The organism is Mesorhizobium sp. WSM3860 (genome assembly GCF_002294995.1).
Lineage (GTDB): Bacteria > Pseudomonadota > Alphaproteobacteria > Rhizobiales > Rhizobiaceae > Mesorhizobium.
In genome coordinates this window covers 1-57,269 of sequence record NZ_NSGF01000022.1, presented here as the reverse complement: position 1 = coordinate 57,269, position 57,269 = coordinate 1, and the positions used below count along the sequence as shown (strand labels likewise).

Here is a 57,269-nt window from a genome sequence, read left to right as displayed (position 1 = left end):
GAGAGCTCGATTCCGGAGGGATACGTGTCGGAGCCGAGGTCACCGTCGTCGGACCCTATGGAACCTGCTTCCGACGGGAAGAGCGGCAAGGCCCCCTGATCCTGGTCGGCGCCGGCTCCGGCATGTCACCGGTATGGTCGATCCTCAACGATCACCTGAAGAGCGGCGAGAAGCGTGACGTCTACTTCTTCTATGGTGCGCGGACGCCTGGCGACCTGTTCTATCTCGACAGGATCGCCGAGCTCGCCGATCGCCACGCAGAACTGAACTTCATCCCGGTCCTTTCGCACGTCAATGGCGAGGCCTGGGATGGCGAGCGCGGCTTCGTGCACCAAAGCGTCGACGCCAAGCTCAAGCAACTCGCGGTAGACGGACAGGGCGACGTCTATGCCTGCGGTCCGCCGCCAATGATCGATGCGCTGCAGCCGGTGCTGTTCATGAATGGCTTCGAGACCGAACGCATCTTCTTCGACAGGTTCACCACCACGTCGTCCAACACCACCCCGGCCCATTGAGGCGGGCCGGAGCCGAAGACACCAGAGCAACTGCAACAAGGGAGTGAAGACAATGGTAGCAACGTCGAGTTCAGTAGGATCGGGAGCCGCGGGAGCCGCGATCTTCGCCGATTCGGACAGCCGCAAGTATCGGTACTTCGATCCGAAAGGTCAGCGCGCCACACATTACGAGGATGTCACGGTCGACGTGCAGCCTGACCCCGAGCGTTACCTGATCCAGGACTGGATCATCAACTTCTCGAACGGCAAGGGCGCCTACTTCAAGGACAACACGGCTGCCAAGAGCTCGAACTGGCATGCTTTCCGCGCTCCCGACCAGGAGTGGGAGCGCACGCACTATCAGCGCCAGTCGAAGATCGAGACGATGGTGCAGAGCGTCATCACCAATGCCCGCCGCGCCGGCGCGCCGAAGACCTTCGACAAGGTCTGGGCCAAGCTTCTGCAGGCGCACCTCGGGGCATGGAAGCATGCCGAGTTCGGCCTCGGCACGTCGCTCATGCAGGCGCAGCGCTACGGCTACACCCAGATGATCAACAATGCGACGCTGACCAACTCCTCCTACAAGCTCCGCCTCGCCCAGGACATCACGCTCTATCTCGCCGAGATCGGCATGGACATCGCAGGTTGGGACGACGAGCTCGGCAAGAAGCACTGGCTCGAGGACGGGGTGTGGCAGGGCACCCGCGAGGCGATCGAGACCATCATGGGTACGAGCGACTATCTCGAGCAGTACTTCGCCATCAACATCGTTTTCGAGCCGCTGGTCGGCGAATTGTTCCGCTCCGGCTTCCTGATGCTGGCGGCGGCGGCCAACCACGACTTCATCACGCCGCCGGTCATTTCGGCGGCCGAAGCCGACTACGAGCGCAACCTCGCCAACACCATCGACCTGATCTACGTGCTCGCCCACGACGAGAAACACGGGGCGGCCAACAAGAAGCTGTTCCAGGGCTGGGTGAACAAGCACGGCGCGCTCGCCGACAAGGCGGCCACCGGCCTGCAGCCGATCTGGTCGATGCCGCATTCCAAGCCGGTTTCCTTCACCGACGTTCATGCCCAATCCGAGGAACGGATAGGCAAGATCCTCGGCGAACTCGGCCTCAAGCGCTGAACAAGGAGAGACAACAATGTCAGTAGCAGCACGCGACGCCTCGCAGTCCAACATCTTCAAGTCGATGAAGGACATCACCTTCGAGCAGACGATCTCGCACCAGTGCGGCGTCACCATGAACGACTCGGTCGAGGCCCGCGCCATCGCCGAGTTCATGGGCAAGAGGCCGGGGGTCATCGTCACCTACCAGCCGGCCATGATCCGCATCGACGGCAATGGCAAGCTGATCTTCAAGATGGACGAGATCAGCGAATATCTCGGCCGCGAGATGACCGCCGAGATCTTCGAGGTCAACACTTCCACCCACTATGGCCGCATGGTGCGCATCGACGACAACACCGTGATCCTGTTCGGGAACATGGACGAGGTCTTCGAATACATCTGAGCAACCCCGGCGCGCTGCCTGGACGCGGCGCGCCGGCTCCCATCAACACGACGCCCCATCAACATGACGACTGCGGAGGCAAAAATGTACAAGACACCTGAAGGCAAGGATATCTTCGTGGTCGACGGCCACACCCATTTTTGGGACGGCAGCCAGGAAAACCAGAAGAACATCCATGGCAAGCAGTTCATCGACTGCTTCTACGCCTATCACACGGGCTTGAGCCCGAAGGAGCAGCTCTGGGAGAAGGGCAAGTTCGAGAAGTACAGCGCCGACGATCTCTATCGCGATCTGTTCATCGACGGCCCGGACGACGTGGCGATTGTCCAGTCGACCTACCTGAAGGATTTCTACAAGAACGGCTTCAACACGATCGAGCGCAATGCCGAGGTCGCCAAGCGCTATCCCGAGCGCTTCATCGTCAACGGCTCCTTCGATCCGCGCGATGGCGAGAAGGCGCTGGAATACATCCACTTCATGAAGGAGACCTACGACGTCAAGGGCGTGAAGATGTACACGGCCGAGTGGAACGGCGCCTCCAAGGGCTGGAGGCTCACCGATCCCGACGCCTACAAGTGCTTCGAGCTGTGCGAGAAGCTCGGCATCAAAAACATCCACGTCCACAAGGGTCCGACGATCATCCCTCTCAGCAAGGATGCCTTCGACGTGCATGACGTCGACCATGCGGCGACGGATTTCCAGGGCCTCAACTGGATCGTCGAGCATTGCGGCCTGCCGCGCCTCGACGATTTCTGCTGGATCGCGACACAGGAAACCAATGTCTATGGCGGCCTGGCGGTGGCGCTTCCCTTCATCCACTCGCGCCCCCGCTATTTCGGCGAGGTCATCGCCGAGCTGCTGTTCTGGATCGGGCCGGAAAAGATCCTGTTCGGCTCCGACTATGCGATCTGGACGCCGCGCTGGCTCGTCGAGAAATTCTGGGCCTATCGGATCCCGGACGACATCGCCGCGGAGCGCGGTGTGCAGCTGACTGACGAGATCAAGGAGAAGATCCTCGGCCTCAATGCCGCGCGCCTCTACAACATCGACATCGATGCCAAGAAGAAGGCGTTCGCAGGCGCGCCCTTCAGCATCGCGGCGGAGTAGAGACCATGGCAACCGCCAGCGTTTCCAGCAGCCGCGAGAAGGAACTCTGGCGGCGCCTCAGCGAGGTCAACGACCCCGAGCTCGACGAACCGATCACCGAGATGGGCTTCGTCGAGCGGGCCGAGATGACGGGCGACGGCAGCGTGGAGGTTGATTTCCGCCTGCCGACCTACTGGTGCTCGCCCAACTTCGCTTTCCTCATGCTCGACGGCGTGCGCAGGGCGCTCGACGAGCTTTCCTGGTCGCCCGCCTATCGTGTCAAGCTGCACGACCACATGTTCGCGGAAGAGGTCAATCGCGGCATCGAGGCCGGCAAGACTTTTGGCGAAATATTCGCCGGGCTTGCCGGAGACCAGGACATCGGCGCGTTGCGCGAGACCTTCAGCAAGAAGGCGTTCAAGCGGCGCCAGGAGGCGGTGCTGCTTGGACTGAGAAAGCAAGGGCTGACGGATCGCGAGATTCTCGGCATGGACCTGGGAGCGTATGACGCCGCCGGTCTCGGGTCCGGCGACGTCAGCCAGAAAGCAAGATACCGGGCAGCGCTTGTCGAGCGCTTTCCGGCAAGCGGGCAGGGTGATTCGGCCTTCGTCACCTGGGAGGGGCGGCAAATTGCGCCCGCCGACCTCGATGCCTATCTCGGGGAGTTGCGTGCGGTGCGCATCAACATGGAGTTCAACGGCGCCCTTTGCCGTGGGCTCAAGCACGCAAGATACAAGGAACTGGACGTGATCGACGGGGAGCCGACGCTGGTCGACTTCATCATGGATCGCGTGCCGGAGCGAAGAGCGCCGGCCCCTTAAGCAGAACCGAAAGCAACGGCCTCCTTCGCACGAGGCCCCCAACCAACAAACCGCCCGTAAGGCGGAAGGAGGAATCATGCCAAAAATTATGCTTCACAACTCCGAAGCCCGCCGTGCCCTTGCCCGTGGCGTCTTTCGCTTGGCCGCAGCCGTCGAGCCGACGCTCGGTCCCAAAGGCATGAATGCCATGATCGACCGGCCGATCGGGACGCCGATGGTGACCCGCGACGGCGTCAGCATCGCCTTCGAGATCGAGCTCCATGATCGCTTCGAGAACATGGGCGCGCAGGTTGTTCGAGAAGTATCGATGCAGACCAACGAGGTCGCCGGCGACGGCACCACGACCGCGATAGTGCTTGCCAATGCGCTGATCCAAGGCGGCATCGAGGCAAATGAACGCGGGGCCAAATCCGTCGATCTGTGCAAAGGCATCGAGCTTGCCGTAGCGGCGGTGGTCTCAGCGCTCAAGGCATCCGCAAAGCCTGCCAAGGGTAACGGCATCCTCGCCTCCGTCGCCAACATCGCCGCGACCGATGCCAGGCTGGGCGCGCTGGTGGCGCAAGCGCATCAGCGCGTCGGGGCGGAAGGCGTCATCACCACCGACTTCAGCGTCACCACCGAGACCACGCTCGACGTGGTCGAGGGCATGTCCTTCGACCGCGGCTACCTCTCGCATCACATGGTCACCGACCAGGAGAAGATGGAGGCCGTGCTCGAACGGCCGTTCATCCTGATGACCGACCTCAAGATCAAGGAGCCTCAAGCACTTGAGGCCGCGCGGCGTATCGCCGAGGAAGCCGGGCGGCCGCTGCTGATCGTTTCCGAGGAAGTGTCGCCGGAGGTCGTGGTGACGCTGCTCGGCAAGCAGGGACCCGGCAAATACCTCATCGTCCATCCGCCGGAATATGGCCATTGGCGCAAGTCGATGATGGAGGATCTGGCAATCATCACCGGTGGCAAGGTGATAGCGCGCGATCTCGGCGGCCGGATGGAGGACGTCACGGTCGACGATCTCGGGACCGCCGACCGGGTAAAGACCAGCTCGTCCTACACTACGATCATTCGCGGCGGCGGCGACCATGATGCGATCGCGTCGCGGCGCGCGCAGGTGCAGCGCCAGTATGAGGCTGCGCCGCCGAACATCGAGCAGGACAAGCTGCGCGAGCGTCTGGCCAAGCTCTCCGGCGGCACTGCGATCCTCTACGCCGGCGGCGTCACGCCGGTCGAGCAGAAGCGAACCATCCAGCTGATCGAGGATTCGCTGAATGCGGTGCGCGCGGCTTCCGAGGAGGGCGTGGTCGCCGGCGGAGGTTCGGCGCTTGCCCAGATCGCGCCGCTGCTCGACAAGGTGTCGACCGGTGTCGATGGCGACATCGCCGAAGGCGTACGCCTGGTCCGCTCGGTGTTGACACGGCCGCTATGGCGCATCGCCGCCAACGCCGGCGCCGATCCCGAGGCCGTGGTGGCCGAGGTTACACGCATAAACGGCGGCTACGGCTACAACGCCTCGGTCGGCAGCTACCAGAACATGTTCGAGGCGGGGATCATCGATCCCGTGCGCGTCACCTACACGGCGCTCGCCAACGCGGCGTCCGTGGCGACGCTGATCCTGACCACCGAAACCTTGATCGGCGATCTTGCCGAGGACGAGGACCCGACCGCCGGGCCGGCGCTTGGCGGCGGCGCGGAAAAGCTTGGCCGCGCCTGACGCGGCATTCACCGAACGATTTGGACGTTGAAAGGATACGACGATGAAAGCTGCCAGACTTTACGAATACGATCCGAAAATGAACGTCAAGCTCAAGATCGAGGACGTCGCTGCGCCCACGATCACCGCACCGGACGAGGTGATCGTGCGGGTGGGCGCCGCCGGCCTGTGTCGCACCGACCTGCACATCATCGAAGGTGTGTGGAAGCCGACCATGGACCCCGACGGCAGTCTTCTGCCTTACATCATGGGGCACGAAAATGCCGGCTGGGTCGAGGAGGTCGGCAGCGGCGTCAGATCGGTCAAGCGAGGCGACGCCGTCATTTGCCACCCGTTCCGCTCCTGCGGCATCTGCCTCAACTGCCGCCACGGCGAGGACATGTACTGCGACAACGGCCAGTTCCCGGGCCTCGGCATGAACGGCGGCTTCGCCGAATACTTCATCACCAGCGAACGCTCGCTGATCAAGCTCAACGCCAATGTGACGCCGATCGAAGTGGCGCCGCTGGCCGATGCCGGGATCACCGCCTACCGTGCCGCCAAGCGGGCCGCGAAGCTCTTACGACCGGGCAGCTACTGCGTCCTGCTCGGCATCGGCGGGCTCGGTCATATCGCGCTGCAGTCGCTGCATGCGATTTCCGGCTGCCGGATCATCGCCGTCGATCGCGAGCCGGCGGCACGCGTGCTGGCCAAGGATCTGGGCGCCGACTTCGTGCTCGATGGCGGGCCGAACGTCGTCGAAGAGGTGAAGGCGATCACCGGCGGCGGCGCCCATGTGGTCATCGACTTCGTCGGCGAGCTCGGCGTCGAGAACATCTGCTGGAAAATGGTGCGCAAGGGCGGCCAGTTGTTCGTCGTCGGCTACGGCGGCGCGGTCAACGTTCCAACCGCGCATCTGGTCATCGAGGAGATCAACATCGGCGGCAGCCTGGTCGGCAACTTCACCGAGCTTGTCGAGCTGATGGAGCTCAACGCCGACGGCAAGGTGAAGATGCACTACACCGAGTACAATCTCGCCAGCATCAACACCGCGCTCGACGACTTCAAGAACCGGCGGTTCACCGGCCGCGGCGTCATCGTTCCCTGAAAATCCGGGCCGGATCAGCCCGGAGCGGCTCCGGCCCAATCATAATCTGCAAGGAGAGGAAAAGTGAACAAATACATTTGTGAATTCATCGGCACCTTCGCGTTGGTCTTCTTTGGCTGCGCGACGGTTCTGTTCATGCGCTCCGAGGTCGGCCTGCTCGGCGTCGCAATGGCCTTCGGCCTGTCGGTGGTGGCGATGGCCTATTCGATCGGGCCGGTTTCGGGCGCGCATCTCAATCCGGCGGTGAGCCTTGGCGTGTTCGTTTCCGGCCGGATGAAATCCGGCGACCTCATCGGCTATGTCGTTGCGCAATGCGCAGGGGCGATCGCCGCATCTGCGGTGCTCTACGTGATCGCGCTGGGCAAAGGCGGCGGCTATGACGTGGCCGCCAATGGCTTCGCCCAGAACGGCTGGTCGACCTATTCGCTCACCTCTGCGTTCCTGTTCGAACTCGTCGCCACTTTCCTGTTTCTACTGGTCATCCTTCGCGCCACCGCGGAAGGCGGCGCAGGTGCCCTGGCCGGGCTGGCGATCGGCCTGACCCTGGTCCTGATCCATCTCGCCGGTATTGCGGTGTCCGGATCTTCGGTCAATCCCGCCCGCTCGCTTGGCCCCGCGCTGTTTGCCGGTGGGTCTGCGCTGTCGCAACTGTGGCTTTACATCGTCGCGCCGTGCCTCGGCGCCGCCGCCGCGGGGTTTGCGCTGCGCACCGGAGGGATCGGTGCCGGCGAACAGGCGCCGCAGCCGGCCTGACTGGTGTTGCCCGCCGCTCCGGCTCAGGGAGGTTATGTCGGAGCGGCTCTTTCGGCCGGGTTCAAGAATTCTGCGGCCGTGAATGTGTCGGATACGCTTCTATTTCCCTGCCGCCGCCACCAATCTGCTGCGGCTGCCGAAGCTCATGGCGGTGGCGGTATGAGTGCGCCTGCGGGCGGTAGTTGGTCGGCCGCTGGCGGATCGTTGAGGCCGATCTGTAGGATCGCGATTATCTCGACCTCGACGGACCGGCCGTGATTATCATCGGGGCCGACAACAACCGCGAGATTGCCGTCGGCGCTCTGGAAGCCGACCCCGATGTCAACTACTGCCTGTCGATGGTCGTCTTCAACTGGGGCGGTTGCGACGAGAGGGACGAAGTCAGCGAGACGGCCATGTCGAATTGCTCGACGACGGCTCGATCGAGATCACATTCGCCTATTGCAACCGGGCGATGGGCCATCCTGCAAAGCGATGCGCGATACGTCTTCAACAGCCTGCTAAGCCGATGATTTCAGGGCGAATCGACCTGAAATCATCCGGCTCCAAATCAAAGAGAGAGAGCATGATGTCGTCCGAAAACCGCGTCACACCTTCCGGCATCATGCTCTGAAGCGCGTCGCACAGGAACGGAGTCGGGCGCCGCGCTTTCAGTCGCTGTTTTAATGCTTGTCGTTCTCCCAAACCGCGGCGAGCTTTTGAGCGACCTGCACTTAGTTTAGATCGTCTTGGCCGACATCTGCGCGGCGATGTAGTCGGCCTGGCGGATGGCCAGCGACACGATGGTCAGCGTCGGATTCTCTGCGCCGCCGGTGGTGAACTGGCTGCCGTCGGACACGAACAGGTTCTTGATGTCGTGCGTCTGGCCGTGCTTGTTGACGACGCCGTCGGCCGCTTTTTCGCTCATCCGGTTGGTGCCGAGATTGTGGGTCGACGGATAGGGCGGCGTCGGAAAGCTTCGCGTTGCCCCGACCGCCGCGTAGAGCGCCTGGCCCTGCTTGTAGGCATGGTCGCGCATCGCGGTGTCGTTGGCATGATCGTCGAAATGGACGTCGGCGATCGGCATGCCGTGCTCGTCCTTTTCATCCTTGTGCAGCGTGATGCGGTTTTCCGCGCGCGGCATGTCCTCGCCGACGATCCACAGCCCCGCCATATGATCGTAGTGGTCGAGCGCCGTGGTGAAGGAGCGGCCCCAGCCGCCGGGGTTGAGGAAGGCGGCCATGAACGGCAGGCCAATCGACAGCGTCTCCATCTCGTAGCCGCCGACGAAGCCGCGTGAGGGATCGTGACGCGCCTCGTCGCGGATGATGCCGGCCATGGTCGTGCCGCGATACATGTGCACCGGTTTGTCGAAGATGGCATAGACCGAGCCGGTGGTGTGGCGCATGTAGTTCCTGCCCACCTGCCCGGACGAATTGGCAAGGCCGTGCGGGAACTTGGACGATTCCGAGTTGAGCAGCAGGCGCGGGCTCTCGATCGAATTGCCGGCAACCGCGACGATGCGGGCCTTCTGCTCCTGCAGCTTGCCGTCCTTGTCGGCATAGACCACGCCCGTCACCTTGCCATTGGCATCATGGTTGATCTTGATCGCCATGGCATTCGGGCGGACTTCAAGATGACCGGTCGCCTCGCCCTTCGGGATCTCGGTATAGAGCGTCGACCATTTGGCGCCCCATTTGCAGCCCTGGAAACAGAAACCTGTCTGCTGGCAGGGGTTGCGGTCGTCGCGCTCGACCGAATTGATGGCCATGTTGCCGGTGTGGCATTCCTTGTAGCCGAGCTTGTCGGCGCCGGCTTTCAGCACCTTGAAATTGTTGTTGCCGGGCAGTCGCGGCCAGTTGTTGGTGCCGGTGACGCCCATCTTGGCTTCGGCCTTGGTATAGTAGGGTTCCATCTCGGCCAGCGCGATCGGCCAGTCGAGCAGCGTTGCGCCCTCCACCTTGCCGTAGGTCGCGAGCGCCTTGAATTCATGCTCTTGGAAGCGAAGCGAGGCACCCGCCCAGTGCGTAGTCGAGCCGCCGACCGCTTTGACGATCCAGGTCGGCAGGTTTGGAAAGTCTTTGGCCACCCGCCAATCGCCCGAGGTCGTGCGCTTGTCCTTCCAGGCCAGTTGGGCGAAGGAGTCCCATTCGTCGTTGATGAAGTCCTCATATTCGTGGCGGGCGCCCGCCTCGAGGATGACGACGTCTATCCCCTTCTGTGCGAGTTCGTTGCCGAGCGTGCCGCCTCCTGCGCCCGAGCCAATAATGACGACCACGCCGTCGTTCTTGAGATCAAATGGTGCTGCCATGGTTTCCTCCCATGAAATCGGTCAAAAGCGGATGACGGACAGAGCGGCTCACAGCCACTCGATGTCGTTGAAGCCGCGCGAGATGTAGCCGCCCTTGGAATAGGATTGGCCCTCGTAGCCGAAGATCGGCCACACCTCGTTCTGATTGTAGAGGCCGACGACGAGGCCGCCGCGCACAGCCTGGAAGAAGGGAGTCTTCTCGATCTCCTTGAGCAGCGCGACCCGCTCCTCTTCCCAGCCAACGCCGCGGTAACCGCCCTTGCCGGCCTTCTGGTCGAGCCCGGCGATGCCCTTCTCGATCAGGTCCTTGTGGGCGGGATCCTTGGCTGCGGTCTCATCGTGACCCTTGACGGCGATGGCGTAATATTTGTCCGGGACCTGGTCGTGCGGATAGACGTCGCGCGCAAGCTGGATCAGCGTCGCCATCGTCTCCGGCTTCAGCGCCGAGGTCTCCAGGCCCCAGGCATGTTCGGGGCTGATGACGGCGCTGCCTGAAATGACCAGCAATGCGCCAACGCCGCCGCGTTTGAGAAGCTCGCGCCGCGAAAGACCGGGCTTCCTTTCGTAGATCGTGACCATAGTTTCCTCCCTGCTTGCTGTTTGCACTCTGAAGAGTGCCATTTGCTGGCGCCGCGCGGTTCAGCGCGACGGATTGTTCCCTATTGGAAGCGTCCTCCCCGCTGCAGAACCTCGATCTTGTAGCCGTCGGGATCTTCGATGAAGAAGAAGCGAGCGAGGAGCGATCCATCCCGATTGAACTCGACGATATTCTTCGGATTGAGGCCGAGCGCGCCGAGCCGGTCGTGCTCGCTGTCGAGATCGGTGACGGAAACGGCGAGATGGCCGTAGCCGTCGCCCAGCGCGTATGGCTCGGCGCGGCCTTTGTTCACGGTCAGCTCGACCTCGAACGGCGCGTCGGCATTGCTGAGATAGATGAGCGTGAAGGTCTCGAAGTCGAGCCGCTGGGCGACATCGAGACCGAAGGCCTTGCTGTAGAAATCGACGGACCGGGCCTCTTCGAAAACCCTGATCATGGTGTGGATCGCCTTCGCCAAATCGGACTCCGCATATCTTCGTGCTCTTGAAGACGATTATGCGCAGCGCCCAGAAAAGGTGGTGGCAGCCGATTACCACGCGGGAGAGCGCAAAACGGGTAGTCTCGCCCTGATTCTGCAGGTAGTCTCATCCGGGAGGACGAAAGTCCGATTGCCACGACCGGGCGTCGGGCGGAAAAAAGCGCAGGCAGTGTTCAAAAGGCGCCAGCCTAATCGGCGCCCAAGATCAACAAGAACGGGAGGTAACGATGTGCAGGGTCTTTGCCGAACAGGATCCGGAAGGCTACCGACAGATCAACCGGTCGATCCGAATCGGCGGGCATTCGACAAGCATTCAGCTCGAGGCAACGTTCTGGACGCTGCTTGACGAGATCGCCGAGAGCCAGGGACTGACAACGCCGAAATTCATCTCGAAACTCTATGACGAGGCGATCGAGATCAAAGGCGAGATCCCGAACTTCGCCTCGATGCTGCGGACAACTTGCGCGCTCTATCTACGCGGTCATCGGCCGACCGCAGATGAACAGGCGGCGCTGAAGCGGGCAGCTGCTTAAAGCGTGTCGCGATCTTTCAGGTTCGCTTCTGCGCTTCAGGTGAAGCTGCGTCGAATTCCGTATTGGCTCAGCTTGCGATAAAGCGTCGGCCGCGAAATGCCAAGCATCTGGGCGACCTTGCTGAGATTGCCGCTCTCGGCAGCGAGCGCGTTTCTGATCGCTTGGCGTTCGGCATCCTCGAAATTGTACACCGGCGCCTCGATCATGGTCGCAGGCTGATCGCTATGCACGCTCATGTCGCTGCGATTGCCTGCAGTGATCTCCCACGGAAGGTCCTGGAGGTCGATCGTGCTGTTTCGCGCCAGGATATGCAGACGCTCCATCAGGTTCCTCAGCTCGCGTACGTTGCCCGGCCAGCGATAGGCAAGCAGGGCTTCGAGCGCGCGGCTTGAAAATTGCAGCGGATCGCTGCCGGCCTTGTCTGCAATCTGACGGTTGAAATGCTCGACCAGCAACAGCACGTCCTCGCCACGTTCGCGCAGGGCAGGGACACGGATCGAGACGGCCCCTATGCGGTAGTAGAGGTCGCTGCGGAAGCGCCCGGCGGCGACTTCCTGCTTGAGGTCGCGGTTGGTCGAGGCGACCAGGCGGACGTCCACCGGCCGCCCCCTGGCGTCGCCGATGCGGTGGACGACCCGCTCTTCCAGCACACGCAACAGGAACGGCTGGATCTCGAGCGGCAACTCGCCGATCTCGTCCAGGCTGAGCACGCCGCCATTGGCCTGCTCGAAAACGCCTGCCTTGCCTTCACGCGAGGCGCCGGTAAAGGCGCCGGCCACGTGGCCGAACAATTCGCTGCCGAACAGCTCCCTGGTGATGGCACCGCAATTCATTGCGATGAACGGGTCATTATCCGTACGCCGGCTGCCGGCATGGACAAGCCGCGCGAACAGCTCCTTGCCGACGCCGGTTTCGCCTTCTATCAGCAGTGACGTGACGCCGCTTGACCGAGCCACGCGAGAGGCGACATCGACCGCGGCCAGCAGCTTTTCGCTTTCGCCGACGATCATCGACGTCGCAGCCTGCAGCTGTTTATCCCCCTCACGCTTGATCACCGCCACGCCGGAAACCACCGGCGCGGCTGGGAACACCAGAGCAGCGCCGCTGAGATTGCCGTCCAGCTTCAGTGGCGTGATGTGGCAGGATCGCAGATGAGTCGGCAGCGCCTTGGCGAGATCGCTGTCGGAGCCGGACGCTGGCAGCTTCATCAGCCAACGACCGCGACCCGGCTCCAGCGGGCCGTCCGTCATCTCCGTTGTGTCGCCATTGGGCACGTTGTTGCAGAAGACCGCCCGGCCACGGTGATCGACGATTACCAGGCCGTCTTTCCCGCGGTAGCCGGGTGCAGAGGAAATGAAAGCTTCAAGCAGGCGGGTCCGCTGCTCCTGTTGCTGCTCGGCCAGCGCCTTTTCGATCTGCCTGGCCGTGGCGGCGACAAGTGCGGTGTTGTGGGGGCGGAAGATGGGCGAATAGCCTGACAGATCGACCACACCGATGATCTTTCCATCCAATGGATCGCGGATAGGCGCGCCGGCGCAGGTCCAGGCTTTGATGCCGGCGCAGAAATGCTCAGCCGCGTGGACGAAGATCGGTTCGCCGGTCCATAGCGCGGTACCGATGCCGTTGGTCCCGACAGCGCCCTCGTTCCATTTGCCGCCGATGGCGAGATGAATATCCATGCCATCATGCAGGGTCTTCTTGTCGCCGATGGCTTCGATCAGCACACCGTCGCTGTCGGCGAGCACCAGCATCGCTCCGGTCCCTTCCAGCAAGGGGCCAAGAGAGGCGAACGGCCGCCGCGCCGCCGAAAGCAGCTCGGCGTTGGCGCGGGTTAGGTACTCGATTTCGTCTCGGTTGCTGTTGAGGGGTGCCTCGACGCCCTGCGCGTTGATCCCGCCAGTGGCGCTGCGGTACCAGGAATCGTGAATCAGCGAGCGCACCTGGACCGGATCGCGAGCGCATTTCGGCGCGTCGGACAGAAAGTTTTCCCAGGCGCGCATTGTGGCGCGCTCGTCATAGTCGACGGTGTCCAATGCCAGCTGTCCGGTGGCCATCGTCGCGCGAGCCGGGAGAGCTCCGGCCTTTAACTGGTTGGTATCGATCCCGCGTTTCATTCAGTCATCACAGAACCTTCTGGGGCACGGTATTTCTGTATGCTGTCGAGCTGCAGTTTCGCGAGTTAAGCGCCCGGTACGGTCGTTCGCAAGACAGGCTAAGCGATTCCGAGTTTCACTCCGATATCGGTGGCAAGCTGTTCTTCGGTGTAGCTTGCAAGGAGCTTTGATCCATCCAGGTCGGCAAGCGCCTGCGCGACGGTTTCATCGACTGGCGAGAAGAAGCCATTCTGTTTCGTCGCCAGGACAAAGACCTGTGCACCGCCCCGGTTCCGGATATCGCCGATATGATGGATTTGGCGGCCCGTATTCTGATCCACCGAGATCACCCGGCCATTGATCGTGACACGGATGGACGGGTCCGCCTCGGCGGCGACTGGCGTGCCACCGCCGACATGGATGATCAATCCTTCGGCTTTCGGCTTCTGGCGTGATTTCCTGGATGCCGAATAGTTGCCGCCGCTGATCTGGTCGGCAAGACGCGCAATAGTGGAGCGGTTCTGTTGGATCAGTCGCTTGACCTGAACATCCTCGCGCCGCGGGCCATCCCGCTTGGAGATGATTTCGACCATGAATCCTCCCAGATTCACCCAGCTGCATCGTGCCAGGGTCGCATCTTCTTTCTCTGACCCTACACGACTTCGGCGAGGCTCGCCATTCGTTCGTTGGCTAGCACGGAAAATTGCATGACTGGTAGCAGGGGGCTGCTACAGGGGCGCTGCTAGCGAATTGATCGAGCTCAGAACCTAGGTGCGCATGGCCGCTTCAAGTTAGGTCACGATAATGACGCAGCCAGCCCGAATCTGCCGGTCCGTTTTCGTGAAGAGTTTCGGCGCCGACAGGCTCCCGAAAGCGGACATCATCGACGACAACGCGGGGGAGGACGCTTACGACACTATATCGCGGCCCCCTGCTCCATCGTTCACAAGCCCTGGTTCGTGGCGATGATGTTCGGCGCCGTGCTGCTGGTCTTCATGGCGTTCAACATGTCGGGCACCGGCTTCGCCGAGCTCATGCGCCCGGTGATCGGCGAGCCGTCGACGAGCGGCCTATACCGGCGCTTCGCCATCGGTTTCGCTATCGCGGTGATCTTCACGTTGAACGTGGTGCTGATCGGCTTTGCGCCGCTCAAGTTGCAGATCGGCATCGTCTGGCTGGAGCTGCTGCTGCTCTTCATCGCCTGCTTCGAGACGTTCCATCTCAGCCTGCCTTTCATCCGCGAGAAACTGCCCTTCCTGATTAGCCAGGGCGTCGTCACCACGCTCTACGACAGATCGTCGAAGAGGGCACGCCCGACGCGTTTTTCGGCCACCCGCGCCATGATCGGACGAAATTGTTCCTCAGCCAGATTTTGAAGCATTAGCCGATCTGGAGGAGGTTGTTTGCCGCGTTCGCTTTCGGACAACCACAGTTCGCCTGATGCCCGGAGCTGATATTTTTGCGTCAGATATTCTCCGGAGTGACAATTTCAAAAGGGATAGACCGCTGGAGGGTAGCCAACGGCGCCTGCGGCCCAATGACATCGATCATCGTCTGCACAAGAAGGGCCGAGGTCGCTTCAAGCGGGTGGCAGAGCGCTGCAGTGATCAGGCCTTCAGACAGGCCCTTTCGCGTTTCGGGGCCAATGTCACGGCATACCACCTTGATGCCTGACCGCCTCTCAGGCGACACCTCCCGCAAGGCGCGAAGCACACCCGTTATTCCGCCGCCGACGATGAGGATGCCAACAAGGTCGTCCGTCGCCTTCAGCAACTCGGCGACCATACGATAAGCTTCGCTCGCTTCCTCGTGGGTGGGGCGGCTCTCCTCCACCGTGAGCCGCGGGGCGTGCTCACGCAAATAGGAGCGGAAGCTGGCGTCCGAGACGTCCTGGCACTGATACCGGTGGTTGCCTATGAACACCGCAATGCGACCAGGACCATGAGTCGTTTGGGTGATCAGGAAGGCAGCAGTGCGCCCGAGTTTCCAGTTGTCGGTGCCGACATAGGCGGCCCGTTCCGGAGCGGATTGGTCGGTGATGTAGGCAACAACCGGCCTTCCCGCCTCCTTCAGCGAACGGATGGCCTGGCCGATGATCGGGTGGTCTGCCGCGACTACCGCGACAGCGTCGCAGGACTCGCCGAGCGCGATGAGGCGGCTCGAAATGGTCTCAGGCATCAGCAGATCCACAAAGTCGACGACAGGCTCGATCACCTCGTCCCGGCGGTCGCGGCAGGCGGCCACGATTTTCTTTCCGAACAGCTGATAGAGGTCACGGGTCGACTGCTGAAGCAGGAAGCCCAATCGGTAATGCGGCGATATCTTGCGGGCGCGGTCGTCAATAGCTCCGATGCCGTAAAAGCCGATATCTTCCGCCGCGCTCTGCACGCGTTGGACGGTCTTCGCGCGGACGGAAACGGTGCCGCTCAGAATCCTGTTTACGGTCGCCACGGACACGCCTGCCGCAGTGGCGAGATCATGGATTGTCGGACGCTTCATGAGCCTATCCTGGCTATATCATTGTGACTGATACTAAATGATACAAATGTTTATTTTATACTATTTTGGCCTTCTAGGAAGATCAAGCGTCCGATATGAATCGCCTCGAATCGAGATTGACTTCCTCGATCAGCCCCAGGCGGGCTGCCCCTCAATCTCAGGACTGACCCGGGCAGGAGGCGCTGTCACGATGGATGACCTTCAGTATGGAACGCGCGACAAGCGCGGTAACTGGACACCACATCGCCCCGCCGAGCCGGCGCCGATCTGGCATCGTCCGTTCAGCGCAAAGAAGGTCGTGGCGTGGATTCCTGAGTTTCTCTGGCCGTGGAACGCATTTCATCTCGCGACGTCGATCATCTGGGTGAACCTGCTGATCCCAAGTTGGCAGAGCCTCGGCAGCTTCTCGCTCCTCAATTACTTGTGGCTATATGGCCTGAACGCTGCCGGGATTTTCCTTTTCTACGGCTTCTTCGAGCTGCGCTATTACGTCCAGCGCAAACAGCAGAACCGCTTCAAATACAATCCGAAATTTCCTTCGGACGCACCGTCCGACGTGTTCTGGTTTCAAAGCCAGAACATCGACAATTTCACCCGCTCGTTCTTCGTCGTCATCCCGCTGTGGACGGTCGTCGAGATCGTGATGCTGTGGGTCTACGCGAACAGCTGGGCGGTCTGGCTGCCGTGGACGACGAACTGGCTGTACCTATCGTTCCTGGTGCTGATCGCCCCGGCGGTGCACGAGGTCTATTTCTTCTTCCTGCACCGGGCGATCCATTGGCCGCCGCTCTACAAATGGGTGCATTCGGTTCATCACAATTCGATCAATCCCAGCCCCTGGTCGTCGCTGTCGATGCACCCGCTCGAAGGCTTCCTCTATCATGCCGAAGCCTGGCTGCACCTGTTGATCCCTTCGAACCCGGTCTGCGCCTACTTCACTTTGCACGGAGCAGGATTTGGCGCCGTGAACGGCCATCTCGGTTTCGAGACCTTCGAGCTCACCGACAAGGTCAATCTCGATAGCCATTCCTACGTGCACTACCTGCACCACAAGTATTTCGAGGTGAATTACGGCGGCGATGGGCTGGTGCCCCTCGATAAGCTGTTCGGCACTTGGCACGACGGCAGCAAGGAAGCCGACGAGGTCATGAAGGCCCGCTTCCGCAAGAAGAAGGAAAAGATGCGCGGCCGGCAGGAGGGCAGCAAGGATCCGGCCTCCGGAATGCCGGCGCAATGACGAACCAAGAGCTGTTTCGACTGTGCCCGTGAGGAGCGGACCCGGGACAGGAAGACTTTTGTTGAAACCCCGCGGGGTCAATCTGGGAGGAAGACTATGAAGCTTTTCAAGACACTGGTGTCGACAGCGGTGCTGATTGGGTTCAGCACCGGCGCGACGCTCGCCGCGAACATCTTCGTCGTCGGCGGCAAACCGGACGATCCGTTCTGGTCGATCGTCAAGCGCGGCGCCGAAGACGCCGGCAAGGTGGTCGAGGCGCAAGGCGGCAAGGTCACCTGGCTCGGGCCGCAGAACTACGACAATCTGGGCGTGGACGCGGCCGAGCTGATCCGCCAGGCGATCGACCAGAAGGCCGACGCCATTGTCGGCCCGGACTGGGTGCCGGAAGCGATGGACCCGGCCTTCAAGGCCGTGCGCGATGCCGGCATTCCGCTGATCATCTACAACGCCGGCGGGCTGAAGGCGGCCGATCGTCTTGGCGCCATGAATTATGTCGGCTCCGACGACTACAAGGGCGGTGTCGCGGCCGGCGAATACCTTGCCAAGGCCGGCAACAAGAAGGGCGTCTGCATCAACACGCTGCCCGGCGCCGCCAACATCGAAGCCTTCTGCAGCGGCTTCAAGGAAGGCATGAAAAACGGCGGCGGCGAAGCGGACGCACTACCATTGCCCGCCACATCCTTCGGCTCGGCCACGGCCGTTGCGCAGGCGGTGAAGGCCTATCTCCTGCAGCACCAGGACGTGAACGCAGTCTTCACGATCGGCAACGTCGACGCCAACTCCGCCATGAATGGCATTACCCAGGCCGGCAAGGTCGGCAAAGTACATCTGTGCGGCATGAACTTCGACGAAACCATCCTGAACAACATCAAGGGTGGCCAGCAGGACTGCGCAATCGACCAGCAGGGCTACCTGCAAGGCTATCTCGCCGTTGCGATCCTGAACGGCCACGTCAACTACGGCTTGTCGGTGCCCACCCGCGAAATCCTTACGGGACCAGGTATCATCGACAAGTCAAACGTCGACGCCACCATCGCCGGCGTGAAAGCAGGGACGCGATAGTCCTCCCAAGGGCCGGCCGCCCACGCTTCCGGCGTGGGCGGCCATTCCATTCCTTTGTGCGGCGGCCGCTTCGTGGCCGGCCGCGTGCTCGTGGATTACCCTAATGGCACATCCCGTCGCATCCACATCGACAACTCCGGCGCCGGAGCGGACGCAGTCTAGACTTGCCCTCGGCCGGCTAGCGCGCCGACCGGAGTCGGCTTCGTTCCTTGGCATGGTCGCCGTCCTGCTTTTCTTCGGCCTGTTCGGCGGCAGCGGCTTCATGTCGACGGCCGGCACGGCCAGCTGGTTGAACATCGCTTCCGAGATCGGGATCATCGCGCTGCCGATAGGGTTGCTGATGATCGCCGGGGAATTGGACATCTCGGTCGGCGCCATCATCCCCGCGGCGTCGCTGACCGCCGCCATCATCTCCGGCTACTATGGGCTCCCCGATTGGCTTGGCATAACGGCCGCGCTCGGGCTCGGCCTCGCCGTCGGCTTGCTCAACGGCCTGTTCGTGACGAGAACGACCATTCCGTCCCTCATCATCACCATCGGCACCATGTTCGGCACGATGGGTCTGACGTTGGGTCTCACCGTCAAGATCGCGGGTAGCACCGGAGTCTCGCTCGTCCCTGACCCGTTTACCAAGGCAATCCTCGGCGACTATCTCGGCGGCATGTTCCAGGTCACGATCCTGTGGTGGGTGGTGTTCGTCGTTGCCCTGTTCTGGCTGCTGCACATCTCGCCCATAGGCAACTGGATCTATGCGCTCGGCGGCGACAAGGAAAGCGCGCGCAACGTCGGCATCCCGACCAAACGGCTGACCATCGGTCTGTTCATGCTGTCCGGGTTCAGCGCCGCCTTCGTCGGCGTCAGCGAAGTTATGGTCTACCAGAGCGCGCAGGTTCTGGCAGGCCAGTCCTTCATCTTCAATTCCATCATGTGCGTGGTCATCGGCGGCGTTTTGCTCACCGGCGGTTTCGGCTCGATCGTCGGCATCGTGTTCGGCACGATCACCTTCTCGATCGTGAACCAGGGCATCTACTTCACCAGCCTCGATCCCAATGTTGGAAGCGTCATCATCGGCGCGCTGCTGCTCATCGCGGTGCTGACCAACGACACCTTCCGGCGGTTGGCGCTCAGCTATTCGTCGAAGAAGGGAGGACAGTCATGATGGACGCAATCAAATCCGTGCTGCGCCGCCCCGAAGCCGGCTCGATCCTCAGTCTCGTCGGCGTGGTGCTGTTCTTCGTCCTGTTCGGCGGCGCCAATCTGGGCACGCTCGTCGGCGCGGCGAGCTGGGTCAACTTCGCGGCCAATCTCGGCATTGTCGCCATTCCCGTCGGGCTGCTGATGATCTCGGGCGAGCTCGACATCTCCATCGGCGCTCTGATCCCGGCGGGTTCGATGACCACTGCCATCCTCGCCGGCTATTACGGACTGCCCATATCGGTAGCTATCGCCGGGACGCTTGCCGTCGGCGTGGCGGTCGGCCTGGTCAACGGCCTGCTGACCATCCGCACCTCGGTGCCATCGCTGATCATCACCCTGGCCACGCTCGTCGCCATGCAGGGAGTGGTGCTCAGCGCTTCGGTGCTTCTGACCGGGACTGCCAGCGTGGCGCTGACCGCGCCGGACTGGGCCAAGTTCCTGTTCGGCCAGCTGATCGGCGGCAGCCACCAAGTCATCATCGTCTGGTGGGTCGCGTTTGCCGCCGTCATCGGCTTCGTCCTGCACAAGACCCGCTACGGCAACTGGCTGTTTGCAATGGGCGGCGACAAGGTCAGCGCCCGCAACGCCGGCATTCCGACGAACCGCATGACAATTGCGCTGTTCGTGTTGTCGGCGGTCAGCGCCACGTTCGTCGGTATGTGCCAGGCGATCCTGTTCAACTCCGCCCAGGTCTCCGGCGGCATGAACTTCATCTTCAACGCCATCGTGTCCGTCGTGGTCGGCGGCGTGCTGTTGACCGGCGGCTTCGGGTCCGTCCTCGGCATCTTCGTCGGCACCGTCACCTTCGCCATCGTCAGCCAGGGCATCTACTTCACCCAGATCGACCGCAACTGGTCGAGCCTGATCATCGGCGTGATGCTGCTGATGGCCGTGCTGATGAACCAGTCCTTCCGCGACCTGGCTTTGTACTTCAGACCGCGACGCAACCGCAGCCTGCCGCGGGAGCCGGCAAACCCATGAGATACGAGTTGTCACAGCGCCCGAACCAGCTCGCACCGAGAGAGATGAGCACGCCATGAATGACAAACCTGCCATTCTCGAACTGAGAAACGTCAACAAATCCTTCGGTCCAATCGACGTCCTGCACGATATTTCGCTCAGGGTGCGCGCTGGCGAAGTGCTCTGCCTGCTCGGCGACAACGGCGCCGGCAAATCCACGCTCATCAAGACCCTGGCCGGTGTCCACAAGCCAACGAGCGGCGAGATATTGATGGACGGTCAGCCCGTGACTTTCTCAGGGCCGAGCGACGCGCAAGGGCGGGGCATCGCCACGGTGCACCAGTTCGGCGGCACGTTCCCGCTCATGAGCATAGGCCGGTCGTTCTTCGTCGGCGTCGAGCCGACCAAGGGCTGGGGACCTTTCAGAATCTACGACCGCAAGCGCGCCAACGAAATCGCGGTGAAGGCGGTGCGCGATTTCGGCATCACCCGCATCGACGACGGCGACCGCCTGGTCGGCGGCCTGTCGGGCGGCGAGCGTCAGTCGCTCGCCATTGCCCGCGCCGTCTATTTTGGCGCGCGTGTGCTGATCCTGGACGAGCCGACCGCTGCGCTCGGCGTCAAGCAGGCCTCGCATGTGCTGCGTATCGTCAACGAGGCCAAGAGGCGCGGCCTGGCCGTGGTCTTCATCACCCACCAGGTCATGCACGCCATGACCGTCGGCGACCATTTCGCGGTGCTGATCCGCGGTGCGATCGCCGCCGATTTCCGCAGGGGCGAAAAGTCGCGCGAGGAGATTACGGATCTGATGGCCGGCGGCGAAACCATGGCCGACCTCGAAGCCCAGGTCGAGGGCTATATGGAAACTCATCAGGGGCACCCGCCGCCTGCCAAGGTGCTGGAGGGCCCAGCCGCCCAGTAGACTCTTCCTGAGGAGGTTTCAGCCTGGCGCGGCTCCAGGTCGCCGTTCGCCGCCGCTCGCAAGTTCGAAAAACAACAAGCAGGTAAAAATGACAATCCGCATTGCAGTGATCGGCGCCGGCCTGATGGGCGCGGATCATGCCAAGATAGTCGCCGAGGAACTGCCCGGCGCGACCCTCCAATTGGTCTGCGACATGGATGATCAGCGTGCCCGTCGCGTCGCCGATGCGCATGGGGCCGTCGACATCGCCACCGATCCCAACGCCGCCATCGCCCGGCAGGACATTGACGCCGTGATCATTGCGAGTCCCGATTTCACGCATGCGCCGCTGTCACTGGCCTGCATCGCAGCCGGCAAGCGGGTTCTATGCGAGAAGCCTCTTTCACAGGCATCCGCCGACTGCATTGCGGTGATGGAGGCCGAACGGAAGGCAGGGACGAAGTTCGTTCAGCTCGGCTTCATGCGGCGCTACGATCGCTCCTACCAGGAGATGAAGCGGGCGCTGGACGACGGCCATCTCGGCCGCGCGCTGATGATGCACAATTTCCACCGCAACGTTGAGACGCCGGCGGCCGATTTCACGGGCGCGATGGCCATCACCAATTCCGCCCCGCACGAATTCGACGTCGTGCGTTACGTGCTCGGCACTGATTATGTCGCTATTTCCGCGTTCCAGCCGCGCCGCTCGGACGCTCGTGTCGCGCCCGTGATCATGGTTCTGGAAACGGTCGATGGCCAACTCGTCAACATCGAGATCAACAACAACGCGGCCTACGGCTATGACGTTCGTGCCGAACTGGTCGGCGAGCGCGGCGCGGTTGCGACCAACAATGTTGCCTACACTCGCACGGAGTCGGCGCTTAGCCAAAGCACAAGCTACGACGTCGACTGGCGAACCCGCTACTACGATGCCTATCGCCGCCAGAACCGCGACTTCCTTCGCTTCGCCGCGACTGGCGAGTTCCCCGTGACCGCCTCGGATTGCTGGGACGGCTATTGCGCCGCCGTCGTAGCCGAGGCTGGCGTGACGGCGCTGAAGGAAGCCCGTCGGACATCTGTCCAGATGATCGCAAAGCCGGAGTTCTACGCGTGAAGCTCGGGTTCGTCTCAGACAGTCTTGGTGGCCTGCCGTTCGACGCGGTGCTCGATCATGCCCAACGCATGGGGGTGTCCGGCATCGAGGTGAATACTTGCGGCTGGTCGACCGCTCCGCATTTCCGGCTTTCCTCGATGCTCGGCGACAGGCAATCGCAGAAGCGCTTCACGGAAGCTTTCGAGGAACGCAGGCTGGAGATCATCAGCCTCAACGCGAACGGCAATCCGCTGCATCCAACCGACAGCGCCCAGGGCGAGGGGTTGAAAGATACGATCCGCATCGCCGGCGAGATGGGCATCCGCACCGTCTGCACCATGAGCGGCCTGCCGGCCGGCAGCGCCGGCGACAGCATGCCGAACTGGGTCGTCTCGTCGTGGCCGCCGGAAACGCAGACCATCCTCAAATATCAATGGGAAGAAAAGCTGATCCCATTCTGGACCGAGATCGTCGCGCTGGCCAAGGCAAACGGCGTGGAGCGCATCGCGCTCGAACTCCACGGCAATCAGTGCGTCTACAATGTGCCGTCGCTCTTGAAGTTGCGAGAAGCGGTCGGGCCTGTCGTGGGCGCCAATCTGGATCCCTCGCACCTGTTCTGGATGGGCGCCGATCCCCTCGCTGCCGCTGAAGCGCTGGGCGAGGCGGTGTATCACGTTCATGCCAAGGATACGATGCTCAACCCGCCCGTTCAGGCAACGACGTCTCTGCTCGAGAACGGCAGCCTGATGGACATTCCGGCGCGATCCTGGAGCTACATCACCCTTGGGTTCGGCCATGGCGAGGCGTGGTGGCGACAGTTCTGTTATCGGCTCAAGATGGCCGGCTATGACGGCTGGCTTTCCATCGAGCACGAAGACGTCCTTTTGAATTCGCTGGAGGGGCTCGAAAAGTCCGTCGCGCTGCTCCAGGACGTCATGCCGTCAGCTCCCGCAGACTTCAAACCGCAAGCCATCTAAAGAGACCCCACCATGCCCTGGATCGACGCCTGTGCCGCTGACGACATCGAAGCCGAGGAAGCCAAACGCTTCGACAATGGCGGCCGTACCTTCGCGATATTCCGCAACGACGCGGATGAGTATTACTGCACCGACGGGCTTTGCACGCACGAAGCGATCCATCTTGCTGATGGCCTCGTCATGGGGAATACGGTGGAGTGCCCGAAGCACGCCTCCGTCTTCGACTTCACCAATGGCGAAGTCGAGACGCCACCGGCCTGCGAGAACCTGAAGACCTACAAGACGAAGGTCGAGAACGGCCGCGTCATGGTCGAGGTTTGAGCTATGGACCAACCCTTCCAGCTTGCCGCCTGCGCCGAGATGCTTTGGCGCGACAGACCGATCGAGTGGCGTGCCGCGCGCCTGAAAGAAATGGGATTTCAGGTCGGCCTGTGGAATTGGCCCGACCATGATCTCGCCAAGCTTGAACGGTCCGGCGCGACCTTCTCGATCATGAACGGCTACCTGCGCGGCCGTCTGACCGACGACGAGGGCGCGGCGGAGCTCATCAAGACGGCGCGTGAAACAGCCCAGGTCGGAAAACGCCTCGGCGTCGCGCGGCTCAATCTCCATGGCACCGGCCTTGGGCAGGGCGGCCTGCCTGTCACGCCGGTGGAGATCGTCACCGGCGCCATGTGGCTGAAGGCGCGCGACACGCTGCGCCGCGTCGTTGACATGGCCGACGAGGAAGGCGTCGTCTTCACCCTTGAGAACCTGAACCTGCCGATTGACCACCCCGGCGTTCCTTTCGGGCGCGCCGAGGACACGCTGGCGCTGGTGTCGTCGGTCAACCATCCGCGCCTGCGCCTCAACCTCGATCTTTACCATGCGCAGATCGGCGAGGGGAATCTGATCGAGCTCTGCCGGGCGTGCCTGCCGTGGGTCGGGGAAATCCAGGTCGCGGATGTGCCTGGCCGCAAGGAGCCCGGTACCGGCGAGGTGAACTGGCACGGCATCGCCAGGGCTCTCAAGGCCATGGGCTATTCCGGCCCCGTCGGCATGGAGGCCTTCGCTTCGGGTGAGCCCGAGGCGGCGCTCGAAGCTTTCCGCAACGCATTCACGGTCTGAACCCATGGTCAGCAGAAACACACGCCCCACCGTCGCCGACATCCGCGCCATGAAGGCGCGCGGCGAGAAGATCTCGATGCTCTACGTCACCACGCTGGAAGAGGCCGCGGCTGCCGATGCGGCGGGCATCCACATGCTGTCGATCGAAGGCCGGTTCTTCAGCCAGGAGATGCGCGAGGCGGCAGGGCGCTGCTTCGTGCAGGTCGGACTGCCCTATGGCGGCTGGGGGACTTTCCAGGGTCGCCCGCTGGCTACCGCCGAGGACTATCTGCGCGCCGCCTTCCACTTCGCCGCGATGGGCGGCGATTGCTTCTACTGCGCGGCCTCCTACGACATCCAGAAGACGCTGTGCGACAACCACGTGCCCATCGTCGCGCATGTCGGGCTCATTCCCTCCTATATCACCTGGACCGGCTTCCGCGCCGTCGGCAAGACGGCCGGCGAAGCCACGGCCGTCTGGCGGCAGGTGAAGCAACTCGAGGCCATCGGCTGCTTCGGCGCCGAACTGGAGGTTGTGCCCGACAGGGTGGGGGCGTTCATCTCGAAGAATACGTCGATGATCATGCTCGGCATGGGAGCAGGTCCCGGGGCGGATGCGCAGTATCTCTTCGCCGAGGATGTGCTGGGCCACACGCAAGGCCACAGGCCGCGTCACGCCAAGACCTATCGCAACTTCGCGGCCGAATACGAGCGGCTGCAAAACGAGCGGATTTCAGCCTTCAGGGAATTCATCGCCGACGTCAGGACCGGCGCCTATCCGGCGCCGCAGCACAATGTTGCGATCACCGACGAGGAGTTCGCCCGTTTCATGGATCAGGCCAAGGCCTGATCCAGAGGCGCCGCGTGGGGCGCCAAGGGCGATGGCGGAGGCTGCAACGACATCTGCCAGGATCGGCGCGACCGTGATGCTGGCAAGCGTGTAGTAAAGTTCCAAGCGCAATGGATAGACCGAGAAATCTGGACGAGATCAAAGCAGCTATTGCCAAACGCGACGTGATGCTACCAAGGGCGATGGAGCATGTAGCGAGGGAGGTTTTTAGGAAACCCGAAATGGTCGCCTTCGACAGCGCATCTGAAATAGCGCGCCGTTGCCACGTCGGCACCTCGACCGTTTCACGACTTGCCCAACACCTCGGTTTCGCTAGCTTCCGCGAACTGAGAAGGGTCTTTCAGGATGACCTTCGGAACAGATCGTTGCAGACATCGAAGGATAGCCGAGTTTGAAGTCGGACAGGCAGGGCCAAGGTGTCCGCTGAGCCATCTGGAACGGAGCGACACGCTCGTCCGTTCAAAGGCGCTCTATCCGGGAAGCGGAAAGTCTGCTTGCGGCCCGCTGCTGCCAATAGCTTGCTCTTGGCTTAAGACGTACAGCCTGCTGCACGCGCCTTGGCCGCTCCTCTCAGAGTCGGCTTGCGCCGGGCCTAGAGCATGATGCCGAAAAGTGTGAAGCGGTTTTCGGGACGACATCATGCTCTATCTCTTTGATTTAGAGCCGGATTCAGATTTCAGGCCGATTCGACCTGAAATCATCCGGCTCTAGTGCTGGCCTGCTTCGTGGGGGCCACTCTGTGCTTTTAGCGTGGCGCCAGGTCCGTGACCAAATCGTTGGTCATCTTGACGGCGGCTTCGAACGCCGCCGCATTGAATTCGTTCATCACGAAAAAGGCGCCCACGCCGCGGCTCGGCGCGATGGCGACATAGCTGAACGTCCCTTGCAAGCCGCCGCTCTTCTCAAGGATCAGAGGACGGTTGCCATCAGGCAAGGTTATCACCCATCCTAGCCCCATCGCGTCCATCGGCCCGCCATCGTCAACCCCTATGACCGACTTCAGCCCGTCTCGATAGAGAAAAGCGGCGTGATTCATGAGGCGCAGCTCCGCATTGGCTGCCGAGGGCCTGGTGTCTACATGCCAAGCGATCCAGCGCAGCATGTCGTCCGCAGTCGAGTAGAGGCCGCCCGCGCATTCTATACTCACTGGCGTCGGCGCCGTCGGCATGGAGCGCCCATCGAAAAAGTGGCCTTGCATCAGCCGTGCCTTGTCACCGGGCCGAGGGTTGAAGACCGTGTCCTTCATTCCGATAGGGTCGAGAATGCGCTCCTTTAGCAGCTCGGCATAGGGCTTCCCCGCTACGTTGGCGAGTGCGGCGCCGAGCAGGTCGAAGCCGAAGTTGGAATAGAGCACGGAGGTGCCGGGCGCAAAGAGTAGCGGGTTCTCTTTCAGAGCCGCGATCTGCGTTTCTCGAGTGTTGAGCGAGAAGGGATCCTCGGGTGGCGCGGCGGGCGTCGGTACCTCGCGCGGCAGGCCTGACGATTGTGTGACCAGATCGACGATCCGCAGCTCCCGCGTTTCTATCCGTGGCAGCTCGACGTCATAGCCCAGCCGATCTTGAAGCGCGTCGGTGAGCTTGAGCTTGCCCTCGATCGCAAGGGAGGAAAGCACCCCGCCGCAGAAAACCTTGCTCACCGAGCCGATGCGGAACATCGTGTCGCGGTCCGGCTCCTTGCCGGTTCCATCGGCGATCTCGCCAAAGCCGGCGAAAGCGCTCTCGCCGTTGCGCACGGCGCCCACCAGCAATCCGGGGACCTTGGCGCTGAGATAGAGGATCGTACCGTGAAACTGAAGCGCTTCTGCAAGCAGTCTATCCTCGGCCTGTGTCGGCGAGGAAAGTATGATCGCCGCAAGGGCTGGCATGGCGGAAGCTATCGGTCGGCATAAACGTGACAGGCACATCAGTCGAATCCTTCTACCGGGATACCGTAGACCTCTAATACTAGCAGCAAATAGATATCTGGAACGTTCGAGAGATGCCGGCGACAGTTGAACCGCTATCCACGAGTGTATCACAGGAACGGGGTCGAGCCGGCGGTCGAGGGCGCTGACAAGCTCGGTGAGCCCTGTGGCAGGTCCGGCGGTATCCCCCTTGGCCGCCTGGATGTGGGGCGTCTGTGCCTGGCTGAGCGGGACGCATTCGGTCCTTCGCGTTCGCGCCTAATCTCGGCGGTAGAGGTAAGATTTGCTTTGCCCCGAAAGCAGTCATCATATGCGAACGCTCGAGATCGCGGTTGCGGAAAAAGGGCCAGAAAGGCACTGGCGCTAACGCCCCTTGGCTCGGCTGACCCTCCAGATGATATTACCAACATCGTCGGCGACGAGCAGCGCGCCGGCCCGATCGACAGCAACGCCGACCGGACGGCCCATCGCCTTGCCATCATGTCCGAGGAAGCCGGTGAGCACATCCTTCGGGGACCCGCTCGGCCTACCACCACGGAACGGCACGAAGATCACCTTATAACCGCTGTGCACGCTTCTGTTCCATGAGCCGTGCTGGCCAACGAAAGCGCCGTTGCCATAGGCCGTGCCGAGCGACGCGCGGCTGGAGAAGGCCAGTCCCAGCGAGGCGGTATGGGAGCCCACCGCATAGTCGGGCTTGACCGCCTGCGCCACAAGATCAGGGCGCTGCGGCTTGACGCGTTCGTCGACGTTCTGCCCATAATAGCTGTAGGGCCAGCCATAGAAAGCGCCGTTGCGAACTGAAGTGATGTAGTCCGGCACGAGATCGTCGCCGATTTCATCACGCTCGTTTACGGCGACCCAAAGCTCGCCGGTTTCAGGATTCCAGGAGAGCCCGTTCGGGTTGCGCAGCCCGGACGCGAAAACCCGGGTGCTGCGGCTGGACCGATCCACCTCAAGGACGGCGGCGCGGTTTTTCTCCGCGGCGATGCCATTTTCTCCAACGTTGCTGTTCGAGCCAACGGTGACATATAGTTTCCGTCCGTCCGGACTTGCGATCACGTCCTTGGTCCAATGATGGTTGATGTCTCCGGCCGGCAAGTCGACGATCTTTTCCGGCGGCGCTGTTACTCGGGTCTGGCCGTTGGAGTAGGGGAAAGCGACGAGCGCGTCGGTGTCGGCGACATAGAGCTTGCCTTTGGAAAGCGTCATGCCGAAGGGCGAATTGAGGCCTTTTGCGAAAATCCTGCGCACATCCGCAACGCCGTCGCCATTGGTGTCGCGCAGGAGCGTGATGCGGTTAGCGCTGACGGTCGCAGCGCCGGCTCGCTTCATAGCCTGGTTCATGAAGAGCTTTCTGAGGCTGAAGCGATCGTCATGCTTGGCAGGGGCATTGGTTTCGGCGACAAGCACGTCGCCGTTCGGGAGCACATGCAGCCAGCGCGGATGGTCGAGGCCGGTGGCGAACGCCGTCACTCTCAGCCCCTTGGCCGGGGTCGGCATTCCACCTTCCTGCCAGCCTGTTGCCTCTGCGATGTTGACGGTCGGGATCAGCGTGGGTGTCGGTTTCGGCAGCGTGGGGTTGGGGCCATAGCCGGTTATTGCCCCCATTTTCTGAGCTGGAACGCCAGCGCAGCTCACTGTGAGGGCTGCCAATACGGCTATGGTCAAGTTTCGCGGGAAGCCGGCATGCATCGAACGTCCTCCGTTCGGATTTGCCTCGTGCACTTTGCGTAAACGCAAGTCAGCGGCTTCTTATTCCAATTGCCTCAAAACAGCAGCGTTCGCGATCCTTTGCTTGGAATATTCGCTTGAGGGCCAGGAGTTCGCGACCGCTCTGCTCTGTCATAGATATGGCGCGAGAATTTACAGCCAAGTGCACGCAATCTGCGGGGGCGATTCGCTAAGTAGGGCTGGCTAGGCCGGCGGCTCAATATCGAAGATCCCGCGGCGCTCGTTGAGGCGCTACGACGTCGAGACGCCGATGGTGCCGAACGCATTGCTCGGGCCCACGCTACGGTTTAGCCGATGGCGTGCAGAACACTCTGTAAGCGCTGAATAAGCGAGATCAAAACGAGTGTACGGTTTTCTGCAAGCGGCGGGCAGGCGTAACCCTCTTTGATTCCATGAACGTCGGACGCCGCCAGATCCGCCAGCGATGAAGGCGAGAGTGGCAGAGACGACACGTTCAATGGCCACCGCCAGCGCACCCTCCGCAAAACGCGTGCGACTCGCAATAATAATCGCAAGCTACACCAGTTTGGCTCCTGCCTAGCTTTGGTCAAAACTGGTTTCGGCGACGGCGCGGTCGGAGACTCGCGTGACATCCTAGATGCCTTGGGGCACTCTGAACAGGTTTAAGGCAGGAAACGGCTCATTGTATAAACCCGAAATGCGCGAGCTCACTGCTTTCGTGGAGGTCGCACGCCAACTCAACTTCACGCGAGCCGCCGCCAATGTCGGCGTATCGGTCCCAACGTTCAGCCAGACCCTTCGCGGCTTGGAGGAGAAGCTCGGTGTGCGCCTATTGACGCGTACGACCCGCAGCGTCTCGCTTACCGATGCAGGACGGGACTTCCTGGCTTCCTTGGAGCCGCTCCTGGCGAGGCTGGATGTAGCTCTTGACGGACTCAATAGGTTTCGCAGTGAGACGGGTGGTCGCCTGCGGATTCTCGGCTCGAGAACCGCTTCGACGCTCTTTGTCGGCCCCTTGATTGGACGCTTTCTTTCTGCTCATCCCGATATCGAGCTAGAGATGTTGGTCGACGATCTTCACCTTGACTTGGTCGAAAGTCGAATCGACGCCGGTATCCAGACCGGTGAGCGGATCGAAAAGGATATGGTCGCTGTGCGCCTTGTCGATCCCTTCGAAGAAGTGCTTATGGCTTCGCCGGAGTATCTTCAGAAGCAAGGGGAGCCCGATACCCCTGATAGCCTCGGCCAACATTGGTGCGTCCGATTGCGCTCCTCTTGGAACGGCACTGTTCGTCCGTGGGTCCTCACAAAAGGTGATCAAAAGATTGAACCTTCGAAACCGGCGCGCTTTGTCGCCAATGATTTGCGGGTTCTGGCTTCGGTCGTTCGAGGCGGAGGCGGAATCGGATTGCTCCCCAAAGTCCTTGTGAAAGATGCATTGGCGTCGAGAGAACTTGTCCAGGTCTTGGATGGCTGGAGTTCCTGGGTATCAGGCATCTACCTTTTTTATCCGAGCAGGCGGCAGATGCCTGCCGCCCTTGGCGCGTTCATCAAGTTCATGCGAGAGAACAAGCCCGGTCCAGGCTGGCTATCGGCTATGTGAGGGATCAAGGGCGACGAGCTTCTCCAATGGCCAATGCGACAAAGAATATGACCAGTGCGAGTGTCGCCATCACAACTCCGACCAATCCCGTTGATGCCGGACTGAAGTGAGCGGCGATCACGGCTCCGCCAAGGGCAGCACCAAGGGCATTGGCAACATTGATCGCGCATCCGTTTAGCATGGCGCCCAGCGCCTGCGCGTGTCCAGCGACATCCATGAGACGGGCCTGCAACGGCGGCACGAGAGCGAGCGCCGCCAATCCAGCAAGGAAGACGCTGATGGAAATTGCAATGGCGTTGTGAACGCTAAAGAAGAAGATCGTGAAGGCCACGAGGTTCAAGGCCAGCAGTAAGCCGATCGCCCGCATTATGCCTCGATCCGCGAGCCAACCACCCAAGAAGTTTCCAACGAACATGCCAAGCCCGATCACGACCAAAACGAGCGGCGCGTCGCTCTCCGAGATTCCCGTTACGGAGATCAGGGTTGGCACCAGGTAGGTATATACAGCGAAGAGGCCGCCGAGACCGACTGAGCCTATCCCGAAAGCCAGCCAGACCTGTGGTTTTGCCAAAGCGCTCAATTCCTTGAGAGGGCCGGCGCCGTGCGCGGCCTGAACTGCCGGGACGGTGGCCCGACAGATGATAGCCGCAAGAGCCGCCAGCGCTGCCAACAGGAAGTATGTTAGACGCCAAGTCGTATGCTCTCCGAGAAAAGTGCCGACCGGAGCGCCTATAAGGTTGGCAAGGCCGAGCCCCATCATAACTCGGGCAACGGCTTGCGCCCGCTTACCCGGATGAGCCAACGTTGCGGCAATGAGGGACGCGATCCCGAAGTACGCTCCGTGAGGAAGGCCGGACATGAAACGCGCTGCGATCAGCGCCGAAAAGCTACCAGCAAGTGCCGACAATGCATTTCCGACCGCGCAGAAGAGAAGGAGGAAGACCAGCAGCAGGTGGCGTGGCGTTTTAGCCGCCATAGTTGCGATCAACGGAGCGCCAATGACGACGCCAAGAGCGTAGGCAGTGACGGAGGTTCCAGCAACATCGATCGTGATGTGGCTATCGCGGGCCATTTCGGGTAGCAGGCCCATGGCGGCGAATTCGGACGTGCCGAGGAGAAATGCTCCCAGGATCATCGCAGATTCCGCCGCGATCGTCTGCAAGCGTGTGTGAGGTTGATGTGTCATGAGATACTCGGATTGAAACCGCAGCGGAGCCAGTTCAGGGACGAGCGAGGCTGCGGCCTGCGACACTCGTGGTAACAACCGGCTTGTGACGGGAATTGGCGGTCCCGCTGATTGCCACCACGTGGGGTGGACTACGGCGTGGGCACGAAGATGTCGCGGGAATAAACAGGCAGCGAGACAACGGAAACCAGGCTTTGCGAGCCGTCGAACACAGCGGCAAGTTTTCCGCCCTCTGCCTTGAGCGACAGCGAGCGTAGACGTTCCGACTTCGCGCCTTGAGCCTGAACGACGTCGCTTGCTTCGTTGTAACGGTAGAGGCGGGAGAAGCTTGGCTTAAGCTGCGAATATACATGGCTTTCAGCCTTCTCTGCTTTGAGAGGACCGCGCTCAAACTCTGCTCGCAGAGAAACCTTCTCCCCGCCTCCTTCAAATGTCCACGATTCAGTGACCATCGATGGATTCGAACTGTACTTCACCGAACGCGTAACGTCGTCAGTTGCCTTCTCCGCAAGCTCGTATGGGCCTGCGCCGCCCCGAGACAAGCCGTCGAACAACATCAGGACATCTTCGCTGCCGCCCTTTTTATGAACCGGAATGCCAAACAGCACATAACGGTATGGCGCACCGACTTTTCCATCAGTTCCAACTGCAAACAGCTGATCTACGAACTCGACCTGCAGGTTCGCACCGGCAGAGGGTCCTTCCTTGATCGGGCTAAGCTCCCAGCCCCCAGGCAGAAACTTCTCCAAAGCAGCCGTGGAAGCTTTGTAGGCCAGAACGGTGCGAACGTCCGTGTTGCTGCCACTAAAGTTTTCAGCGGCCTCAGCGGGGGTTGGCATTGGGGTCATTGCTGTGATGGGAGCCACGATGAGTGCGACAGCCAGCGCGATATCCGCGGCTTTGAAATTGAACATGGTCCTATTCCCTTAAGCGGTGCGCATCGTTGCGCCCTGTGACCGTTAGAGCGCGGCTAAGCCAGCTTTGGCGCAAACGTCGTCTTGATCTCCCGTGCCACCGCTGGCAGCCAGCGCGCCGATGATCTTGCCGTCCTTGACCACCGGCCACGCGCCAGGAGCAGCGAGGACGCCAGGCATGGTCAGCATGAACGGACCAGCTTTCGCGGTCACATCGTAAAATGCACGTGTCGGGCGCTTGTAGAGGGCTGCCGCAGCTGCCTTTTCAACGGCGGCCTGGGCGCTGCCGAGTTCGGTGTCATCCATCTTTTCGTAATACACCAGGGCGCCGTGTGTGTCGGTTACTGCAACAGCCATTGGCCAGCTGTGAGCCGCACATTCCTTGATGGCTACCGCCGCTATAGCCTTGGCGATATCCAGTGAGATATCGGCGCCGTACTTAGGTTCATCATCGGCGTGCGCGAGCGACGTCATGCAAAAAAGGCCGACTGCGGCCGTTGCGCTCCACTTGGAACAAGACATTGATGTTTCCTTTCGTTCATCATTCTGATCGGTTCGCTTATTGCGCTAGCTATCCAACCAGGCTCTTGGATGCCGGCGGATGAACGAGATTTTCTGATTGTCATCGGCCAGTCGTGACGAAAGGAATATGCCCAGCGCCCCCCAGCACTGAATGACGAAGTCCGAAATGGACTTTTAAGCAGCGCCAAATAGTATCGCGATCTCCGCTGGTCGCATCTCAGCCCACCTGCGTATTGCGGCGATTGGTGCCCAAAACAACCGGCTGAGCGACGAACCTGGAACCGCATCTCGCGGAAGTAGCTCCCGCGACGTCACGAATACCAAGGCGTGCGAGCGCGCTTGGCAAATTCGAGGATCAAGCGTCCTCGATGCCGTATTCAACCATATTGACGGGATTGTTCGATGTTTTTCACAAGCCCATGCGACGTGAGGGGAACGAGCCCTATTGCGCACACCGGTAAATTCTTTACTCAGCCGCGATCCACTTGTGCGTCGACGCCCTAGCTGCCTCTCGAAGCCCGCCCTCGGTGGCTGGATCTAACGCTGATGGCTATCAAGGTCGAAGTAGCACCACCGCGCAGCCATAGGCTTCGAGCTGGAGGCCGTTGGCCGTCGAACGACCGGTCAACAGGTCCGTACCCAGGGGCGCGCCAGGTAAAGCCGCCGGAAGGTCCGTGGTATTTTGAATGAACATCAATTGGCGATTCTCACTCTCACGGATCGAAACCTCTACCCCAGCCGGCAATTCTGGAAGCAAGGGCGCGATACCCGCCCTGGCAAGGACCGTACTGACGATGGCTTCGGCAAGTTCCGGCGTGAGATATGTACCGACATAGACGACGCGACCCTTGCCAAGTTCCCGGCAGGTGATCGCCGGCTGACCGGCGCAAAATCGATCCGACCATGAACCCAGCACCTCGGTGCCCGGCGCGACCTCGAGCAATTCGTAGAGGTGCGCAGCGTCGAACTGCCGGTTGCCGAAGGTGAAGCGATATTTGCGCTGTGCCGAGGAGGCCGGTAGCGGCGACGGCGGCACGTAGGCACCCATGGCGGCTTGCCTGAACAGGGGGAACAGCCCATTCGCGCCCTCCGGAACAAGCCGGCCGAATTCGGTGACCTTGACACCGCTCAGCGCGGACAGAGCGGTGCCCGGCGCCTGTTCGCGGATTATGTGGTTGTTCTCGTCCCTTGTCCCGCTCAGCGCCGACAGGATCAAGGTGCCGCCGTTGCGGACAAATGTCTCGACAGCGGCATTCCACTGGTCCTTCCACATCACCCAGTGAGGAACGTAGAGCGCCTTGAGCCGTGACAGGTCGTCTTCAAGGTGGATGAAGCCGCAGGCTATGCCCTTGTGGTAGCAGTGTCGGTGCAGGAGCGTCGCATCGTCGAGCGGACTCGGCAATCCGATCGGATAGGTCTTGTGCGCTTCCTGGTTGTCGAAATCCGCCCCTGCGATGCCGAGGTCCATGCGTACGACCGTACCAAGGATGTGATCCTTGATGCCGGCAATCTCGTGAAAGAATCGGCTTGCCTCGTCGTAGCGGCGGCGCGGCACATCGTCGTGGTCGATGATCCCCATCCAGTAGATCTCGGCGCCGAAATGCGCGGGCCGCCAACGAAAGAACATGACTCCGTCGGCGCCGCGCGCCACCGAGGTCATGGCCATGCGGCGCATCTCGCCGGGCTCCGGCGTCATGGTTGAGAAGCCGGGCTGGCTGCCGAAGCCGGAGGCCTGCTCCGGAACGATGAAGTTGCCGGAATAGGCGCGGCATATATCGAGATGGAGGGCCTGGGTCGCCGCATGCCCGCCGGTTCGGCGCATCTCGTCATAGAGCATCGGATAGATGTCGAAGCCGATGAAATCGAGGTCCTGTCCGAACTGGCCGCGGAAGTCGATGTCGGCAAGCTGGCCAAGATTGTGGAAGATGAACCAGTCCGGATTGGCGGCGCGCAGGATCTCGACTTGGTCGTGTTGGAACGCGGCGGTCGCTGCGGCCAGAAAGCGATGGTAGTCCTGCACATGGCCGGGGCTGGGGTAGGACGGCATGAGCGGTCTCGGCAGGTCGATCTGCGAGAAATCGTCGTAGGCCGTCGCCCAGAAGTGGCCGCCCCAGGCGAAGTTCAGCGCCTCGATGGTGCCGTAGGCCTTCTGCAGGTATTTCTGGAACTCCAGCCGGGTCGAAGGCGCGAACGATTCCGACACCGTGGTGTTGAGCTCGTTGTCCGTCTGCCAGCCGATCACACGCGGGTTGTCCCGATAATGCTCGGCCATGGCGCGGGTGATGCGGCGGCTGTGGGCGCGGAATACCGGGCTTGTGGTGTCGGCATGCTGGCGCGATCCGTGGCTCGAGGCCCGCCCGTTTATGTCAACGCGCAGCACTTCGGGATAGTTGACGGTGAGCCAGCGGGGAGGGGTCGCCGTCGGCGTGCACATGATCGTGTCGATCCCCGCTCGGCCGAGGAGTTCGATCGCGCGATCGAACAGGCCGAACTCGAACCTGTCTTCGCGGGGCTCGAAAATGTGCCAGGCGAACTCTCCCATCCGCACCGTGTTGACGCCGGCGGCAGCCATGCGCTCGGCGTCACGCTGCCAGCAGCATTCGTCGACATGTTCGGGGTAGTGAGGCGCTCCGAGGAGAAAACGGTCGAGATTGAGGGGCCGCCATACGGATAGCGGGGCGGGCTTCTTGCGTTGCATGCGTATGGGACTTTCGAAACTTCGAGGTTCAGATTGAGGCGACTGGTTTTCCTGGCGTGAGGGTGCGGCCATCGGGGCCGAAGAGGTAGGCGTCGACGATGTCGAAGGTCACCTGCAACGTGGCGCTGACGCTGATCGCGGAAACCTTGTTGAGCTGAAGCGTGAAATTGCCGGTGCCGCTGTCGGAATTGGTCGTCTGAAGCGGAGAGGCGTCGACGTAGAGGACGGTTTCGCGCCCCAACTGCTCGACCAGACGCACCTGGCCGGAGAAGGCCGGCATTACGCCGTCGCTTGGGTCGACGACACGCAGGGCCTCCGGCCGGATGCCGATGGTCACGGCGTCACCAGCCGAAAGGCCGCCGGCGTCGATGCCATCCAAGGTGATGGCCGGGAGGCCAGCGGCGGCTACCGAGACGCCGGATGCATCGACGCTCACTGCTTTCGCTTCGATGAAATTCATGCGTGGCGCGCCGAGGAAGCCCGCGACGAAAATGTTCGCAGGGTTGGTGTAGAGCTCCAGCGGAGACCCGACCTGCTCGATCCGGCCTTTGTTGAGGACCACGATCCGGTCGGCCATGGTCATCGCCTCGACCTGGTCGTGGGTAACGTAGATCATCGTCGATCCAAGCTGCGCGTGCAGACCCGAAAGTTCCACTCGCATCTGAGTGCGCAGCGCGGCATCGAGGTTCGACAGCGGCTCATCGAACAGGAACACCTCGGGCGAGCGGGTGATCGCGCGGCCGATCGCGACGCGCTGGCGCTGCCCGCCCGACAATTGTTTCGGCCGCTTGTCGAGCTGCTCCTCCAGACGCAGGATCCGTGCTGCGCGTTTGACGGCGGCGTCGATCTCGGTCTTGGGCCGCTTGGCCATCCGCAGGCCGAAGCCCATGTTCTCGGCGACGGTCATATGTGGGTAGAGTGCATAGGACTGGAAGACCATTGCGATGCCGCGGTCGCCGGGTTCTTCCCTGGTGACGTCGCGCCCGTTGATCACGATGTGGCCGGAGTTGATGGTTTCCAGCCCGGCGATCGTCTTCAGCAATGTCGACTTTCCGCAGCCGGACGGGCCGACCATGACGACGAACTCGCCCTTTTCGATCTTCAGGTCGACCGTCTTCAGGGCATGGTAGCCGGCATAGTGCTTGTCGACTTTACGCAATTCCACGCTGCTCATATCGAGGCGCCTTTCCGTGCGTGTCGGGTGCGGCAGGGTTCGCGTCGGATCATCCCTTGACGGCTCCCATGGTGAGGCCGGCGACAAAGTGCTTCTGCATCATGAAGAACATCACGACCGGGGGCAGGGCGACGAAGATCGTGGCCGCCGAGACGATGTTCCAAGCCGATGTCCATTCGCCGCGCAGATTGTTCAAGCCTGCGGTAACGGGTTTGACCGCGTCACTCTGGGTAAGGACGATCGCCCAGAAATAGTCGTTCCAGACGAAGGTGAAGGTGAGGATGGCCAGTGCCGCCAGTGCCGGCCGGACCAGAGGAACCACCACGTGGCGCAATGTCTGGAACGGCGAGGCGCCTTCGGCGCGCGCCGCCTGGAACAGTTCGCCCGGCAGAGCGGCGATGAAGTTGCGCATGAAAAGCGTGGCGAAACCGGTCTGGAAAGCGATGTGGAAAACGATCAGCGCATAGACGGTGTCGTAAAGACCCAGCCTCACCATCAGGTCGCGGACCGGGATCATCATGATCTGCGCCGGCAGGAAATTGCCGCCGACGAAGAGGGCGAAAATGAGGTTGGAGCCGCGGAACGGGTAGCGCGACAAGACGAAGCCGGTCAGTGTCGACAGGATGAGAACGCCGATGACGGACGGTATGGTGATCAGCAGGCTGTTGAGGAAAAAGCGCAGCATGGCGGTCTGCTCGAAAACCGCCTTGTAGTTATCGATCAGGCTGAATTTCTGCGGCCAGCCCCAATAGTTGCCAGCCATCAGCTCCTCGTTGGAACGGATCGAGGTCAGCATGACGGCGAGCAGAGGCAGCAGCCACAGGATTACGACCAGGGTGACACTACTTAGATAGAGGGCTCGCTGGATCCTCGCATTTTCGGGAATGGGGCGCGGGTACATTAGGCGTTGCTCCGCTCGGCCTTGATGAGGCCATTGAGATACCAGGCGATGAAGACGATCATGATCACGAACAGCACCGTGGCGATCGCGGCGCCGTAGCCAAAGCGGTAGGAAAAAATCGACTCCTGATACATCTGGTAGGCGAGCACGGTGGACGAGCCATAGGGGCCGCCACTGGTCATGACCGCGATCATGTCGAAGGAGCGCAGCGCACCGATCACCGTCACCGCGATGGCGATGAAGCCGACCTGCGACAATTGCGGCAGGACAACATGGCGCAACATGCGCCAGCCGCGCGCACCGTCGACCCGTCCGGCGGCGATCAGATCGTCGTTGAGGCTGTTCAGTCCCGCCAGGAACAGGATCATGCAGAACGCGATCTGTGGCCACAGACCGGCGGCGGCCACCGCGAAGGTGACGAAGGTCTCGTCTGAAAGCAGCGCCGGGGCGGTGCCGCCAAAGGCGCCGAAGAGAAGCTGCAGCAGCCCGAAGTTTGGATCATAGACCCATCCAAACACGACACCGACGGTGACGGTCGCCAGCACAAGCGGCACGAAGAACAGCGACTTGAGGATGCGCATGCCACGGATCTGCTGATTCACGATCAGCGCAAGCGCCAGGCCGATCGGCGGCGCCAGCATGAAGATCAGCAGCCAGATGATGTTGTTCTTGAGCGAGACGTAGAACTGCGGATCGTCTGCCAGTTCGACATAGTTGGCGAGCCCGACCCAGGTCTTGGCACCAATCCCATCCCAGTCGTGCAGCGAAATCCAGACCGTCTCGATGGAGGCGGCAAGGATCACCGAGCCGAACAGGATGAGGCCCGGCAGCAGAAAAAGTACCGGCGTCAACCAATGACGATTTCTGCGCCAGACACGAGACATGGCATTCCATCCGAAAAAAGAGACGGGAGCCGCCGAAAGGCGGCGCCCGTCAGCCAGGGAGGATCAACCGAAGATTCTCTTGCGGGTTTTATCGAGGCGCTTGAGTATCTGCTCACGTCGCTCAGGCTTGACCATGAATTCCTGCAGCCCCGCCATCCCTTCCTGGGCCATGTCCGGATCGGTGTCGCGATCGTAGTATTGCGACGTGCCAACCACTTTCTTCAGTTCCTCGACCGCAGCATTGACCAGCGGGTCCTTGCTTGGCGGGCAGTCGTTGCGAGGCGGGATGGCGCCTTCGGCGGCGAGGAATGCGCCCAGATTTTCCGGTTTGTAGAAAAAGGCGAGGAAGTCGCGCGCACCCTGCTTGTTCTTCGCATTCGCCGGAACGTGGATGGAGTTGACCGAAAAATCCTCGTAGCGGGCGACCCCGGGAACGATCTCGGGAAATGGCGCGTAGGCAAGCTGAGGCAAGTCCGCTTCCGGAAAGGCGGATCGAACGAAGCCGCCCAGGTCCATCATTGCCGCCTTCTTTTGCGCTAGGGCAGCACCCGCCTGCTCCCAACCGAACGAACTGTGGTTCGGCGAGAAGAAACCCCCCTTGATCAGATCGTTCCATTTGTCGAAGACTGGCGTCAGCATCGGATCGGTGTACGGAACTTTGCCGTCCATCAGTGCGATGTGCTTGTCGAGCCCGTTGATGCGCAGGTTCATATGGTCGAACCAGCCGCCCGCCGGCCAAAGCTCCTTGGTGCCCATGCTGATTGGGATCATCGTCGCGGACTTGGCCGCCTCGCCGAAGGCGAGGAAGTCGTTCCAGGTTTTGGGCGGCGTCCAATTGTGTTCGGCGAAGACATCCTTGCGATAGAAGAGGCCCCAGAGAAGACCTCCCATCGGCAGGCCATAGTGCTTGCCGCCGACGGTGACAGCGCTTGTGGTGGCGCCGAGAACGCTCTTGTAGTTCTCCTTGGCGAACAGATCGGAGATGTCGTCGAACAAACCCTTCGTTACGAAGGCCTTCATCCGATTTCCTGAGAACCAGAAACAGATGTCCGGAGCGCCGACGACAAGATAGCTGCGGATGGCCGTCTTATGGGCCTCGTGGTCCATGTTGTTGATGACGATCTTGGCGCCCGATTTTGCCTCATACTCGCTCGCGAGCCGCTGCAGGATCTGGCGTTGCTCGACATTGCTGAGGTTGGAAATGATGGTGATTTCCTGCGCCTGGGCCAAGGCCGGGAGGCAAAGACCAGTCGCCGAAGCGGCGAGTGCCGCGCCAGTGCCCTTGAGGAAACGGCGCCTTGTTGTGGTGAACGCGGAAAAGTCGGTGGTCATGGCTTCTATCTCCTCCCTGAGAACAGCCGGATTCCAATTGAACCATGTAAAATCGTAGCGTATGGATGTCCGAATGGTCAATACTTAATTTACAAAATTAATTATGAGGCAGAGATGAAGCTCAAAGGCGATCAGCAAACGGCCCGCGCGATCAACCGGCGGTTGATACTCAACCTGCTGCGAAGGCAAGGTGCTATAAGCCGCGCCGAAATCGCCTCCGTTACGGGCCTTAGCCCGGCCGCCGTGACCTTCGTCGTGTCTGAATTGCTCGAGGAAAATATTCTGGTGGAAGGAGAGGCGAGTCTTGGCGCCCCGGGACGTCGACCTATCCCGATCAATATAAACTACGCCGGCAGGCTCGTCGCCGGGCTCAAGCTGAAGGTAGGCGGCATCGATTGCGTGCTGACCGATCTTGCCACCACTCCACTTGTTACGAAGCAGGTCGCTGTCCCCGATCCGTCGCCACAAAGTACGGTGGAGGCCTGCGCCTCGGCAGTCGAGGAGCTGGTTTCCGACCGCAGGGCACCGACAGGCGCCCAGCTCAGCGGGATCGGCATCGCTGTACCAGGCGTCATCGATAACGGCGTCTGCCGGTTGAGCCACCGGTTCAATTGGGCCGATGTGCCGATCGCTGCGATGCTTGCCGAACGCGTGCGTGTACCCGTCTGGGCGGATGATGACACCAACGCATTTGCGCTCGCGCAACAACTGTTCGGACTTGGCCGGCATCATCGCACCGTCGGGGCCCTGGCCATCGGGGCCGGCATCAGTTGCGCGGTGGTCATCGATGGCTCCGTCCATCACGGCGCGAATGGCGCCGCGGGCAAGATGGGTCACTCGACATACGATCCGAACGGGCCGCCATGCGAGTGTGGCAGGCGCGGTTGCCTGCAGACCTTCTTCTCGGAACCGGCTCTGGTGCGGCGATGGAAAGAGGCCAGGCGACTCCCTGGTGAAGTGACGCGCCACGACATGCTGAACGCGGCAAAGACTGGCGACCGGGCAGCCATAGACCTGTTGCAGGAGGCAGGCGAGGGGATTGGACGATACCTGGGCGGCTTCTGCAATATCATCGATCCGGAAGTGATTGTCGGCGGGGGCGAAGCCGTCACGTTTGGCGACTATCTGTTCGGGCCAATGCGCGATGCATTGAAGCGCTATGCCATGTGGGGTCCGCCGCCGATTACACCCGATTGGGCAGACGATTCCTGGGCGCGTGGCGCCGCGGCGCTTGCGACCCAAAGGCTCTTCGACTTCGAAAGCAGCCCCGGAGAAATCGCAGGCACTGGGCTGCAACAATCAACGGTCAAGTAGGACCAAAGCGGCGTTCTCGGCGCAGTTGGCCGGCTTCGATCCCCAATAGCCGCGTCCGGGCGCACTGTGCCTTGCGAGAGGAGCGTGACATCGCTTGATTCGCCAGTTTGGCCAACTCCCTAAGGCCTTCCTTCGGAACTCAACCAGCTTGTTAGAATTGCAGGGCAGCGCAGCTAGGGTTCGTGCACAATCCGCGCGGGCAATCTCGCCAATCGGCTCGCCGTCGCGCCTCAAAGGCCTTTGTTGGTGCCGACTAAGCATTCGGTAGCAAAACCATCGGACGACGGCATAGGAAGGTCATCAGGTGGTGGAAAACAAGGGTGCGGAGGTCTGTCATGCCCGGCAATCTCTTCGAAATCGCCTGGCAATGGCATCTCGGCTATTCAAAGCAAAATCGGTGCCGCTCCGTGAGTTCCTTTGAAGTCGCTTCCAGCTCCTTCTTGCGCCGTCCGGCGTTCCACGCCAGCGCAACCGCTAGGGTGTCGGCAATTTGCTCAAGGTTGCTGCGGCTGAGCCGGCCCGTGATCGCCAGTGCGGTGCGCCGCATGACGATGTCCGCCAGGTGGACGACATTTTCGTTGCGCGCCAGCCAATCAATTTCCGCCAGCGTATATTCGAACGCACCGGCAAGCGGCTCCACCTGTCGTTCGGCTTCGTGCGCCAGAATAACATGGGCCGTCGTTCCATAGCGGTCGAGGAGTACTTCGGCACGCGCCGCCGATGCTCCTGTTTCAGCCGCGACCGCGGATATCCAGCGGGCATGCGCTGCCGCATCGGCCGGAAAATCGCGGCCGCCGCCGATGGCGAGGCTTTGCGTGCTCACTCGCCTGGGCTGGCCAAGCCTGGACAGCAGCATGTCCGTTACCTCTTCGGCGAAACCGCGGAAGGTCGTCCACTTGCCGCCTACCAATGAGACGATCGGCCAATTCCGGCCGACCTCGATTTCCATGACGGGCGCCGAGTGGTCACGGCTGATCAGGCCCGGCGCCGTGCCGTCCGATGCGGGCAGCGGGCGGATGCCTGAATAGGCATAGACGATCTGTTCGCGTCCGAAGGCAAGACCGGGCAGGAGTTCGCGCAGGCTCGCCAGGAAATAGTCGATCTCGTCATCCTCGCAGCGCACCGTCTCGGGGTCGGCGGCGCGGGTGTCGGTTGAGCCGACCAGCACCCGGCCGATATAGTCGAACACCAGGCATATGCGGCCGTCATTGGCCTCGAAATAGATCATGCGGCCGTTCAGCGCCCGCAGCAGGTCGGGATGGTCGAGGACGATGTGCGAACCCTTGGTGCCGCCGATCAACCGTGACGGGACGCCGAGCGCTGTGTTGACATGGTCGATCCATGGCCCCGCCGCGTTGACCAGGATGCGCGGCCGCAAGCCGAGCTCGCCACCGCCCGGCAGAGCGAAGCGCACGACACTGCCGTCGCTGCCCAGCAATTGCACATAATTAAAGGCCTCGGATTCAGGGCTGGCCCTGACGCCGTCTTGAAGAAGTTCAAGCACCAGCCGCTCGGGATGACGGACGGTGGCGTCATAGTACGTGCCGGCCGCCACGATGCCAGGTGTCAACGGCGGTATCTCGCTCAGCGCCCGCGCTTTCGACCACATGCTATGCCGGGGCATGACGCGGCGGCGGGCGCCGTAGAAGTCATACATGGCAAGGCCGATCTTGATCAGCAGAGCGCCGCGGCCGCGTGGTGCGGTCGTGCTGCCGAAAAGGGTGCGCAGCGCCGCCCCGATGCCCGTCATCCAGGAAAAGATCGGGATGACGGTCGGCAGCGGCCGCACGGCGTGCGGTGCATTGCGCAGCAGCAGGTTGCGTTCCAGAGTCGATTGCGCAACGAGGCCCAACTCGCCCGTTTCGAGATATTTGATGCCGCCATGGATGAGCCGCGACGGCGCGGCGCTGGTGCCGGAACCGAAATCCGCCTTGTCGACGATCGCGACCCGCAGGCCCTGTTCGCACAGATCGCGAAAAAGGCCGGCGCCGTTGATGCCGGCGCCGATGATGAGCACATCGACATCGCGCGTCGTCCCGGTCATTGCACCGGCACGATCTTGAGATTGACCCCGGCCGCCTTCAGGCTACCGGCAACCTCGTCGGGAAGGCCATCGTCGCTGAGCACGAGATCGAAGTCGGTGAGCTCTGCAAACAGGTGCAGCGCCACTTTGCCGAACTTAGAGGAATCGATGAGCAGCACCCTGCGCGAGGCCGCCGCGACCATCGCCTGTTTCACGCGCACCACCTGCGGGTCCTGGATCAGCGTCGCGGTCTTGTCGATCGCCGAAGCGGAGCAGATGAGCAGATTGACCCTGATCTTCAGCAGCGCATTCTCGCAGATGTGACCGATGAAGGCATTGTAGGTCGGATGGTATTCGCCGCCGAGCAGGATCAGCTTCAGCTCGCCCTTGCCCACCAGCTGTTCCGCCAGCGACAGGCTGTTGGTGACGACGGTCAGCGGCGCGATCTGCGGCAGGAGCGGGCCGAGCGCGTTGGCGGTGGTCGAATCGTCGAGCAGCACCACCTGCCCCGGCTCGATCTCCGCCAGAGCCGCCCGGGCGAGCGCCCGCTTGGCCGCCGCCGCATGCGTCTCGCGGAAACGGAAGAGACTTTCGTAGACGCCGGACGGTTGCGCGCTGACCGCGCCGTGCAGCTTGCGCAGCACACCTTGGCGCGCCAGTTCATCGACGTGGCGATGGATGGTCATGCGCGAGACGCCGAACGCCGTCACGAGCTCGTCGATGCGCGCCTCGCCATGCTGAATGACATACTCGGCAATGTCCTGCCGCCGATTGTCCGCGTTCATCGCTCTCCCCCTTCCGCGAGCGCTTCGATCGATGGCCAGGCCTCGGCGAGACGGTCGGCGATGTCGCAGTGCAGCCGGTAGCGCTTGTCCAGGGCGGCGCTGCGCTCGGGGACGGGCCGGTAGGTGCGGCCAAGTGTTGCGAGGTCGCGCGGATCGTGCCGCGGCGAGGCGAACAGGCCGACGCCGGCGCCGGCGCAGAGCGCCGCGCCCCACGCGGCGGCTTCCTCCGTCTCGGTCACCGTGAGCGGCATAGCGAGCACGTCGGCAAAGATCTGCGCGAAGACGGGGTTGCGGGAAATGCCGCCGGTCAGCCTCACCTCGCGCGGCGCAAAACCCTCGCGCAGCGCATCGACGTGGACGCGATGGTTGAAGGCTATGCCTTCGATCACCGCGCGCAGCATGTCGCCGCGGTCATGCCAGCCGCGCAGTCCAAGGAAGCCGGCGCTGGCGGCCGGGCCATGCGGCGAGCCGAACAGATAGGGATGGAAGAGCAGCGTCGAGGGCCGCGCCAATGCCGCCTCGATTTCAGGGCCGACGATGGCGTGGATCGAGCGTCCGTCCGTTTCCGCCGCCGCCCGCTCGGAACCGCACAGCGTGTCGAGGAACCAGTCGTAGTTTGCTGCCGATGCCGGCGAGATCGACATGTTGTTCCATTCGCCGGGCTTCAAGCCGTTGCGGCAGAACCAGCGGGCGTCGATGCGCGGCGCGGTGGAGACCGTCTCGTTGATCGAATAGGTGCCGGCAACGATGGCGACCACAGCTTCGCCATAGCCGCCGATGCCGAGCGCCGAGGCGGTCACGTCGTGCAGGCCGGCCACGACCGGCGTGCCGGCAAGCAGGCCCGTGGATCGGGCCGCCTGTGCCGTGACGGCGCCGACGACCGCGTCCGGCCGCGCCGCTGGCGGCAGCGCATCGCCGAGCGCTTCGAGACCGAAGATCGGCAGGATGTCCGGCGCGCAGGTTTGGCTGTCGACGGCGGTGAACGAAGTGCTCGCCTCGGTGAGGTCGGTGCCCAGGCTGTCCGTCAGGCAGAAGCGCAGCCAGTCCTTGCAGGCGAGCACATGGCCGATGCGGGCAAAGCGCTGCGGCTCCCGCTCGCGCATCCAGGCCAGCAGCGAAGAGGGCGCCGAGGCGTGCGGCGTCTGGCCGGTCCGCGACAGCGCCTTGTTGGCCGTCCCGTCGGTTTGCCACCGGGCGGCGACGTCTCCGGCCCGGCTGTCCAGCGACAGGATGCCGTGTCCGAGCGGCTGGCGGTCACGGTCGAGCATATAGAGCCCGTCGCCATGGGCGGTGGCGGCGACGGCGGCGATGTCCGTGGGCGGTCTGCCGCAGCCGGAGACCGCTTCCGCGATCGCTTCGGCGGCGGCGCGCCACAGCCCGTTCATGTCGCGCTCGACATGACGCGGGCCGGAGATGATCTGCGGCACCCGGCGGCGGGCCACGGCCAGCGGCATCCCGGCCTTGTCGAAAACCACCGCCTTGGTGACGGTCAGGCCGCTATCGATCCCCAGCAGACAGGGCATGAGTTCCTCGCCATGCACATCGCGTGCATATCCTGGGGTCTTCACGTAGCATCATGTTAAGTTAACATCAACTAATGTTACAATCAGCCGGCTGTAACATTTTCTTGGCACACGGCGGCGACGACGACAGTCATGCCGCCTGCCTTCATCTCCTCGACCTGGCGGGGCGGCGTTCCGTCGTCAACGACGATGACGTCGAACTCGTTCAGCGCGCACATGGCGTGCAGCGCCCGGCGCTCGAACTTGGTGTGATCGGCAAGCAGGATGCGCATGGCGGCGCTGTCGAACATGGCGCGCTTGGTCTCGACCATTTCCGGCGACTGGTGGAACACCATGCCGTCGGTGATGGCCGACATCGACATGAAGACGCGATCGGCCCTCAGCCGCCGGATCTCCGTGACCGTGACCGGCCCCATGAAGGCATTGCACCAGTTGTAGAACTGGCCGCCAAGCCCGAGCAGCGTCAGGTCGCGCGTGTCCTTGAGCTCGTTCATCAGGGTGATGGAATTGGTGATCGCCGTCAGCGGCACGCGCGCGGCAAGGTGCGGCACGAGCTGCAAGACGGTGGTGGAATCGTCGAAGAAGACGGCTTGGCCGGGTTCGAGGAAGGCGGCCGCCGCCTGCGCGATCACGCGCTTCTCGGCTCCCTGGCGCGAGGAGCGGTAGATGTCGCTCGATTCGATGAGGCTGGTCGGGGCGGCCGAGACGATGCCGCGCGTCTTGCGCAGCAATCCCTTTTCGACCAGTTCGTCCAAGTCGCGATGCGCGGTCATCAGGCTGATGCCGAAACGCTCGGTGAGGTCCTCGATGCGCATCGTACCCTCGGCCATGACGGCCTCGGCAATCATCCGGCGGCGCGCCAGCTGGCGCGCGTGGCGGCTGTCGGCGGGCACCTGATCCCCGGCAAGGGTCCTCAACGCCTGCTCGGGCCGAATCTCGCGATCTGTCATCCAAGCCTCTCCTGCCGATGCCATTCGCATATCTGGCGCCGATGGCAAGCAGGCACCTTAGGGGCGAGCAGTGTTTTGCGCATCGAATGCCTTTGCGCGGCAGGAAAAGGGGCGCGCAACACCGCGCGCCCCAGTCCGGCGGTTCACTGGGAGAGCGTGAACGGCCCGGTGTATTTGTCGACATTGTCCTTGGTGATCAGAGCGCAGTCGAAGAGCTGCTTCTCGGAGGCAGCACCTGTCGAGCCGGTCTTGATGAACTTGTCGGCCTGCTTGACCGCCTCGGCCGAGAAGACCGCCACCGGCTGCAGCACTGTGTACTGCATCTCGCCCGCCTTGACGGCGGCGACCGCGTCCGGCGAACCGTCGAAGCCGCCGACCTTGACCTGGGAGAGCTTTCCGGCTTCCTTCAGCGCCGCGATGGCGCCGAGGGCCATCTCGTCGTTGCCGGAAATGACGCCCTCGATGTCGGGGTGGGCCTGCAGCAGCGACTGCATTTTCTGGTAGCCCTGGGTGCGGTCCCAGTTGGCCACTTCCTTGCCGGCCTTCTTGAGATCCGGATACTGGGTAAGCACGGTCTCGTAGCCGTTCGAGCGCGTCGCCGCGTTGTTGTCGGCCGGATTGCCGAACAGCTCGACATAGTTGCCCTTGTCGCCGATCGCCTCGACCCACTGCTGCGCGCCGATCGCGGCGCCCTGGGCGTTGTTGGAGACGAGCTGCGCCTTGGCGAGACCGTCCTGGTTGATCTCGGCGTTGACCAGGAAGACCGGGATGTTGGCGGCGATCGCCTTCTTGACCGCGCCGATTGAACCGTCGGCATTGGCCGGGTCGAGGATGATCGCCACTGACTTGTTGGTGATGGCGGTGTCGATCATTGTGCTTTCGGTGTTGGTGTCGCCCTTGTGGGCGCTGACATTGGCGGTGTAGCCGAGGCTCTCGGCCGTGGCCTTGGCGACCTGGCCTTCGGTGAGCCAATAGGGATTGGCCGGGTCGGTCACGATGATGCTGATCAAGCCCGCCGCCCAGGCATGGCTTGCCATCAACGGCAGCGTCGCGGCGGCGACCAACAGTATCCTTCTGGCTTTATCGATCATTTCTCTCACTCCCTTCTTACAGTTTGCGGTTGCAATTGCGGTTTGCCGATTTTCTCGGCCTTCTTTCCGGTCGATCTCCTTGCGTCCGGAGAAGCTTTTGGCGAGGCGCGGCGTCACTGTCGGATGCCGCGGGCCCCGTATTGGATGGTGTTCATGAGCACGGCGAGCACGATGACGGCGCCGGTGAAGACGGTCTGCCAGTAGGAGGACACGCCGATGATGACGAGGCCGTCCGAAAGAAAGCCGATGACGAAGGCGCCGAGCATGGTGCCTCGCACGGTACCGCGGCCGCCGGTCAGCGCGGCGCCACCGATGACCACGGCCGCGATCGCGGTCAGCTCGTAGGTCGTGCCGGCGGTTGGTCCTGCCGACGTCAACTGCGAAGAGAGCACCAGGCCGGCGATGGCCGACAGGATGCCGGAAAGCGTGTACACCGTGATCTTGACCCGCTTGACTGGCACGCCCGACAGGTCGGCTGCGTTCTCGTTGCCGCCTGAAGCATACAGCCAACGACCGAAGGAGGAGCGGCTGAGCATCAGTCCGGTCAGCACGGCGAGGGCCGCCAGCACCAGCACGCTGATCGGCACCCCGAAGAGCCGGTTGAAGCCCAGCCAGTCGAAGCCGGTGTTGCCAAGGTCCGGCCGGCCGGCGAGATTGTTGTATGTGAGGCCGTTGGTCATCAGCAGCGCGATGCCGCGCGCCATGTACATGACGCCGAGGGTGGTGACGAAGGCTGGCACTCGGAACAAGGCGATGAGGATGCCGTTGAGCGCGCCCAGCAAGGCGCCGAGCGCGCAGGTCAGCACGACCACCGCCCAAACGGGCGGAAAAAGGATGACGCCGAGCGGTTTCAACTCCACGCCCTGCATGAGCGCGCCGGCGATGACGCCGCAGAGCGCCAGGATCGAGCCGACCGAGAGGTCGATGCCGCCGCTCAGTATGACCACCAGCATGCCGATCGCGAGTATGCCGTAGATGGCGACGTGCGAGGACATGATCAGCACATTTGAGACGGTGAGGTAGTTCGGCGACAGGAACGAAAAGACGATGATGATGGCGATCAGGGCGAAGAAGGCGCGCCCTTTCAGCAAGAGCTTGATGGGACTGGTTGTCCCCCTCGCGGCTGCGGCCGGGGAAGAGATGCCGTTGGCGCTCGATTGCGTCATTGTTCTTTCGCGTGCTCCGCTCAGGCCGCCACGGCCTCGCCCGAGGCGGCCATGATCTTTTCCTTGGTGATGTCCGAAGTGAACTCGGCAGAGATCCGCCCCCGCCGCATGATGATGATGCGGTGGGCGATCGACAGGCATTCGTTGACTTCCGATGTCGTGAAGACGACGGCCTGCCCAGCCGCCGCGTGGTGAGCCAGGATCCGGAACACCTCGGCCTTGGCGCCGATGTCGATGCCGCGGCTTGGTTCATCCAGCAGAATGACCTTGGGATCGGTGGCGAGCATCTTGCCGATGACCACCTTCTGCTGGTTGCCGCCGGACAGCGACCCGATCGCCACGTCAGGTCCGTCGGTCTTCACGGTCACGTTCCTGATTGATTTCTGGATCAATGCCCGCTCGAGCCTGAGGGATGTGAAGACCCCGCGCGTGAACTCCCTGATCGAGGCGAGCGAAAGATTCTGCCCGACCGACATCGTCTGAACGAGCCCGTAGCGCTGGCGATCCTCGGGCACGAGCGCAAGGCCGCGGGCGATGCGCTCGCCAATGGCGAGATGGGAAATCTCTTTGCCCTCGAGCGCGATCTCGCCGGACGTCGCGCTCAGTTTGCCGGCGACGGTCTCGAGCAGTTCCGTCCTGCCGGCTCCCATCAGGCCATAGATGCAGACGATCTCGCCGGCTCTGACATCGAGCGACATGCGGTCGACGACGTTGTAGCCGCCGCCGGCCGGATCCGGCACGGTCAGGTCGCGGACCGAGAGCATGATGGGACCGAAATCATGGCCGGTCGGCGGACTGCCCAGATCATAGTTCTCGCCGACCATGTTGCGCACGATCCATTCAAGATCGATATCGGCGCGCGGCGCGTAGGCGGTCATATTGCCGTCCCGCAGCACCACGGCATGATCGGTGATCTGCAGGGCCTCCTCCAGATGGTGCGAAATGTAGACGATCGACACGCCTTTGGCGGTAAGGTCGCGGATCACGCTGAAAAGCACCTCGACCTCGGTGGCCGAAAGCGCCGATGTCGGCTCGTCCATGATGAGGATCCGGCTGTCGACCGAAAGCGCCCGTGCGATCTCGACGATCTGCTGCTGTCCGAGGCGCAGTTCCTCGACAGGGGTGAGCGGATCGATGTCCTCCTCGAGCTCCGCCAGCAGCCTGCGGACCTGGCGTTCCTCCTCCGCGTAGTCGACGCCGGTCGGGCCGGTGATCTCGCGCCCCATAAAGATGTTGTCGCGAACCGATAGATTGGGCGCGAGGCTGAGTTCCTGATGAATGATCGAGATGCCGTGGTTTCGCGCGTCGGTGGAGGAGGAAAACACGATGGGCTGGCCGTCGAGAACGATCTCGCCGGAGGTCGGCTGCGCCACGCCGGAGAGGATCTTCATCAGCGTCGACTTGCCGGCGCCGTTCTCGCCGAATAGCGTTGTCACCTGGCCGCGGTGGATGTCGAAATTGACACCCTTCAATGCCTTCACGCCGTTATAGGACTTGGCGATGTTGCGCGCCGCCAAAACCACTTCGCCGGCCGGCCGGGAGGTCGCAGCGTCGCTCATTTGACGGTGATCTTCACCGGCGTGATCAGCCAGTTCTTCGGGTTGATGAGGCGGAAAACGCCAAAGATCTCCAGCGTCTTGCCGGACAGGCTGGCGGTGTCGATACCGTCGAGTGTCGCCTTTTTCATGGCGCGGTTGATCCCGGAGCCGGCGTCCTGGAATTCGATCTGGTTCTTGAACTTGCCGAAGACGATGTCGCCCGTCGCATCGCGAATATCGGTGCCGTTGATGGCCGGCCCGGTCTGCACACGCACATGGATGTCGGCCGGCACGCCGTCGGCCTTGAGTTCATAGACGCCGGACTTCGCTTCGCCCGCCACCGCCGTCAGCCTGATCGGGATGATCGCGCCGGTCGACGAGGCGGTTCCGTACTGTTTGGCGGCGGCGTTCTTGTCGGCCATGACCGCCGGCCCGAAGGTAGCGGCGTTGACGGCGTGCTCGACTACGAAGGCCTGGATGCGCGGGAACTCCTTCTCGCCGAAACGGCCGGGCGAAAACGCCTCCTGGCTGACGTCGGCGGACGATCCGATCCGCACCACCTTCGTGTCGAGGGCGATCGCGGCAAGGACCACGACGCCAACACCGATCGCGATCGTCATACCGCGGCGCGGCGCGGCGGGAGCCTTCGGCGTCGGGCGCGACATGGCGTTCATCATTTAGAGCCTTGCCGGCGATGGAACGGGGCGGGCAGAGGCCGATGCGGAAGCGTTGCGCATCCACCAGGCACGCCTGCGGCCGGATGGTGCATAAAACGGTCGCTTGCTTGCATCGATTTTCTCCACCCTTGGCCGGCGACGCAGCGTCTTCCTCCACGCCCATCTGTCAGAATTATGTTATGTTAATGTTATCTTTTGCGTCAAGCATGTTAGATTGGAATTCCGCTTCAGTGCGAATTGTGAACAGAGGTTCCAGCCATGCGATGTTCAAGACGGCATCTCCCGGAATGGCCTTTTACTGTCGATTGCCGCAATAGCGATCTCGAGATTATCCATCTCGCAGACACGGCATAGCAATGCCGCGGGAGCGAGTTATCGGCGGTAAGCGATTGATTCCGATGAATTATACCTGCCGTGCTGTGCTGCACCGCAAGCTGAAACAAGCCTGAAGCGTCCGTTCGCCTGTTTGTCCGCCTTCCCGCCTGCCTGCTGAAGACGACGGGAGACGATCTTAGAGTTCCTCCTGACTGACAACAGCGTAACTGAAAAAATTTTCGATGTCTGCAAAAAAAATCACACATTGTGTTATTTCCATGATAACTTAGTATGAATTGCGCAAGCCGTTTTGGAGGAGTGCGCAACCGTATCTTTCGCCGCCACCCGTTCACGGGATCCAGGCGGGAAATCAGGAGGAGACCGACATTGCCCTGTTGCCGATCCAGGCATGGTCGCATCGGACGTGCAGAGACCCGTGGCCGCCGCTGACGTCATCATAGGTATCGATTCCGGTACGTCGGTCATCAAGGCGGTCGCCTTCGAGTTGAACGGCCGGCAGATTGCGTCTGCTTCGGTTCCGAACCTGTACGCGTCCGGCGCCGACGGTTCGGCGACACAGTCGCTCGCCCAGACCTGGCGCGACTGCGTCGCGGCGCTTCGAGGGCTCGGCGACAAGGTTGAAAACCTGGCGGCGCGTGCCGCGGCGCTTGCGGTGACCGCGCAGGGCGACGGCACCTGGCTCGTCGGTCGGCAAGACAAGCCGGTCGCCGACGCATGGCTGTGGCTCGATGCCCGCGCGGCGCCCACCGTCGAGCGCCTGGCCGCCGGCCCGCTCAGCCGCGCCCGTTTCGAGGCGACGGGAACCGGGCTCAACACCTGCCAGCAGGGCAGTCAGATGGCTCATATGGACCGCCACGCCCCCGAGCTTCTCGACCATGCCGAAGTGGCGTTGCACTGCAAGGACTGGCTCTATCTGAACTTGACCGGCGTGCGCGCCACCGACCCGTCGGAATCAAGCTTCACCTTCGGCAATTTCCGCACTCGCCACTACGACGACACCGTTATCGAGGCGCTCGGCCTCTCCCGACGGCGCAAGCTCTTGCCCGAGATCATCGACGGCACGAAGGTGACCTCTCCGCTTACCGCCGCGGCGGCGGCCGAGACAGGTCTGAAAGCGGGCACTCCTGTCTGTCTCGGCTATGTCGACATGGTCATGACCGCGCTCGGCGCCGGGGTCTGGGGCGGTGAGGGCGACGTCGCCTGCTCCATCGTCGGCTCGACCGGCGTCCACATGCGGGCGGTGCCGACCGGAGCCGTGCACCTCAACAAGGAGGGCTCGGGCTACGTCATCACCCTGCCGGTTCCGGACCTGGTGACGCAGGTCCAGTCTAATATGGCGACCACGCTCAACATCGACTGGGTCCTCGGTCTCGCCGCGGATGTGCTGAAGGAATTCCGGCACGAGACCGGTCACCGCGATCTGGTCGCCCGCATCGATCGCTGGCTCGGCGACAGCCAGCCCGGCCAGATCGTCTATCACCCCTATATTTCGGAAGCTGGTGAGCGCGGGCCGTTCGTCAACGCCAACGCCCGCGCCGGCTTCGTCGGCCTGTCCGTAAACCATCGCTACCCGAGCCTCGTCCGTGCCGTCGTCGAGGGGCTGGGCCTCGCCATGCGCGACTGCTACGCGGCGATGGGCGACCTGCCGTCGGAGCTGCGGCTTTCGGGCGGCGCGGCCCGCTCGCAGGGATTGCGCAGCATCCTGTCGGCGGCAGTTCACGCGCCGGTGCGCGTCTCTTCGCGCGAGGAGGCGGGTGCTGCCGGCTGCGCGATGATGGCGGCGGTCGCCATCGGCGCCTATTCCGACATGGGCGCCTGTATCGCCGATTGGGTCACGCCGCTGCTTGGGCCCGCCGAAGCGCCCGATCCGGCGCTGATCGGCGTCTATGACGGGCTTTTTCCGGCATTCGGCACGGCCCGCCGTGCCCTTGGGCCGGCCTGGGACGCCTTGGCCGCCCAGCGCCGCGCCACGGCGGGCGGTTCCGTCGAGACGCCTGAAGGAGCACGCGATGGGGCTTGAGCCGAAAACGGTCGACCTCTTCGTCATCGGCGGCGGCATCAACGGAGCCGGCATCGCCCGGGACGCGGCTGGCCGTGGCCTGTCGGTGGTGCTGTGCGAAAAGGACGACCTTGCTGAGGGCACGTCCTCGCGCTCCGGCAAGCTGGTGCATGGCGGCCTGCGCTATCTCGAATATTACGAGTTCCGGCTGGTGCGCGAGGCCCTGATCGAGCGCGAGGTTCTGCTCAAGGCAGCGCCCCATATCATCTGGCCGATGCGCTTCGTGCTGCCCCACAGCCCGCAGGACCGGCCGGCCTGGCTGGTACGGTTCGGCTTGTTCCTCTACGACCATCTGGGCGGCCGAAAGACGCTGCCGGGCACGCGCACCCTCGACCTCGAGCGCGATCCGGAAGGAACGCCGTTGCTTGACCAATATAGGCGCGGCTTCGAATATTCCGACTGCTGGGTGGATGATGCGCGGCTGGTGGTGCTCAACGCGCTCGGCGCCGCCGAACGCGGCGCCGAGGTGCTCACCCGCTCACCTGCGATCTCCGCCCGCCGCGAGAATGGCGCCTGGACGGTGACGACGAGAAACGCGATGACCGGGCAAACGCGCGTCTTTCGCGCCCGCTGCCTCGTCAATGCCGCCGGCCCGTGGGTTTCGGATGTCATTGGACGTGTCGCGGGATCGAACTCATCGCGCAACGTGCGGCTGGTCAAAGGCAGTCATATCATCGTGCCGAAATTCTGGCAGGGCGCGAATGCCTATCTGGTGCAGAACCACGACAAACGCGTCATCTTCATCAACCCCTATGAAGGGGACATGGCGCTGATCGGAACCACCGACGTCGCCTATGACGGCCGCGCCGAGGACGTCAGGGCCGACGAGGCCGAGATCGACTACCTGCTTGCAGCGGTGAACCGCTACTTCAAGGAGAAGCTGCGGCGCCAGGACGTGCTGCACTCCTTCTCCGGCGTGCGGCCGCTGTTCGACGACGGCAAGGGCAACCCATCCGCAGTGACACGTGACTACGTCTTCGACCTCGACGAGGCCGGCGGCGCGCCGCTGCTCAACGTATTCGGCGGCAAGATCACCACTTTCCGCGAATTGGCCGAGCGCGGCATGCACCGGCTGAAGCATATTTTCCCGCGGATGGGCGAGGACTGGACCGAGAAGGCGCCGCTGCCCGGCGGCGAAATCCCCAATGCCGACTACGAGACCTTCGCCAACGGCCTGCGCGAAGCCTATCCGTGGATGCCGCGCGATCTCGTGCATCACTACGGACGACTCTACGGCGCGCGCACCAGGGACCTCGTCAAAGACGCGGCCGGCCTCGATGGCCTTGGCCGCCATCACGGCGGCCTGCTCTACGAGGCGGAGGTACGCTATCTCGTCGCCAGGGAATGGGCGCGCACGCCTGACGACATCCTGCTTCGGCGCACCAAGCACCACTTGCATCTCACCGCAGCGGAACGGGACGCCTTCGCCATGTGGTTCGACGCCGAGCGCATTGCCGAGGCTGCGTGATGGCGCTGACGCTTTCCCTGAACACCAACCCGCTGGTCAACCGCTTCGCCGATGCGGACGACCTGGTCGAGACCGTCGCGCGCCACCTCAGGCTGCGCGACCTGCAGCTGACCCATGAGTTCATCAATCCGAGCTGGCCGGCGCCGGTGATCCGGCGCCGGACTCGGCAGATGAGGGCGGCCCTGCGGCGCACCGGCGTGCGCGTCACAAGCGGCATGACCGGGCCCTATGGCCGGCTCAATCATTTCGGCCATCCCGACAGCGACGTGCGCCGCTACTATGTCGATTGGTTCAAGACGTTCGCCGACATCACCGCCGACCTCGGCGGTGTCTGCGTCGGCACCCAGTTCGCCATCCTCTCCTTCAAGGATTATGACGATCCGGCCCGGCGCGAGGACCTGATCCGGATCGCCGTCGACTGCTGGGCAGAGGTGGCCGAGCACGCCAAGGCAGCCGGGTTGCGTTACGTTTTCTGGGAGCCGATGAGCATCGGGCGCGAGTTCGGCCACACGATCGCCGAATGCCTGAAGCTGCAGGACAGGCTGACCAAAGCCGAAATGGCGGTGCCGATGTGGATGATGGCCGACATCGATCATGGCGACGTGACCAGCGCCAATCCCGATGACTACGATCCTTATGCCTGGGCCCGCGCGGTGCCGAAGCTGTCGCCGATCATCCACATCAAGCAAAGCCTGATGGACAAGGGCGGGCACCGCCCCTTCACCGCCGAGTTCAACGCCAGGGGCCGCATCCATCCCGAGCCGCTGCTGAAGGCGTTCGCCGAAGGTGGCGCCGTCGACAACGAGATCTGCCTGGAGTTGAGTTTCAAGGAGCGGGAGCCGAACGATCGGCAGGTCATCCCGCAGATTGCCGAGAGCATAGCCTTCTGGGCTCGCCATATCGACACGGGCGTGCAAAGCCTGAAGATCTGACCGGCTGGGAATGGCCCAAACGCGCGATTAAGGACTGCAGATGTCAATACGCCCAGGTCAACTGGACCCTGAAGGGTCTCTCGCGATTCGTGCCGCCTGGTTGCACTACGCCGGCGGGCTTACTCAGGCCGAGGTAGCGAGGCGACTTGGGCTGCCGTCGGTCAAGGCGCATCGCCTGATCGCGCGGGCTGTGGCCGATGGCGCGGTCAAAGTCTCGATCGACGGCGAGGTCGTCGAATGCGCATTGCTGGAGAACCAGCTCTGCGATCGCTTCGGGTTGGACTTCTGCGAGGTCGCGCCGGATCTTGGCGAGGATGGTCTTCCGTTGCGGGCGCTCGGACTGGCGGGCGCCAGGTTCCTGCGTCGCGAGATGGAGCGCGGCGAGGACAGGGTCATCGGCATCGGCCATGGCCGCACGCTCGCCGCCGCGGTGCATCAGTTGCCGCGCTTTGAGGCCGCCGGCGTCCGCTTCGTCTCGCTGCTCGGCGGCCTGACGCGCAACTATGCCGCCAATCCGCACGACGTCATGCATCGACTGGCCGAAAAGACCGGCGCACAGGCCTACGTGATGCCAGTACCATTTTTTGCCAATTCCGCGGACGACCGCGAAGTGCTCCTGGCGCAGCGCGGCGTGCGGGAAATCTTCGAGATGTCGAATCGGGCAACGCTGAAGTTCGTCGGCATCGGCACGGCTGATGCAGGCGCCCAGCTCGTGGCGACCGGCATGATCGAGCCGCGTGAGATTGCCGAGATCACTGCCGTCGGCGGCGTCGGCGAAATGCTCGGCCACTTTTTCGATGCGCGCGGCCGGGTGTTGGAAACGACGCTGACCGCTCGCACGCTCGCCGTCGATCTGGACGGGCCGGCGGATAGCCGCATCATTGCCATCGCCGGCGGTCCGACAAAGGTTGAGGCGGTCCGCGCGGTGCTCAAAAGCGCGCGGTTGAAAGGTCTCATCACCGACGAGGCGACAGCCAGGGCTCTCGTGAGCGAAATCGGGTGACCTTAGCATGACGCACCCGCAGCAAGTTTGGATCGGCACAAGCTGGAAGATGAACAAGACGCTTGGCGAGGCGCGTGCCTTCGCCGGCGGGCTGCTTGCCGACCCGCAAGGCGACCCGCGCATCCAGCGCTTCGTCATGCCGCCCTTCACCGCGGCGCGCGAGGTCAAGGCGATGCTTCAAGGTACGTCCGTCATGGTCGGAGCCCAGAACATGCATTGGGCCGACGAAGGCGCCTGGACCGGCGAGATTTCGCCGCTGATGCTGAAGGATT

At 62.5% G+C, this 57,269-nt stretch carries 52 protein-coding genes and 2 pseudogenes (1 of these 54 running past the window's edge); 30 read left to right on the top strand and 24 right to left on the bottom strand.

Features of this window, described 5'->3' with window-relative positions:
* The 9 genes from CK220_RS26405 to CK220_RS26365 all read left to right on the top strand — a co-directional run.
* Positions 1-515, top strand: the end of a protein-coding gene (locus CK220_RS26405; protein WP_095814334.1) for a 2Fe-2S iron-sulfur cluster binding domain-containing protein. Its footprint begins 547 nt before the window's first position; 515 of the gene's 1,062 nt are visible here — the last part of the coding sequence; its start codon lies off the left edge, out of view; it ends in the stop codon at positions 513-515.
* A 52-nt stretch (positions 516-567) separates the two neighbouring features.
* Complete coding sequence (locus tag CK220_RS26400) at positions 568-1,626, top strand: aromatic/alkene monooxygenase hydroxylase subunit beta (RefSeq protein WP_095814333.1); 1,059 nt, start codon at positions 568-570, stop codon at positions 1,624-1,626.
* Between the two features lie 16 nt (positions 1,627-1,642).
* Positions 1,643-2,011 (top strand): MmoB/DmpM family protein, encoded by a 369-nt coding sequence (locus CK220_RS26395; RefSeq protein WP_095814332.1) that lies wholly within the window; start codon positions 1,643-1,645, stop codon positions 2,009-2,011.
* 84 nt (positions 2,012-2,095) lie between these two features.
* Positions 2,096-3,118: an amidohydrolase family protein gene (locus CK220_RS26390; RefSeq protein ID WP_095814331.1), complete on the top strand. Its 1,023-nt coding sequence runs from the start codon at positions 2,096-2,098 to the stop codon at positions 3,116-3,118.
* Between the two features lie 5 nt (positions 3,119-3,123).
* Positions 3,124-3,918 (top strand): iron-sulfur cluster assembly protein, encoded by a 795-nt coding sequence (locus CK220_RS26385; protein ID WP_095814330.1) that lies wholly within the window; start codon positions 3,124-3,126, stop codon positions 3,916-3,918.
* A 76-nt stretch (positions 3,919-3,994) separates the two neighbouring features.
* A complete protein-coding gene (locus CK220_RS26380; protein WP_095814329.1) occupies positions 3,995-5,626 on the top strand; it encodes a molecular chaperone GroEL in 1,632 nt (543 codons plus the stop codon).
* Between the two features lie 43 nt (positions 5,627-5,669).
* Positions 5,670-6,713, top strand: coding sequence for an NAD(P)-dependent alcohol dehydrogenase (locus tag CK220_RS26375; protein ID WP_095814328.1), 1,044 nt, complete (start codon positions 5,670-5,672; stop codon positions 6,711-6,713).
* Positions 6,714-6,776: 63 nt separating this feature from the next.
* A complete protein-coding gene (locus tag CK220_RS26370; protein ID WP_095814327.1) occupies positions 6,777-7,466 on the top strand; it encodes an aquaporin in 690 nt (229 codons plus the stop codon).
* A gap of 254 nt (positions 7,467-7,720) precedes the next feature.
* Positions 7,721-7,978, top strand: a complete 258-nt coding sequence (locus CK220_RS26365) for a hypothetical protein (protein WP_245429409.1) — start codon at positions 7,721-7,723, stop codon at positions 7,976-7,978.
* Between the two features lie 206 nt (positions 7,979-8,184).
* Here CK220_RS26365 and CK220_RS26360 read toward each other — a convergent pair whose 3' ends face one another.
* From CK220_RS26360 to CK220_RS26350, 3 genes are all read right to left on the bottom strand, one after another.
* A complete protein-coding gene (locus tag CK220_RS26360) occupies positions 8,185-9,756 on the bottom strand; it encodes a GMC family oxidoreductase (protein ID WP_095814326.1) in 1,572 nt (523 codons plus the stop codon).
* A gap of 48 nt (positions 9,757-9,804) precedes the next feature.
* Positions 9,805-10,335, bottom strand: coding sequence for a Twin-arginine translocation pathway signal (locus tag CK220_RS26355; protein ID WP_095814325.1), 531 nt, complete (start codon positions 10,333-10,335; stop codon positions 9,805-9,807).
* An 80-nt stretch (positions 10,336-10,415) separates the two neighbouring features.
* Positions 10,416-10,811 carry a VOC family protein gene (locus tag CK220_RS26350; RefSeq protein ID WP_095814324.1) on the bottom strand — a complete coding sequence of 132 codons (396 nt, stop codon included), beginning with the start codon at positions 10,809-10,811 and terminating at the stop codon, positions 10,416-10,418.
* A 248-nt stretch (positions 10,812-11,059) separates the two neighbouring features.
* Between CK220_RS26350 and CK220_RS26345 the strand changes: the two genes are divergently transcribed.
* On the top strand, positions 11,060-11,365 hold the full coding sequence (locus tag CK220_RS26345) for a ribbon-helix-helix domain-containing protein (protein WP_095814323.1): 306 nt from the start codon (positions 11,060-11,062) through the stop codon (positions 11,363-11,365).
* 35 nt (positions 11,366-11,400) lie between these two features.
* On the opposite strand, the gene CK220_RS26340 is transcribed toward CK220_RS26345, so the two are convergent.
* Together CK220_RS26340 and CK220_RS26335 are read right to left on the bottom strand one after the other, a co-directional pair.
* Complete coding sequence (locus tag CK220_RS26340; RefSeq protein WP_095814322.1) at positions 11,401-13,479, bottom strand: sigma-54-dependent Fis family transcriptional regulator; 2,079 nt, start codon at positions 13,477-13,479, stop codon at positions 11,401-11,403.
* A gap of 98 nt (positions 13,480-13,577) precedes the next feature.
* Positions 13,578-14,051 (bottom strand): hypothetical protein, encoded by a 474-nt coding sequence (locus CK220_RS26335; protein WP_095814321.1) that lies wholly within the window; start codon positions 14,049-14,051, stop codon positions 13,578-13,580.
* A gap of 402 nt (positions 14,052-14,453) precedes the next feature.
* On the opposite strand from CK220_RS26335, the pseudogene CK220_RS26330 reads away from it, so the two are divergent.
* Together CK220_RS26330 and glnQ are read left to right on the top strand one after the other, a co-directional pair.
* Positions 14,454-14,747, top strand: a pseudogene (locus tag CK220_RS26330) (amino acid ABC transporter permease); the annotation flags it as partial.
* Between the two features lie 2 nt (positions 14,748-14,749).
* Positions 14,750-14,842: pseudogene (gene glnQ / locus CK220_RS32630) on the top strand (glutamine ABC transporter ATP-binding protein GlnQ); the annotation flags it as partial.
* 80 nt (positions 14,843-14,922) lie between these two features.
* Here the strand turns inward: glnQ and CK220_RS26325 are convergent.
* Positions 14,923-15,957, bottom strand: a complete 1,035-nt coding sequence (locus tag CK220_RS26325) for a LacI family DNA-binding transcriptional regulator (protein ID WP_095814320.1) — start codon at positions 15,955-15,957, stop codon at positions 14,923-14,925.
* 190 nt (positions 15,958-16,147) lie between these two features.
* On the opposite strand from CK220_RS26325, the gene CK220_RS26320 reads away from it, so the two are divergent.
* The 11 genes from CK220_RS26320 (at position 16,148) to CK220_RS26270 (ending at position 25,715) form a co-directional block, all read left to right on the top strand.
* The gene (locus CK220_RS26320; protein ID WP_095814319.1) at positions 16,148-17,194 is read left to right on the top strand and encodes a sterol desaturase family protein; all 1,047 of its coding nucleotides are present in this window, start codon (positions 16,148-16,150) and stop codon (positions 17,192-17,194) included.
* 96 nt (positions 17,195-17,290) lie between these two features.
* The gene (locus CK220_RS26315; protein WP_095814318.1) at positions 17,291-18,256 is read left to right on the top strand and encodes a sugar ABC transporter substrate-binding protein; all 966 of its coding nucleotides are present in this window, start codon (positions 17,291-17,293) and stop codon (positions 18,254-18,256) included.
* A 214-nt stretch (positions 18,257-18,470) separates the two neighbouring features.
* Positions 18,471-19,415: an ABC transporter permease gene (locus tag CK220_RS26310; RefSeq protein ID WP_245429408.1), complete on the top strand. Its 945-nt coding sequence runs from the start codon at positions 18,471-18,473 to the stop codon at positions 19,413-19,415.
* Positions 19,415-20,434, top strand: a complete 1,020-nt coding sequence (locus tag CK220_RS26305; protein ID WP_095814316.1) for an ABC transporter permease — start codon at positions 19,415-19,417, stop codon at positions 20,432-20,434. Before CK220_RS26310 ends, CK220_RS26305 begins: the two co-directional genes overlap by 1 nt.
* A gap of 55 nt (positions 20,435-20,489) precedes the next feature.
* Entirely contained in the window at positions 20,490-21,335 is an 846-nt protein-coding gene (locus tag CK220_RS26300) for an ATP-binding cassette domain-containing protein (protein WP_095814315.1), read from the top strand.
* A gap of 88 nt (positions 21,336-21,423) precedes the next feature.
* Entirely contained in the window at positions 21,424-22,428 is a 1,005-nt protein-coding gene (locus CK220_RS26295; protein ID WP_095814314.1) for a Gfo/Idh/MocA family oxidoreductase, read from the top strand.
* Positions 22,425-23,384 carry a sugar phosphate isomerase/epimerase gene (locus CK220_RS26290; protein ID WP_095814313.1) on the top strand — a complete coding sequence of 320 codons (960 nt, stop codon included), beginning with the start codon at positions 22,425-22,427 and terminating at the stop codon, positions 23,382-23,384. The genes CK220_RS26295 and CK220_RS26290 overlap by 4 nt, the downstream gene beginning before the upstream one ends.
* A gap of 12 nt (positions 23,385-23,396) precedes the next feature.
* On the top strand, positions 23,397-23,705 hold the full coding sequence (locus CK220_RS26285; RefSeq protein WP_095814312.1) for a MocE family 2Fe-2S type ferredoxin: 309 nt from the start codon (positions 23,397-23,399) through the stop codon (positions 23,703-23,705).
* Positions 23,706-23,708: 3 nt separating this feature from the next.
* Positions 23,709-24,491 carry a TIM barrel protein gene (locus CK220_RS26280; protein ID WP_095814311.1) on the top strand — a complete coding sequence of 261 codons (783 nt, stop codon included), beginning with the start codon at positions 23,709-23,711 and terminating at the stop codon, positions 24,489-24,491.
* Between the two features lie 4 nt (positions 24,492-24,495).
* Entirely contained in the window at positions 24,496-25,320 is an 825-nt protein-coding gene (locus tag CK220_RS26275; protein WP_095814310.1) for a 3-methyl-2-oxobutanoate hydroxymethyltransferase, read from the top strand.
* Between the two features lie 110 nt (positions 25,321-25,430).
* Complete coding sequence (locus tag CK220_RS26270) at positions 25,431-25,715, top strand: MurR/RpiR family transcriptional regulator (RefSeq protein WP_095814309.1); 285 nt, start codon at positions 25,431-25,433, stop codon at positions 25,713-25,715.
* Positions 25,716-26,065: 350 nt separating this feature from the next.
* On the opposite strand, the gene ampH is transcribed toward CK220_RS26270, so the two are convergent.
* Positions 26,066-27,184 (bottom strand): D-alanyl-D-alanine-carboxypeptidase/endopeptidase AmpH, encoded by a 1,119-nt coding sequence (gene ampH, locus CK220_RS26265; protein WP_095814308.1) that lies wholly within the window; start codon positions 27,182-27,184, stop codon positions 26,066-26,068.
* A 402-nt stretch (positions 27,185-27,586) separates the two neighbouring features.
* Positions 27,587-28,918, bottom strand: a complete 1,332-nt coding sequence (locus CK220_RS26260) for a sorbosone dehydrogenase family protein (protein ID WP_095814307.1) — start codon at positions 28,916-28,918, stop codon at positions 27,587-27,589.
* Positions 28,919-29,600: 682 nt separating this feature from the next.
* Between CK220_RS26260 and CK220_RS26255 the strand changes: the two genes are divergently transcribed.
* A complete protein-coding gene (locus CK220_RS26255; protein ID WP_095814364.1) occupies positions 29,601-30,521 on the top strand; it encodes a LysR substrate-binding domain-containing protein in 921 nt (306 codons plus the stop codon).
* Positions 30,522-30,525: 4 nt separating this feature from the next.
* On the opposite strand, the gene CK220_RS26250 is transcribed toward CK220_RS26255, so the two are convergent.
* From CK220_RS26250 to CK220_RS26215, 8 genes are all read right to left on the bottom strand, one after another.
* The gene (locus CK220_RS26250; protein ID WP_176479220.1) at positions 30,526-31,656 is read right to left on the bottom strand and encodes an MFS transporter; all 1,131 of its coding nucleotides are present in this window, start codon (positions 31,654-31,656) and stop codon (positions 30,526-30,528) included.
* 182 nt (positions 31,657-31,838) lie between these two features.
* On the bottom strand, positions 31,839-32,621 hold the full coding sequence (locus tag CK220_RS26245; protein WP_095814305.1) for a hypothetical protein: 783 nt from the start codon (positions 32,619-32,621) through the stop codon (positions 31,839-31,841).
* A 45-nt stretch (positions 32,622-32,666) separates the two neighbouring features.
* Positions 32,667-33,143 carry a heme-binding protein gene (locus CK220_RS26240; RefSeq protein WP_095814304.1) on the bottom strand — a complete coding sequence of 159 codons (477 nt, stop codon included), beginning with the start codon at positions 33,141-33,143 and terminating at the stop codon, positions 32,667-32,669.
* A 553-nt stretch (positions 33,144-33,696) separates the two neighbouring features.
* The gene (locus CK220_RS26235) at positions 33,697-35,841 is read right to left on the bottom strand and encodes a beta-galactosidase (RefSeq protein ID WP_095814303.1); all 2,145 of its coding nucleotides are present in this window, start codon (positions 35,839-35,841) and stop codon (positions 33,697-33,699) included.
* Positions 35,842-35,869: 28 nt separating this feature from the next.
* The gene (gene ugpC / locus CK220_RS26230; protein ID WP_095814302.1) at positions 35,870-37,015 is read right to left on the bottom strand and encodes a sn-glycerol-3-phosphate ABC transporter ATP-binding protein UgpC; all 1,146 of its coding nucleotides are present in this window, start codon (positions 37,013-37,015) and stop codon (positions 35,870-35,872) included.
* Positions 37,016-37,064: 49 nt separating this feature from the next.
* Entirely contained in the window at positions 37,065-37,916 is an 852-nt protein-coding gene (locus CK220_RS26225) for a carbohydrate ABC transporter permease (protein WP_095814301.1), read from the bottom strand.
* Positions 37,916-38,800, bottom strand: coding sequence for a sugar ABC transporter permease (locus CK220_RS26220; RefSeq protein ID WP_095814300.1), 885 nt, complete (start codon positions 38,798-38,800; stop codon positions 37,916-37,918). Before CK220_RS26220 ends, CK220_RS26225 begins: the two co-directional genes overlap by 1 nt.
* Before the next feature lie 63 nt (positions 38,801-38,863).
* Positions 38,864-40,132 carry an ABC transporter substrate-binding protein gene (locus tag CK220_RS26215; RefSeq protein ID WP_095814299.1) on the bottom strand — a complete coding sequence of 423 codons (1,269 nt, stop codon included), beginning with the start codon at positions 40,130-40,132 and terminating at the stop codon, positions 38,864-38,866.
* A gap of 114 nt (positions 40,133-40,246) precedes the next feature.
* Here CK220_RS26215 and CK220_RS26210 point away from each other — a divergent pair, with 114 nt between their 5' ends.
* Positions 40,247-41,446 carry an ROK family protein gene (locus CK220_RS26210; protein ID WP_095814298.1) on the top strand — a complete coding sequence of 400 codons (1,200 nt, stop codon included), beginning with the start codon at positions 40,247-40,249 and terminating at the stop codon, positions 41,444-41,446.
* Between the two features lie 379 nt (positions 41,447-41,825).
* On the opposite strand, the gene CK220_RS26205 is transcribed toward CK220_RS26210, so the two are convergent.
* The 8 genes from CK220_RS26205 to CK220_RS26170 form a co-directional block, all read right to left on the bottom strand.
* On the bottom strand, positions 41,826-43,490 hold the full coding sequence (locus CK220_RS26205; RefSeq protein ID WP_095814297.1) for a glycerol-3-phosphate dehydrogenase/oxidase: 1,665 nt from the start codon (positions 43,488-43,490) through the stop codon (positions 41,826-41,828).
* On the bottom strand, positions 43,487-44,254 hold the full coding sequence (locus CK220_RS26200; protein WP_095814296.1) for a DeoR/GlpR family DNA-binding transcription regulator: 768 nt from the start codon (positions 44,252-44,254) through the stop codon (positions 43,487-43,489). Before CK220_RS26200 ends, CK220_RS26205 begins: the two co-directional genes overlap by 4 nt.
* Positions 44,251-45,777 carry an FGGY-family carbohydrate kinase gene (locus tag CK220_RS26195; RefSeq protein WP_095814363.1) on the bottom strand — a complete coding sequence of 509 codons (1,527 nt, stop codon included), beginning with the start codon at positions 45,775-45,777 and terminating at the stop codon, positions 44,251-44,253. The genes CK220_RS26200 and CK220_RS26195 overlap by 4 nt, the downstream gene beginning before the upstream one ends.
* A gap of 83 nt (positions 45,778-45,860) precedes the next feature.
* Complete coding sequence (locus CK220_RS26190; RefSeq protein WP_095814295.1) at positions 45,861-46,727, bottom strand: DeoR/GlpR family DNA-binding transcription regulator; 867 nt, start codon at positions 46,725-46,727, stop codon at positions 45,861-45,863.
* Between the two features lie 143 nt (positions 46,728-46,870).
* Positions 46,871-47,818 (bottom strand): D-ribose ABC transporter substrate-binding protein, encoded by a 948-nt coding sequence (locus CK220_RS26185; protein ID WP_095814294.1) that lies wholly within the window; start codon positions 47,816-47,818, stop codon positions 46,871-46,873.
* A 113-nt stretch (positions 47,819-47,931) separates the two neighbouring features.
* Positions 47,932-48,984: an ABC transporter permease gene (locus CK220_RS26180; RefSeq protein WP_095814293.1), complete on the bottom strand. Its 1,053-nt coding sequence runs from the start codon at positions 48,982-48,984 to the stop codon at positions 47,932-47,934.
* Between the two features lie 20 nt (positions 48,985-49,004).
* The gene (locus CK220_RS26175; RefSeq protein ID WP_095814292.1) at positions 49,005-50,543 is read right to left on the bottom strand and encodes a sugar ABC transporter ATP-binding protein; all 1,539 of its coding nucleotides are present in this window, start codon (positions 50,541-50,543) and stop codon (positions 49,005-49,007) included.
* Complete coding sequence (locus CK220_RS26170; protein ID WP_210201451.1) at positions 50,540-51,187, bottom strand: DUF2291 domain-containing protein; 648 nt, start codon at positions 51,185-51,187, stop codon at positions 50,540-50,542. The genes CK220_RS26175 and CK220_RS26170 overlap by 4 nt, the downstream gene beginning before the upstream one ends.
* Positions 51,188-51,923: 736 nt before the next feature.
* Here CK220_RS26170 and CK220_RS26165 point away from each other — a divergent pair.
* The 5 genes from CK220_RS26165 to CK220_RS26145 all read left to right on the top strand — a co-directional run.
* Positions 51,924-53,555, top strand: coding sequence for an FGGY-family carbohydrate kinase (locus CK220_RS26165; protein ID WP_095814291.1), 1,632 nt, complete (start codon positions 51,924-51,926; stop codon positions 53,553-53,555).
* Positions 53,545-55,062, top strand: coding sequence for a glycerol-3-phosphate dehydrogenase (locus CK220_RS26160; protein WP_095814290.1), 1,518 nt, complete (start codon positions 53,545-53,547; stop codon positions 55,060-55,062). Before CK220_RS26165 ends, CK220_RS26160 begins: the two co-directional genes overlap by 11 nt.
* Positions 55,062-55,994 carry a TIM barrel protein gene (locus CK220_RS26155; RefSeq protein ID WP_095814289.1) on the top strand — a complete coding sequence of 311 codons (933 nt, stop codon included), beginning with the start codon at positions 55,062-55,064 and terminating at the stop codon, positions 55,992-55,994. The genes CK220_RS26160 and CK220_RS26155 overlap by 1 nt, the downstream gene beginning before the upstream one ends.
* Positions 55,995-56,034: 40 nt before the next feature.
* On the top strand, positions 56,035-56,997 hold the full coding sequence (locus tag CK220_RS26150) for a sugar-binding transcriptional regulator (protein ID WP_095814288.1): 963 nt from the start codon (positions 56,035-56,037) through the stop codon (positions 56,995-56,997).
* Between the two features lie 7 nt (positions 56,998-57,004).
* Positions 57,005-57,269: triose-phosphate isomerase (locus CK220_RS26145; RefSeq protein WP_176479219.1), on the top strand; the 265-nt coding region annotated here is incomplete at its 3' end.

Bases quoted from the DNA above. Each gene is read 5' to 3' on its own strand.
- CK220_RS26320 (WP_095814319.1), top strand. From the start codon at position 16,148: ATGGATGACCTTCAGTATGGAACGCGCGACAAGCGCGGTAACTGGACA.
- CK220_RS26360 (WP_095814326.1), bottom strand. From the start codon at position 9,756: ATGGCAGCACCATTTGATCTCAAGAACGACGGCGTGGTCGTCATTATT.
- CK220_RS26155 (WP_095814289.1), top strand. From the start codon at position 55,062: ATGGCGCTGACGCTTTCCCTGAACACCAACCCGCTGGTCAACCGCTTC.
- CK220_RS26220 (WP_095814300.1), bottom strand. From the start codon at position 38,800: ATGTCTCGTGTCTGGCGCAGAAATCGTCATTGGTTGACGCCGGTACTT.
- CK220_RS26225 (WP_095814301.1), bottom strand. From the start codon at position 37,916: ATGTACCCGCGCCCCATTCCCGAAAATGCGAGGATCCAGCGAGCCCTC.
- CK220_RS26315 (WP_095814318.1), top strand. From the start codon at position 17,291: ATGAAGCTTTTCAAGACACTGGTGTCGACAGCGGTGCTGATTGGGTTC.
- CK220_RS26245 (WP_095814305.1), bottom strand. From the start codon at position 32,621: ATGTTCAATTTCAAAGCCGCGGATATCGCGCTGGCTGTCGCACTCATC.
- CK220_RS26260 (WP_095814307.1), bottom strand. From the start codon at position 28,918: ATGCATGCCGGCTTCCCGCGAAACTTGACCATAGCCGTATTGGCAGCC.
- CK220_RS26250 (WP_176479220.1), bottom strand. From the start codon at position 31,656: ATGATCCTGGGAGCATTTCTCCTCGGCACGTCCGAATTCGCCGCCATG.
- CK220_RS26270 (WP_095814309.1), top strand. From the start codon at position 25,431: ATGGATAGACCGAGAAATCTGGACGAGATCAAAGCAGCTATTGCCAAA.
- CK220_RS26190 (WP_095814295.1), bottom strand. From the start codon at position 46,727: ATGACAGATCGCGAGATTCGGCCCGAGCAGGCGTTGAGGACCCTTGCC.
- CK220_RS26305 (WP_095814316.1), top strand. From the start codon at position 19,415: ATGGACGCAATCAAATCCGTGCTGCGCCGCCCCGAAGCCGGCTCGATC.
- CK220_RS26310 (WP_245429408.1), top strand. From the start codon at position 18,471: ATGGTCGCCGTCCTGCTTTTCTTCGGCCTGTTCGGCGGCAGCGGCTTC.
- CK220_RS26295 (WP_095814314.1), top strand. From the start codon at position 21,424: ATGACAATCCGCATTGCAGTGATCGGCGCCGGCCTGATGGGCGCGGAT.
- CK220_RS26175 (WP_095814292.1), bottom strand. From the start codon at position 50,543: ATGAGCGACGCTGCGACCTCCCGGCCGGCCGGCGAAGTGGTTTTGGCG.
- ampH (WP_095814308.1), bottom strand. From the start codon at position 27,184: ATGCCAGCCCTTGCGGCGATCATACTTTCCTCGCCGACACAGGCCGAG.
- CK220_RS26325 (WP_095814320.1), bottom strand. From the start codon at position 15,957: ATGAAGCGTCCGACAATCCATGATCTCGCCACTGCGGCAGGCGTGTCC.
- CK220_RS26385 (WP_095814330.1), top strand. From the start codon at position 3,124: ATGGCAACCGCCAGCGTTTCCAGCAGCCGCGAGAAGGAACTCTGGCGG.
- CK220_RS26380 (WP_095814329.1), top strand. From the start codon at position 3,995: ATGCCAAAAATTATGCTTCACAACTCCGAAGCCCGCCGTGCCCTTGCC.
- CK220_RS26205 (WP_095814297.1), bottom strand. From the start codon at position 43,490: ATGACCGGGACGACGCGCGATGTCGATGTGCTCATCATCGGCGCCGGC.
- CK220_RS26195 (WP_095814363.1), bottom strand. From the start codon at position 45,777: ATGCCCTGTCTGCTGGGGATCGATAGCGGCCTGACCGTCACCAAGGCG.
- CK220_RS26170 (WP_210201451.1), bottom strand. From the start codon at position 51,187: ATGTCGCGCCCGACGCCGAAGGCTCCCGCCGCGCCGCGCCGCGGTATG.
- CK220_RS26240 (WP_095814304.1), bottom strand. From the start codon at position 33,143: ATGTCTTGTTCCAAGTGGAGCGCAACGGCCGCAGTCGGCCTTTTTTGC.
- CK220_RS26160 (WP_095814290.1), top strand. From the start codon at position 53,545: ATGGGGCTTGAGCCGAAAACGGTCGACCTCTTCGTCATCGGCGGCGGC.
- CK220_RS26150 (WP_095814288.1), top strand. From the start codon at position 56,035: ATGTCAATACGCCCAGGTCAACTGGACCCTGAAGGGTCTCTCGCGATT.
- CK220_RS26200 (WP_095814296.1), bottom strand. From the start codon at position 44,254: ATGAACGCGGACAATCGGCGGCAGGACATTGCCGAGTATGTCATTCAG.
- CK220_RS26215 (WP_095814299.1), bottom strand. From the start codon at position 40,132: ATGACCACCGACTTTTCCGCGTTCACCACAACAAGGCGCCGTTTCCTC.
- ugpC (WP_095814302.1), bottom strand. From the start codon at position 37,015: ATGAGCAGCGTGGAATTGCGTAAAGTCGACAAGCACTATGCCGGCTAC.
- CK220_RS26400 (WP_095814333.1), top strand. From the start codon at position 568: ATGGTAGCAACGTCGAGTTCAGTAGGATCGGGAGCCGCGGGAGCCGCG.
- CK220_RS26235 (WP_095814303.1), bottom strand. From the start codon at position 35,841: ATGCAACGCAAGAAGCCCGCCCCGCTATCCGTATGGCGGCCCCTCAAT.
- CK220_RS26180 (WP_095814293.1), bottom strand. From the start codon at position 48,984: ATGACGCAATCGAGCGCCAACGGCATCTCTTCCCCGGCCGCAGCCGCG.
- CK220_RS26395 (WP_095814332.1), top strand. From the start codon at position 1,643: ATGTCAGTAGCAGCACGCGACGCCTCGCAGTCCAACATCTTCAAGTCG.
- CK220_RS26300 (WP_095814315.1), top strand. From the start codon at position 20,490: ATGAATGACAAACCTGCCATTCTCGAACTGAGAAACGTCAACAAATCC.
- CK220_RS26275 (WP_095814310.1), top strand. From the start codon at position 24,496: ATGGTCAGCAGAAACACACGCCCCACCGTCGCCGACATCCGCGCCATG.
- CK220_RS26375 (WP_095814328.1), top strand. From the start codon at position 5,670: ATGAAAGCTGCCAGACTTTACGAATACGATCCGAAAATGAACGTCAAG.
- CK220_RS26340 (WP_095814322.1), bottom strand. From the start codon at position 13,479: ATGAAACGCGGGATCGATACCAACCAGTTAAAGGCCGGAGCTCTCCCG.
- CK220_RS26345 (WP_095814323.1), top strand. From the start codon at position 11,060: ATGTGCAGGGTCTTTGCCGAACAGGATCCGGAAGGCTACCGACAGATC.
- CK220_RS26280 (WP_095814311.1), top strand. From the start codon at position 23,709: ATGGACCAACCCTTCCAGCTTGCCGCCTGCGCCGAGATGCTTTGGCGC.
- CK220_RS26210 (WP_095814298.1), top strand. From the start codon at position 40,247: ATGAAGCTCAAAGGCGATCAGCAAACGGCCCGCGCGATCAACCGGCGG.
- CK220_RS26165 (WP_095814291.1), top strand. From the start codon at position 51,924: ATGGTCGCATCGGACGTGCAGAGACCCGTGGCCGCCGCTGACGTCATC.
- CK220_RS26335 (WP_095814321.1), bottom strand. From the start codon at position 14,051: ATGGTCGAAATCATCTCCAAGCGGGATGGCCCGCGGCGCGAGGATGTT.
- CK220_RS26285 (WP_095814312.1), top strand. From the start codon at position 23,397: ATGCCCTGGATCGACGCCTGTGCCGCTGACGACATCGAAGCCGAGGAA.
- CK220_RS26355 (WP_095814325.1), bottom strand. From the start codon at position 10,335: ATGGTCACGATCTACGAAAGGAAGCCCGGTCTTTCGCGGCGCGAGCTT.
- CK220_RS26185 (WP_095814294.1), bottom strand. From the start codon at position 47,818: ATGATCGATAAAGCCAGAAGGATACTGTTGGTCGCCGCCGCGACGCTG.
- CK220_RS26390 (WP_095814331.1), top strand. From the start codon at position 2,096: ATGTACAAGACACCTGAAGGCAAGGATATCTTCGTGGTCGACGGCCAC.